At 45.2% G+C, this 57671-nt stretch carries 38 protein-coding genes (1 of these 38 running past the window's edge); 20 read left to right on the top strand and 18 right to left on the bottom strand.

Annotated features, from left to right (window positions below; genetic code table 11):
• Positions 1 to 228: hypothetical protein (locus tag ACVA53_RS15240; protein ID WP_446505528.1), on the bottom strand; the 228-nt coding region annotated here is incomplete at its 3' end.
• Positions 229 to 353: 125 nt separating this feature from the next.
• Between ACVA53_RS15240 and ACVA53_RS15245 the strand changes: the two genes are divergently transcribed.
• The 12 genes from ACVA53_RS15245 to ACVA53_RS15300 all read left to right on the top strand — a co-directional run bounded on the left by ACVA53_RS15245 (position 354) and on the right by ACVA53_RS15300 (position 22024).
• Positions 354 to 3650 carry a hypothetical protein gene (locus ACVA53_RS15245; RefSeq protein ID WP_446505529.1) on the top strand — a complete coding sequence of 1099 codons (3297 nt, stop codon included), beginning with the start codon at positions 354 to 356 and terminating at the stop codon, positions 3648 to 3650.
• A gap of 478 nt (positions 3651 to 4128) precedes the next feature.
• Positions 4129 to 5247, top strand: a complete 1119-nt coding sequence (locus ACVA53_RS15250; RefSeq protein ID WP_446505530.1) for an ABC transporter ATP-binding protein — start codon at positions 4129 to 4131, stop codon at positions 5245 to 5247.
• Positions 5248 to 5286: 39 nt separating this feature from the next.
• Entirely contained in the window at positions 5287 to 8670 is a 3384-nt protein-coding gene (locus ACVA53_RS15255; RefSeq protein ID WP_446505531.1) for a GH36-type glycosyl hydrolase domain-containing protein, read from the top strand.
• A 208-nt stretch (positions 8671 to 8878) separates the two neighbouring features.
• Entirely contained in the window at positions 8879 to 9865 is a 987-nt protein-coding gene (locus ACVA53_RS15260) for a LacI family DNA-binding transcriptional regulator (protein ID WP_446505532.1), read from the top strand.
• 129 nt (positions 9866 to 9994) lie between these two features.
• Complete coding sequence (locus ACVA53_RS15265; RefSeq protein WP_446505533.1) at positions 9995 to 11239, top strand: extracellular solute-binding protein; 1245 nt, start codon at positions 9995 to 9997, stop codon at positions 11237 to 11239.
• A gap of 356 nt (positions 11240 to 11595) precedes the next feature.
• Complete coding sequence (locus ACVA53_RS15270) at positions 11596 to 12198, top strand: carbohydrate ABC transporter permease (RefSeq protein WP_446505534.1); 603 nt, start codon at positions 11596 to 11598, stop codon at positions 12196 to 12198.
• Positions 12199 to 12200: 2 nt separating this feature from the next.
• Entirely contained in the window at positions 12201 to 13022 is an 822-nt protein-coding gene (locus ACVA53_RS15275; RefSeq protein WP_446505535.1) for a carbohydrate ABC transporter permease, read from the top strand.
• Complete coding sequence (locus ACVA53_RS15280; protein WP_446505536.1) at positions 13022 to 13501, top strand: hypothetical protein; 480 nt, start codon at positions 13022 to 13024, stop codon at positions 13499 to 13501. Before ACVA53_RS15275 ends, ACVA53_RS15280 begins: the two co-directional genes overlap by 1 nt.
• Positions 13502 to 13592: 91 nt before the next feature.
• The gene (locus tag ACVA53_RS15285) at positions 13593 to 15764 is read left to right on the top strand and encodes a glycoside hydrolase family 3 N-terminal domain-containing protein (RefSeq protein ID WP_446505537.1); all 2172 of its coding nucleotides are present in this window, start codon (positions 13593 to 13595) and stop codon (positions 15762 to 15764) included.
• Positions 15765 to 15851: 87 nt separating this feature from the next.
• Positions 15852 to 17450 carry a sulfatase family protein gene (locus tag ACVA53_RS15290; RefSeq protein ID WP_446505538.1) on the top strand — a complete coding sequence of 533 codons (1599 nt, stop codon included), beginning with the start codon at positions 15852 to 15854 and terminating at the stop codon, positions 17448 to 17450.
• A 269-nt stretch (positions 17451 to 17719) separates the two neighbouring features.
• Positions 17720 to 19219, top strand: coding sequence for a methyl-accepting chemotaxis protein (locus ACVA53_RS15295; RefSeq protein WP_446505581.1), 1500 nt, complete (start codon positions 17720 to 17722; stop codon positions 19217 to 19219).
• A 186-nt stretch (positions 19220 to 19405) separates the two neighbouring features.
• Positions 19406 to 22024, top strand: coding sequence for a glycoside hydrolase family 3 C-terminal domain-containing protein (locus tag ACVA53_RS15300; protein ID WP_446505539.1), 2619 nt, complete (start codon positions 19406 to 19408; stop codon positions 22022 to 22024).
• Positions 22025 to 22301: 277 nt separating this feature from the next.
• On the opposite strand, the gene ACVA53_RS15305 is transcribed toward ACVA53_RS15300, so the two are convergent.
• The gene (locus tag ACVA53_RS15305) at positions 22302 to 23639 is read right to left on the bottom strand and encodes an MATE family efflux transporter (RefSeq protein ID WP_446505540.1); all 1338 of its coding nucleotides are present in this window, start codon (positions 23637 to 23639) and stop codon (positions 22302 to 22304) included.
• A gap of 645 nt (positions 23640 to 24284) precedes the next feature.
• On the opposite strand from ACVA53_RS15305, the gene ACVA53_RS15310 reads away from it, so the two are divergent.
• The 4 genes from ACVA53_RS15310 to ACVA53_RS15325 all read left to right on the top strand — a co-directional run bounded on the left by ACVA53_RS15310 (position 24285) and on the right by ACVA53_RS15325 (position 29635).
• On the top strand, positions 24285 to 25250 hold the full coding sequence (locus tag ACVA53_RS15310; protein ID WP_446505541.1) for a LacI family DNA-binding transcriptional regulator: 966 nt from the start codon (positions 24285 to 24287) through the stop codon (positions 25248 to 25250).
• Positions 25251 to 25318: 68 nt separating this feature from the next.
• On the top strand, positions 25319 to 27052 hold the full coding sequence (locus tag ACVA53_RS15315) for a glycoside hydrolase family 13 protein (protein WP_446505542.1): 1734 nt from the start codon (positions 25319 to 25321) through the stop codon (positions 27050 to 27052).
• Positions 27053 to 27111: 59 nt separating this feature from the next.
• Positions 27112 to 28740 carry a PTS transporter subunit IIBC gene (locus ACVA53_RS15320; protein ID WP_446505543.1) on the top strand — a complete coding sequence of 543 codons (1629 nt, stop codon included), beginning with the start codon at positions 27112 to 27114 and terminating at the stop codon, positions 28738 to 28740.
• An 88-nt stretch (positions 28741 to 28828) separates the two neighbouring features.
• The gene (locus tag ACVA53_RS15325; protein ID WP_446505544.1) at positions 28829 to 29635 is read left to right on the top strand and encodes an endonuclease/exonuclease/phosphatase family protein; all 807 of its coding nucleotides are present in this window, start codon (positions 28829 to 28831) and stop codon (positions 29633 to 29635) included.
• Between the two features lie 1051 nt (positions 29636 to 30686).
• Here the strand turns inward: ACVA53_RS15325 and ACVA53_RS15330 are convergent.
• From ACVA53_RS15330 to ACVA53_RS15405, 16 genes are all read right to left on the bottom strand, one after another.
• Positions 30687 to 31631 (bottom strand): hypothetical protein, encoded by a 945-nt coding sequence (locus tag ACVA53_RS15330; protein ID WP_446505545.1) that lies wholly within the window; start codon positions 31629 to 31631, stop codon positions 30687 to 30689.
• Positions 31631 to 31753, bottom strand: coding sequence for a hypothetical protein (locus ACVA53_RS15335; RefSeq protein WP_446505546.1), 123 nt, complete (start codon positions 31751 to 31753; stop codon positions 31631 to 31633). Before ACVA53_RS15335 ends, ACVA53_RS15330 begins: the two co-directional genes overlap by 1 nt.
• Before the next feature lie 154 nt (positions 31754 to 31907).
• On the bottom strand, positions 31908 to 33368 hold the full coding sequence (locus ACVA53_RS15340) for a sulfatase family protein (RefSeq protein ID WP_446505547.1): 1461 nt from the start codon (positions 33366 to 33368) through the stop codon (positions 31908 to 31910).
• A gap of 413 nt (positions 33369 to 33781) precedes the next feature.
• Positions 33782 to 34108 carry an alpha-L-fucosidase C-terminal domain-containing protein gene (locus ACVA53_RS15345; RefSeq protein ID WP_446505582.1) on the bottom strand — a complete coding sequence of 109 codons (327 nt, stop codon included), beginning with the start codon at positions 34106 to 34108 and terminating at the stop codon, positions 33782 to 33784.
• Positions 34109 to 34123: 15 nt separating this feature from the next.
• Positions 34124 to 35593 (bottom strand): sulfatase-like hydrolase/transferase, encoded by a 1470-nt coding sequence (locus tag ACVA53_RS15350; protein ID WP_446505548.1) that lies wholly within the window; start codon positions 35591 to 35593, stop codon positions 34124 to 34126.
• Positions 35594 to 35617: 24 nt separating this feature from the next.
• Positions 35618 to 36451, bottom strand: coding sequence for an alpha/beta hydrolase (locus ACVA53_RS15355; protein WP_446505549.1), 834 nt, complete (start codon positions 36449 to 36451; stop codon positions 35618 to 35620).
• Positions 36452 to 36470: 19 nt separating this feature from the next.
• A complete protein-coding gene (locus tag ACVA53_RS15360; protein ID WP_446505550.1) occupies positions 36471 to 37661 on the bottom strand; it encodes a serine hydrolase domain-containing protein in 1191 nt (396 codons plus the stop codon).
• Positions 37651 to 40809 carry an efflux RND transporter permease subunit gene (locus ACVA53_RS15365; protein ID WP_446505551.1) on the bottom strand — a complete coding sequence of 1053 codons (3159 nt, stop codon included), beginning with the start codon at positions 40807 to 40809 and terminating at the stop codon, positions 37651 to 37653. The genes ACVA53_RS15360 and ACVA53_RS15365 overlap by 11 nt, the downstream gene beginning before the upstream one ends.
• Entirely contained in the window at positions 40809 to 42107 is a 1299-nt protein-coding gene (locus ACVA53_RS15370; protein WP_446505552.1) for an efflux RND transporter periplasmic adaptor subunit, read from the bottom strand. The genes ACVA53_RS15365 and ACVA53_RS15370 overlap by 1 nt, the downstream gene beginning before the upstream one ends.
• Positions 42108 to 42109: 2 nt before the next feature.
• The gene (locus tag ACVA53_RS15375; protein WP_446505553.1) at positions 42110 to 43531 is read right to left on the bottom strand and encodes an efflux transporter outer membrane subunit; all 1422 of its coding nucleotides are present in this window, start codon (positions 43529 to 43531) and stop codon (positions 42110 to 42112) included.
• 93 nt (positions 43532 to 43624) lie between these two features.
• Positions 43625 to 45133, bottom strand: a complete 1509-nt coding sequence (locus ACVA53_RS15380) for a sulfatase family protein (RefSeq protein ID WP_446505554.1) — start codon at positions 45131 to 45133, stop codon at positions 43625 to 43627.
• Between the two features lie 38 nt (positions 45134 to 45171).
• Positions 45172 to 46482 (bottom strand): anaerobic sulfatase maturase, encoded by a 1311-nt coding sequence (locus ACVA53_RS15385; protein ID WP_446505555.1) that lies wholly within the window; start codon positions 46480 to 46482, stop codon positions 45172 to 45174.
• Between the two features lie 323 nt (positions 46483 to 46805).
• A complete protein-coding gene (locus ACVA53_RS15390; RefSeq protein WP_446505556.1) occupies positions 46806 to 48215 on the bottom strand; it encodes a sulfatase in 1410 nt (469 codons plus the stop codon).
• Between the two features lie 48 nt (positions 48216 to 48263).
• Complete coding sequence (locus ACVA53_RS15395; protein ID WP_446505557.1) at positions 48264 to 49682, bottom strand: sulfatase-like hydrolase/transferase; 1419 nt, start codon at positions 49680 to 49682, stop codon at positions 48264 to 48266.
• Between the two features lie 68 nt (positions 49683 to 49750).
• Positions 49751 to 51244 carry a putative glycoside hydrolase gene (locus ACVA53_RS15400; RefSeq protein WP_446505558.1) on the bottom strand — a complete coding sequence of 498 codons (1494 nt, stop codon included), beginning with the start codon at positions 51242 to 51244 and terminating at the stop codon, positions 49751 to 49753.
• 37 nt (positions 51245 to 51281) lie between these two features.
• Positions 51282 to 51620 carry a hypothetical protein gene (locus tag ACVA53_RS15405; protein WP_446505559.1) on the bottom strand — a complete coding sequence of 113 codons (339 nt, stop codon included), beginning with the start codon at positions 51618 to 51620 and terminating at the stop codon, positions 51282 to 51284.
• A 590-nt stretch (positions 51621 to 52210) separates the two neighbouring features.
• On the opposite strand from ACVA53_RS15405, the gene ACVA53_RS15410 reads away from it, so the two are divergent.
• The 4 genes from ACVA53_RS15410 to ACVA53_RS15425 form a co-directional block, all read left to right on the top strand.
• Positions 52211 to 53200 carry a hypothetical protein gene (locus ACVA53_RS15410; RefSeq protein WP_446505560.1) on the top strand — a complete coding sequence of 330 codons (990 nt, stop codon included), beginning with the start codon at positions 52211 to 52213 and terminating at the stop codon, positions 53198 to 53200.
• Between the two features lie 378 nt (positions 53201 to 53578).
• Positions 53579 to 55318 carry a sulfatase family protein gene (locus tag ACVA53_RS15415; RefSeq protein WP_446505561.1) on the top strand — a complete coding sequence of 580 codons (1740 nt, stop codon included), beginning with the start codon at positions 53579 to 53581 and terminating at the stop codon, positions 55316 to 55318.
• A 199-nt stretch (positions 55319 to 55517) separates the two neighbouring features.
• Positions 55518 to 56840 (top strand): hypothetical protein, encoded by a 1323-nt coding sequence (locus ACVA53_RS15420; RefSeq protein WP_446505562.1) that lies wholly within the window; start codon positions 55518 to 55520, stop codon positions 56838 to 56840.
• A gap of 403 nt (positions 56841 to 57243) precedes the next feature.
• On the top strand, positions 57244 to 57671 hold the beginning of the coding sequence (locus ACVA53_RS15425) for a sulfatase family protein (protein WP_446505563.1). 1288 nt of this gene lie beyond the right edge of the window; 428 of the gene's 1716 nt are visible here — the first part of the coding sequence; the start codon lies at positions 57244 to 57246; its stop codon lies beyond the right edge, outside the window.

The raw sequence follows: 57671 nt of genomic DNA on the forward strand, positions 1-57671 counted from the left end.
CAAAATTGCAGGATCGGCAACGGCATAACTACCCGCCACTTTTGCTGTCGCCACACTCTGGCCACTTCCGCCATTGAATGACCAAGCGCTGATAGAGACATCCGGCTCAGGCCATTCCCCATTACCGCTACCGCTACCACTTCCTCCCCCACCACACCCGGCAATGGATGCAGCAAGCAAACTAATCGAAAACAGTTTCTTATAATTATTCGTGACCGTTATTGTCATCGTCACTTTTCCTCTTTCATCACGCTTAGATATAAACGGCAAAACCGGTAACCCTACGGTTACCGGTTAAATTAATTAAATTATTTGAAGCTCTGGGGAAATAACTCTTCCAAAGATGGGTTGGGGTGACGCTCCAATGGTGCGTCACGCCATTCTTTCAGTGGTGGCACACCATATTCGTCCTGCAGCTCAGCCAAGCGGTTGATAAGTCGCCCGACGTCTTCCTTATAGCGGGGGTCATCAATGGCGGAAGTGGCCAGAGTGTGGCGACAGCAAAAGTGGCGGGTAGTTATGCCGTTGCCGATCCTGCAATTTTGAATATCGAAATTAGGGATATTCATCAAACGCTGAAGCACCGTATTGAGGCGGCGAATATCGTGGACTTGCTACCCGATATGAACCTTAATCACGACACGGCTTTGTGTGGAATGACATTCACTCCGTCGGGTCGTTTTCTCTACCTTGCCGTGTGTGACAGTGAGGGTGGTCAAAAGGATGATGCGATCCTGGCCTATAACACCAACACTGACGAATTGACTGTTTTTCACCGCTTATCCCTGCAGGAAAAAGGCGCGGGTAATTTAGTGCGCGTCGGTATGAACTATTTCTCGTCGACCCTATTTGTCGGTGGTGATTCTGCGGTTTACCGTATTGAAGCCGATCGCAATGCCGCTTATGAAGTCGAAAACGATGACCGCCAGCTTGCCGTGGAGAAAGTATCGGTAACGGGGCAAGTTCAAGACATTGCCCTTGATATGGAAGCGGGGAATCTATTCCTTCAGACACCAAACAGCATCTACAAACTGCCACACAATAGCCGGTCCGCCCAGCGTGTATACCAGCAAGAGAACCTGACGGGTGTCGCATTCAGTCGTGTATTTGGTAATGAAGAGGCGGCTGGCCTGTATATCAGCTTGGGGCATGACGGCAAGACCGGACTGTTATTTTCATCGATAGATAAAGTACGGAGCAGCGGCCAGCTATCCCCGGTTCAGTATCTGTTGTCTGATACCCCATGGCATGATTTCAGTTTAACGGCAGATGGTCAGTTATTGTTTGTTGATGATAGCGCCTTCATGCTGCGTGATGATAAAGATGAGCGGATGAGCTTTGACGAATGGACGCGAGATGAACTGGCTCAATACGTCAAGGCCATCAAAGGGCTGACTGCATCTGGTATGTCAGGCAATTCCGCTTCACCGGAAGGCTTTCTTCACCGAAAACTTGAGCACACCAACCCCAATACCACACCTATTGCCGATAATGTCGGCTGGGCTTTGTATCTGCTGATGGTTGCGGACCAAGTGGAATATGACCCAGAGATAGAGCACTATGTCGAGCTATTGATTAAACGTCACGCGGGCTTGCATGAAGACGGCAAGGGCGGGGTGAAAAGTATCGATGGCCACTTTGTTCGAAACTACAACAGCGACGGCACAATCAACGCCAGCAACCCGCAATACCAAGTGTACATTAGCATGAAATTCTTGCCTGCAGCCATCAAGGCGGCAGAAATGTACCCAGATAACCAAAATATTGTCAGCTATGCTAAATATCTTCAGCAGGTGTTCCAGCGCTCTGGCGATGTGGTACGAGCGGAGCAACGTATCACCTGGGATTCGGATGACTTTGGTCCCGTTCGACTAAACCGACTGATGTCTAATGAAACTTGGCTGTACGGAGACATTGCGGCGGCTCAAGACCCTATTGCAACACGCAACTATGGCAAGTTCACTTATGACCGAGAAAACTTTTTGTATGACTACGAGTTATTAGATCAGCCAGTCATTAAGTCATCTCATTCGGCGTTTATTATCATGGGGGGGCCGCTTATTTTGGACCACCACTTTAATGGAAAGTCGTGGGCGAAACAAAATAATAACTACTATGCGCTGACCCAATCGGAAACCGATGAGATGGGCTTTACCTATTTTGCCGGATTCTCAGCAGGCCATAGCCCTAATTCAAACGGTAACTACTACAATGATGGCCCGACCGACCACCCTGATGATTTTATTCATTTCCCAGCGGTGAGCGGCTTTGGTCAGCTAGGCAAAACCGATGCTGTTGTCGGCGCTTACATGGCCTACCGTGACGGTCGTCGCCAGACCATGATCAGTGCAGGTGATGAAGATGCCCATCTTCTGATGCGTTGGTCGGCTAACATGCCAGATTACGACAAGATGAGCGTGGGGATTGCCGATTTCTGGTACGGTGCCATTGGTCTTGCGGAAACTATTCAGCCTGGTGTTGTTCAACCTTTTAGAAATACGTTCTACCGTCCTGAGGTGGAAGAAGTGATAAAGCAAGGGAGCCAGCAGCTTCTTTATTCCACAATGACACCACGTTTGATCACCGGGATACGTTCCAATGGTGATGAGGTCGGGTTTGGTTATCAACGTTCGCCATTTACTTTCCCTACCGACGAGATTTTCCCTGACTACAGAGTCGAAGATCCACAAGGAGACTGGGTAGAGCTGGACGACATTGTCGGTATCAACAACATTACTGCGCCGCTTGAAAGACGTGAGGTGATATTCAAGAACCCTAATTTTGAACAGGGTACTTATGGTTGGCAAGTTACAGAGGGTAACGTCAACGAAAATGGCGGTATGTATGGTAACGGTATAACACTAGAAGGTCAGGCAGGCATAACCCAGGCGGTGCATTTACCTTATGGTCTTGAGGGTAGCGAGTATCGTGTTTCAGCCCTTATCGAGCCTATATCAACGCCGGGAGACGCAAGTATACGGCTAAGTTGGTCAAATACGGGCAAGCTGGAAGATGCCTACAATGCAGTTCAGAGTGACAACGTGTATGCGGCGTGGGAGCCGACTGTGATGAGCGTGGACACTCAACAGCCTGCCGGTGCTGCTTATTTGCATATTGAGTATCTGACAACGAGGGAAGGTTCTTTTGTATTTGGTAATACGGCATTGCAATCCTTTGGTGCGCTGCATCCTTCTGAAAATAGTGATTTTGCAGAAGGCCGTAACCCCATTGAATTCAATTTAAGTGGTGGTGATACGAACTGGCAAAGTGCTGAACGGAGAATTGATATTTCGAATGATCCTGAGGGAACGCGCTATCTGGTTCGTTTCAACGTTAGTGAGGATCGTAAACTGGCCGATGCGAAATTCGAAGTGAAGTTCGATATCGAAAACCCGCAGAGCCCGCCAAACTCAAGTGCTACCCCGACAAGTGATTGGCGTGATGTCGGCTTTATCGATGATGATACCCCGCAAGAGGTAACAGTGACAGCACGCAAGCGACCAGGAGAAACGGCGTTAAATCTCGTGTTCCGCATGAAGCAAAATGACGGTTATACCGGGACGAGCTACGTCACTTTGGATGATGTGCGGGTTTATCAGCAAAAGTTACTGGACGATAACTACTGTAATAACAGCTCACAGTGTTATTAGTCAGCGAGTAATTAGCGAACAATCGCTTTGAACGAGAGAAGCCCAACTACTATGTAGTTGGGCTTTTTTATGGGTGCCGTACCCTATATATATTCATCATGATCACCAAAAGCTGTTTACGGGAGATAAAACGTTTCGAAATGAGTGAAAAATATGCAGTGCTATTTCAACAAAACCAAGTTCAGAAAGTTAGAGCTATATCAAGGTTTTGACTAATGCTTGTCAAGCTGGAGGCGGTATAGTGCTTGATGAACGCTATGTATTTGCCTCTTAACTCGATGAGGTTAAGGTGTGGCTTGTGGTTAAGTCATTGATAAATTTGAATTATTTGTTGTTTTGAGAGCTGCTTATTCAAGGGCGGACAAAAAAGTGTGACCCATGTACCTGATTTGCGACCTTTTGTTGACAGTGAATAGGTCATTACTTAATATCTGTAGAAACGTTTCAACACAAACAATTTTCTACGAAGAGTACGGTTATGGCCCAGGTCAAGCTGCAAAACATAAACAAAATTTATAAGAATGGTTATCACGCTGTTCATGATTTTTGTCTGGACATCAAGGATGGTGAGTTCATGGTGCTGGTTGGTCCTTCGGGCTGTGCCAAATCGACTACACTGCGAATGATTGCCGGGCTTGAAAGTATCACCAGTGGTGATCTTCATATCGGTGATAAGCATTGTAATTCTGTCCAGCCCAAAGATCGTGGTATTGCAATGGTGTTCCAGAACTATGCGCTATACCCACATATGACAGTTCGCCAGAACTTGGCTTTTGGTTTGGAAACCCGCAAGAAATCCAAAGATGAAATTCACCGCCGTGTAACGGAAGCGGCTGAGTTGCTTGAGATTTCCGAGTTGCTGGATCGCAAACCAGGTCAAATGTCCGGTGGTCAGTGTCAGCGCGTCGCGCTGGGCCGTGCCATGGTACGTAAGCCTGAAGTCTTTTTGTTCGATGAGCCACTTTCGAACCTTGATGCCAAGTTGCGTGTTTCGATGCGGATGCGAATTTCCCGTTTGCATGATGAGTTAAAGCAAAGTGGCCGCCCGGCGACGATGATCTATGTTACTCATGATCAGGTTGAAGCATTGACGATGGGTGATCGAATCTGTGTGCTAAATCGTGGTGCGATTATGCAGGTTGACACCCCAATGAACCTATACCACAAACCTGTTAATAAGTTTGTAGCGGAATTTATTGGTTCACCGACAATGAACATGTTGGAAGGTAAACTGACCAAAACTGATACAAATAAGATGGCAGTTGAAGTTGATGGTCATTTATTCGAGTTGCCAGAAGAAAAGCAATCTCGTGCTGAACAATATAACGGTCATGAAGTGTTCCTCGGTTTACGTCCTGAACATATTAATCTTGGCAACGATATAAATAGTTGTGAAGCTAAAATTACTGAAGTTGAAGAAATGGGTTCTGAATCATTTGTTTATTTGGAGTTTCAGGGTAAGCAATTGATTTGTAAGTATGTAAACCCCGAGGCTACGTTGGAGAAACAAAGCCTTCAGCATATTTCCTTCAATATGGATAAATGCCACATCTTTGATAAAAGCACTGAAGTAAATATTTTTATTCCGACAGAATAACAGACAGTTTAAAATTTATATTATAGGTAGTTTAAATTCATGATTCACACTATTTCTGACTCAAGCCATGTAGTATCAAATGGCTTACTAAACCTAGAATTTACTGAGCATAATGTTCTGAAGAATATTACATCTGGCAATGTAATGGTAAACCTATTCGAGCCAAGTGAATTTGAAGGTGCTTTATCAAACATCTATATTCGAGTTAAGAGTGAGACAGGCATTTCATTTATGCCACTTATGCACCTTAACCATAATATGCGTACTTTCCGTACTGAAGCCGGTTTGGTCGGTTGGGAAACCACCACAGATGCATTCCGTGCCGTTGTGGTGATTAGCCTAGATGCTAAGTCTGAAAAAGTATTCTTTACTACTCAGGTAGAGAACCTACTTGAGAACACACTGAAATATGATCTTGTTTTTGGCCAAGATCTTGCGCTAGCCGATGAAGGCGGCGTGAAAAGCAATGAATGCTACGTTAGCCAATATCTTGATCATCAAGTGTTTGACCTAGAGCAAGCTGGTTATGTGGTATGTTCGCGTCAAAACTTGCCACAAAGCACTGGCAACCCATGTTCACAGATTGGCTCGCTGACAAATACCATTGTTGGCTACTCAACAGATGGCTACCAGTTCTTCGGTAAAGACTACCGTTTTGAACCAACACCAGTTGTACTTTCTCAGCCAACATTAGCGAATGAAAAACTTCAGTTTGAAATGGGATATATTGCCCTTCAAACTGCGGATATCACTCTTGCTCCAGCACAGCGCGCAGAGTCTGTTTTCTACATCGCATTTGGCAATAACTTGCCGGGCTCGAATGTTTCTGAAGCGGCCGATATTGATACGGTTAAGGCTGCTTATCTATCGCCTGAAATGGTGGAAGCGTCTGAACAAACACTGCCTTCATTTTTCCTAAATGGATACAATGTACTTGTTGGTGAAGAGCTAACAGACGAAGACGTTCACACTTTCTTTGGTGAAGAGCGTCGCTTCGCTGAAGAGCAAGATGGTAAATTGCTGTCATTCTTCTATGGCAAGCAGAAAGGTGAAAGCCGCTACGTTACACTGCCTGCGAAAGAGCGTGTACTTGAACGTTCAACTGGCCATATGGTGTCTTCTGGCAACTGTCAGGACTTCCAAAATGGGGTAATGAGCTCAACCCACGGCATGTATGGTGTGTTCAACTCCCATGTCGTAATCGGTAATACGTCATTCAACAAACTATTGGGTGTCGACCGTACCTCTCTGAACTTGTTCAAATACAGCGGTCAGCGCATTTGGGTTAAAGGAGGTGAGGAGTTCTCTATCCTGTCTATGCCTTCTGCCTACGAAGCAGGTCTGAACTTCTCTCGTTGGGTGTACAAATACCAGCAAGGCTATATCGTCGTAACCAGCTTTAGTGCTCAAGACTCTGCTTCAATCCAGCTAGATATTGAAACAGTGAATTTGTCTGACGCGCTAGAAGTTATTGTTACCAACCAGATGGTAATGGGTAACAATGAAAACGACGCGAAAGTTGTCGTTGAGCACCAAGATGACTACATGACAGTGACGGGTAATTTCGAGCTGATGAACTCGGTCCATCCTGAACTGAAATATGCCATTCGTCCAGATGCATCATTGGCTGAAGTGTCACTAGTAAAAGCCTCAGACAGTGTCCGTTACGTGCTATTCCAAGGTAAGGTACAAGGTAAAGCAAGCCTGACTTTCGTTGGCGCGCTAACCGCAGCAGAATTGACTGCGCCGGTTGCATTGGATTTTGCCGCTGAAGTTGAAAAATACCAAGCTTCACAGCATGCATTGATCAATAACTTCCACATTGATTTCGAGAACGACAACTACAACGCACAGAAGTTGAATGACACGATGCAATGGTTTACCCACAATGCATTGGTACATTACAGCACACCGCATGGCCTGGAGCAGTACTCTGGTGCCGCGTGGGGCACACGTGATGTATCACAGGGGCCATTTGAGTTCTTCATGTCGATGCAACGTTATGACCGTGTGGTTGACTTGCTGAAAACGATTTATAGCCACCAACACATCGAAACAGGTACATGGCCGCAGTGGTTTATGTTCGACAAATATTCCAAAATCCAGCAGGAAGATTGTCATGGCGATATTGTTGTTTGGCCTCTGAAGGCAATCGCTGACTACATCACTGCAACAGGTGATCTGGATGTTCTGAACATCGAAGTGCCTTATACCAGCATTGAAGACGGCTTTGCGTATACTACCGAAAAATACACTTTGTTTGCCCATGTAGAGCGCCAGGTTAAGCACATTATCGATAATCTGATCCCTGGTACTTCTCTGTCATGTTACGGTGACGGTGACTGGGATGATACCTTGCAGCCTGCCAACCAAGCACTTCGTGAAAATATGGTCAGCGGATGGACTATCCCACTTACGCTGCAAGCACTGAAAACCATGGGTACAGCCCTTGAAGGTAATCCTGATTTTGCCGTTTTTGTTCATAAGATCAATAAACTGGCAATCGAAATGGAAGAAGACTACAACAACCTGTTGATCAAGGACGGGGTGATTGCTGGCTTTATCCACCTGCCTAACAAAGATGTTGACCAGGTTGAATACCTACTGCACCCGTCAGATAAGAAAACGGGCATTAAGTACCGCCTGCTACCAGCATCACGTTCAATCATCTCGGAAACATTCGATAAAGAGATGGCTGACAAGCACATGGCTATTATCGAAGAGAACTTAGTTCACCCTGATGGCGTGCGCCTGATGGAGAAAATGGCTAAATACCAAGGTGGTAAGCAGAGCTACTTCAAACGTGCTGAACTTGCTGCAAACCTTGGCCGAGAAGTTGGCTTGCAGTACTGTCACGCTCACATTCGTTTCATTGAAGCCTTGTGTAAGATGGGTAAGGCCGATGAAGTGGCACAGAACCTTTACAAGATTGTTCCTGTGGGGATTCAAAAAGCGGTTCCAAACGCAGAGGTGCGCCAATCTAACGCATATTTCTCAAGCTCCGACGGTAAGTTCAATGACCGCTACGAAGCGTACCGTGATTTCGACAAACTGAAAAAAGGCGAAGTCACAGTGAAAGGCGGCTGGCGTATTTACTCAAGTGGCCCTGGTATCTATATCAACCAGGTGATCAGTAATGTATTGGGTATCCGCTTTGAGAATGATTCACTGGTACTTGATCCAGTCATCGCCAAGCAAATGGGTAAAGTAACGTTGGACTTCACCCTATATGGCAAGCCATGTCGTTTGGTCATCAACCCAGAGCAAGGCACTTATACGCCGAAACGCGTTGAGTTGAACGGTGAGGAGCTAGCCATTTCACTTATGGCGAATACTTACCGAACTGGTGGTGCACTCATCGAGAAGCAAGCTGTGGTTTCGATGCTACAAGATACGCAAAATGAGCTGACTATCTGGCTGTAGTCATCAGGCCTGACGCCCCGGATTCCGGGGTGTCAACCTAATCATCTGTTGTATTATGTGTTGTGCGTCAATGTTACTCTCTTCCGATTTGTAGAAACGTTTTACATGATCCGTTATACTTCAAGTTAACTGGCTACAAATACAAAATTATTTTAGTACGCAAGGTTGCAACTATTTTCGGTTTAAGTGAGAGGAATAAGTTTAACTAATGAGGCCTACAATCAAAGATGTCGCTAGAGAAGCGAAAGTATCTATTTCGACAGTGTCTTATGCGATTAACAACAGTGATCGTATCAGCGAGAAAACTCGCAATCATGTGTTAGAAGTAGCAAAGAAACTGAACTACTCTGCAAACAGCAACGCTAAACGGCTAAGACAGAAGAATGTGGGTGCTATTGGTATCTTCTTTAACTCTTGGTTCGGCCCTATCTATAGTGAACTTGTTCAGGGTATTGAGCGCAAAGTACACGAAATGGGCTATGACTTAATTGCCTGTAGTTTGTTTGGTGGCGCAGAATCGACAGCACACCGTTACCTCAAGGATCATATGATTGATGGTGCGATCATCTTGAGCAATGCTTTTGATGATGATTTCCTTAAATCTGTAGCTTCAAAAGACTTGCCGATTGTTGCTCTTGACCGTGAAGTTAAAGCCGAGAATATTTACAATATCTTGATTGATAACTTTGGTGGGGCATTTGGCGCAACTAAACAATTGATTTCGAGCGGTTGCCAGCAAGTCCATTACTTTTGTGGCCCTGATGATTCTTACGATAATCAGAAACGCTTGGAAGGCTACATTGCCGCACTCGGCTTCTATAATGTCAAATTTGATAACAACCTGATTATCAAATCAGATTTTACAGAAGAAGATGCATACTTGAAAATGAAGGAAATAATTGATCTAGGTGAAGCACCGAAAGCAATTTTTTCTGCAAATGATGAGATGGCTCTGGGTATTATTAGGGCTGCAAATGAAAGTGGTATTAAAATTCCTGAGCAACTAAAGCTTATTGGTTTTGACAATATCAGAGAATCTGAAAGAACAATACCTGCATTAAGTACTGTTACTCACCATAAGTACGAAATGGGTGTTAAAGCTGTTGATGTACTATTTAGTGCTATGAACGGTGAAAAAGAAATCGAACAAGTAACAATTCTACCTACTCAAATTGTTGAACGGGAAACCGTGTAGTTTTTATTTGTTAATTCTTTCTTTTAGGTAAAAAAACATATCTAAATAATAAGTTGCCATGAAAAATCATGGCAACAGCCATGTTTTGTGATTTTGGGCAATATTATATAGCCTTATAAGGATAGCGAAATGAAATACAAGTGGCTTACAGTTCTCTTAGTTGCCATGGCAAGTTCTGTTTGTGCCAAAGAAAGAATAGAGTTTATGGTGTCATCGGGCGACCAGATGGCATTTGTCAACGAAGTCATAAAACCTGAATATGAAAAGCGTTATCCTGATGTTGAACTCATTTTAACTAACGACGGCAATCTAGAAACACGCATGGCTGCGGGTGACTACCCGAATGTTTATGCTGGGATCTTTGGCTACATGGTACCTAGGTACGCTAAATTGGGTCGTTTAATGTATCTTGATGATTTTGAAGGATTCGATGAGATGACAGATCGCATCGAACCGCAATTTATGGAGAAACATTTCGGTCGTCAGTATTATATTCCATGGCACGCAACAACCCAGATGATGATTTATAACAAAGAGTTGTTCCGTGAAGCAGGCCTAGACCCTGAGCTACCGCCAGAGACGTGGGATGAGTTATTGCATGCCGCAGAAAAGATTAATAACTTGCCTGCACGCTCAAATGGCAGCCGTGTTCATGGTGTTGCGCTTTGGAATGATGCGTTAGCAAGTGGTGGGTGGTACTGGAACATGCTATCACCGATGTATTACAACTTTAATGATGGTGAGTACCAACTACTGAATCGCTACGGCACCCATCCAGTGTTTGATAAAGAAGAAGCGGGCATGGTGCCATTCCTTGAGACCATGAAGAAGCTTCAGCAATTTGCTCCGCTAGCAATGGAACAGAACTTTTTCTCTCGCACTATAGGCATTTGGCCGCAATACGGGATTGCATGGCGAGCAAACCTTCAAGATGCTGCAGGTAAACCTATGGTGATCGGAGAAGATGTAGGCATTGCACCTATTCCTGTTAGGGAAAAGGGCGATACACATTACTCCAACCTGGATGGACGCGCCTTGATGGTTTTCAAAAACACCCGTCATGTTGAAGCGCGTAGCTGGCAGTTAATTGAATTGTTGATGGAAGATGACTTTAACCTTGAAGCGAACATGGCGTTGCAGAACCTGCCAACACTAACGTCACTGCAGGAGCACCCATACTTCCAAACTCCGGATATCAAACCATTTGTCGACCAGCTTCAACACGTTGTGATGAACGAATCAAATGCATCAGTATCAGAAGTGTCCAGCATTATACTGAATTACTATTCGCAATCGGTTGTTATGAACAGGCTAACACCAGAAGAAGCTGTTATCGCAGCAACAGAAGATGTTAAAAAAATAATGCGCCGATAACGGTTCACTTCAATTGCGAATTCCGGCTGCAGCAGCACGGCTGCAGCCATCAATAGATTTTAATTTTAGATGGAATAAAAGCCATGAACATAAGACGTCACTGGGTGCCATACCTGTTTATGTTGCCGTGGGTAGCATATTTCATAATATTTATGCTATACCCGTTCTTCTTATCATTACAAAATAGTTTTTTAGATATAAATATTCTAAATCCAGAAAATACCCGGTTTGTTGGTCTAGGTAATTGGATCGAATCAGCAACAGATTATAAATTCTGGAAATCTCTTTTTAATGTTCTGTTTAACCAAATCATTTTCGTTACATTAAGCTTTATCTGTGCAATGGGCGCAGCTTTAATGTTGAACGAAATTACATTTTTGTCGAGCCTGTTCCGAACAGTTCTATTTATTCCAGTTGTGACCTCTATCACGGTAGCAATGATTATCTTTGATTTCATTGCCGGCCCTTCTGGTCCAATCCAGTCAGTAATGATGGATTGGAATGTGTTGAGTGCCCCTATTTTCTGGAAATTTGAAAAATGGCTACCGATGCCAGTTATTGCGATATTCAGTGCCTGGAAGTGGTTCGGTGTCCAAATGATTATCTTCCTCGGTGGTATTGCGAGCATTAACCGCTCACTGCTTGAAGCGGCAGATATTGATGGTGCTGGCTGGTGGCGAAAAATCACCAAGATTATCTTGCCACTGATCAAGCCTCAGATTGTATTTGTGATGACAATCAACGTGATTAACGGTTTGCAGATGTTTACTGAAGTCTTTATGAACTTCGATCTGCAAGGTGGTCCTCATAATTCAGCGCTAACGCCAGTGCTTCACTTGTACCAGACCGGTTTCGAACAGATGAAGATGGGCGAGGCATCAACCATTGGTCTTCTACTTGCGATTGTTATTTTCGTGTTGACCATGCTTCAGTTGAAATTGACTAAGGGTAAGGACTAACCATGAATAATTCCAATAAAGGTAAGGTGCTCATTTATATTGGGTTGTTGGCTGCTAGCCTCATCGTACTTTACCCGTTTTTCTTTATGATCATTAACTCGTTCAAATCGGGCTCTGAGATCATGCACTCACCGAATGCCTTGCCAACCACGTGGTCTGCTAAGGGGTATATCGAAGTATTTGATAGTGTGAACCTATGGCGTATTTTCTTTAATACCATTTTCATTTCGGTATCTGTCATGGTGCTGAACTGCCTGCTGTCGGCAATGGTAGCCTTTGCGATTGCCAAGACTAAAATGCCTGGTCGCCAAGTTTGGTTACGTTTGATTTTGTCATCCATGATGGTACCCGCGATTTTGTTCACTATTCCCGTTTATATGATGATGTACGAATGGGGGTGGGTGAACACTTATCGAGTATTGATCATCCCGGGTGCTATCAGTGCTTACAATATCTTCCTGCTTTACCAGTTCATGACCCAGGTCGATGAGGCTTATCTTGAGGCTGCGCGCATTGATGGCGCCAGCGAGATGCGCATTTTCTTCAAGGTTGTGCTGCCAATGATGCGACCTGCGATGGCAACAGTCGGTATCCTGACTTTTATGGGGGCGTGGAACGACTTCATGGGGCCACTACTTTATATCCGTGACGATTCAATGCTGACACTTCAGCTGGCACTGTTTAAGTTCCAGCAAGATATTCCAGCGGGTAATTTAGAGCAGGTATGGGCGATGACCACAATGATTGCAGTGCCCGTAGTGTTTGTCTTCTTCTTTATGCAGAAGAACTTCATTAAGGCGTTTACTGGGGTAGGGGTTAAGTAATGACAGCATCGCAACTTAAAAAAATCGTACTTCTTCTTTCTGTTGTCTTAGTCGCTTACTGGGCCGCTTGGGGTAAGGCGTATTTCTTATCTAAAAGTTATTTCGATTATGCGGTTGAGCAAGAAGCTGTTGGTGACTATGTCATCGCACTTAAAGGGATGAATAAGCTGGAGCTTCGCATTGACGAGGAATACCTTGGTGGCTACCAACAAGTTATCGAGGCTTGGGAGCATGCACTGTTTGGTATTCGTCCTGCATTCTATGAAAAAGCGTTGCTCTCCCCTGCACGAGTGATCCCACAGATTGCAGATGAGGAACTCCAAGCATTTATTGATATCTATGTTCAGCTGGACAGCAAATACGTGCCGGAAGTGGCCTACATGCAGTTACAACGCGCTAGGCTCGTGGGTAATGAAGAGCTTGCTGCAGAGATGGATGAGTTTTTAACCCAAGCATTCCCTGACTTTGATTTTAAGTAATCATTTTCACCTTTTGCCGCCCTATACGGGCGGCTTTTTTTCAATGATCTCTGCTGAGATGAATTTGCATAAATAGATTTCGGAGTATTGTATGGATTTCCCATATAAGAACAGTACTTTACCTGTTGAAAATAGAATTGAAGACTTGTTGTCACGCATGACGGTGGCAGAAAAAATTGGCCAGTTATGCCAATCACCGATGCTGGAATACAATACCAACCGTGACACCTACCTTGAACTTATTCGCCAGGGCCGTTGGGGCTCACGCATTCTTGCTGATACCGCCTGGGCGGGTAACGCTCCTGGTGAAACGGTTAATCCAAGCCAGTTAAATGAAATCCAACGGGCTGCTGTTGACGGCAGCAGACTGGGTATTCCGCTAATCATTGCCCGCGATGTTATCTATGGTCAGCAAACCGTCCTGCCAATCCCATTGGCACAAGCAGCGTCATGGAACCCTGAGCAAGTTCAGAGTGCGTATCGCTGTGTAGCCAAAGAAGCGGCTTCGCTTGGAATTCATTGGACGTTTGCCCCGATGCTCGATATCGTGCGCGATCCCCGTTGGGGCCGAGTGATTGAAAGTAGCGGTGAAGATCCATACCTTACCAGCCAATTTGCCAAAGCGGTTGTGAAGGGGTTCCAGGGTGACTCGCCAGCTGACGAAGATTCTTTAGTTGCCTGTGCCAAGCACTTCGTCGGCTACGGTGCTTCAGAAGGCGGTCGTGATTATGATACCACTGAAATCTCGGATAACTCCTTGCATAATGTTTACCTGCCACCGTTTGCCGCTGCAGTAGAAGCTGGTGTTGAGACGGTTATGTCGGGTTTCAACGACTTAGGTGGTACACCTGTGTCTGGCAGTCAGTCGCTGATTAATGGTTGGCTGAAGTCAGAACAAGGCTTCGATGGTATGGTGATCAGCGATTGGGGGTCAATCTCGGATCTTGCTTACTTCGGTGTAGCCAAAGGTGCAGATGGCGCCGCTGAGCAAGCCTTGAAAGCCGGCGTTGATATGGCGATGACCAATGAAGCCTATGAAGATCATCTTCAAAATCTCCTAGACAGAGAAGCCATTGATATTGCACATATCGACGAGGCAACCCGCAGAGTACTTCGTACCAAATTTAAAGCGGGGTTGTTTGAGCGCCCTTATGTTGATGAGTTCAAACACAAGAGTGTCATGCGCCATCCCGAACACCTTGCTCAGGCGTTAACGGTTGCCGAGCAGAGTATGGTTCTACTGAAAAACAACCATGACTTGTTGCCTATAGAAGCTAAGCCAATGACCATTGCGGTGATTGGTCCGCATGCGCACTCCAAGCGTCAACATTTAGGCTCATGGTGTTTGGATGGGCGTACCGAAGATGTCACCAGCATTTTTGAGGGCATCAAGACATGGGCGTCGAAGTTTGAGTGCACCATTGAACTGCTGACCGAAGAGGCGGCATTTACCGATGAAATGGTTGAATGTGCCCACCGCGCTGATGTTGTCATTCTTTGTACTGGCGAGAGCCACCGTCGTACCGGTGAAGCACGCAATATTGCCGAGCTAACATTGCCTGCAGGTCAAGAAGAGCTGATTCGTGCCGTCGGTCAAGTCGGCAAAGCTTTGGTCGTGGTGCAATGTACTGGCCGCCCGGTCCCATCAGCGGCGACAGAGCAGTATGCCGATGCACTTCTTTATGCTTGGCAGTCTGGTACCGAAGCCGGTCATGCGGTGGCGCGTTTGTTGTTTGGTGATGTGTCACCGTCAGGTCGTTTGCCAATGTCGGTGCCACGTAGCACTGGCCAGATCCCAATGTATTATGCCCGTAAGCCGTTGGGTAAAATGCGTGATTTCCAAGACTACCAACCTTATAAAGATCAAAAAGACACACCACTATACCCATTTGGTTTTGGTCTGACTTATGGTGAGTTTGAATATTCGAATCTGCGTTTGAGCCTAACTGAAATGACGGCGGATGATACCTTGGAAGCAACGGTTACTCTGCATAACAAAGGCACCCATACCGCGACTGAAGTGGTTCAGTGTTATATCCGACAGCAGGTTGCCTCGACAACGCGTCCGGAACGAGAGCTAAAAGATTTCTGCCGCGTGACTCTTGAACCTGGTGAATCAAAGGATGTGACGTTATCTCTGCCAGCCGAAAAGCTTTGTTTCTACGGTATTACGAAAACCTTCTCGCTCGAGCCTTCGACGGTAGAGGTGTATGTCGGCGGTGATTGTAACGCGACGTTGAGTGCAGAAGTTGTGGTGAGCTAATTCGCTTCTGACTCCATTACTCCCTATTACTTTCAACTCGTTGCGCCCTGCTACTTTTTAGCGGGGCGTCAATAAGAGCCAGCTATCATGACAAAAGAAAGACAGGCTGAGCCGTCAGCGACTCGCCCGAATATTATCTATATCATGTCTGATGACCATGCGATTCGGGCATTGAGTGCTTACCGCAGCGATATTGCTCATTTAGCACCGACTCCTAATATCGACCGCATTGCTAAAAACGGCGCGCGGTTTGACCAATCCTTTGTGACTAACTCCCTGTGTGGCCCTTCAAGAGCCGCCATGCTGACAGGTAAGTTTGGCCATAAAAACGGTTTCAACCATAACGGCCAATTGTTTGATGGCCATCAGCCGACTTGGCCAAGGATGCTCAAAGGCCATGGCTATACCACCGCTTGTATCGGTAAGTGGCATATCAACCTCACCCCCGAAGGTATCGATTTTGATCACTGGGAAGTGCTTAACGATCAGGGCGAGTATTACAACCCGGACTTCATTACAGCCCAAGGGGTTAAGCGTGAGCATGGTTATACCACAGAGTTGATTACCCAAAAGTCGCTGCGTTGGTTAGAAGAGCAACAGCAAAGTGACAAGCCTTTCGCTTTGCTATTGCACCACAAAGCACCGCACCGCAATTGGATGCCTGCCCCACAGCACATGCGGGCGTTTGAAAATACGGTATTCCCGGTACCTGATAACTACTTCGACACCTACGAAGGTCGTGCGGCAGCTGCGATGCAAACCATGACCATCTATCGCGATGCCCAAGAAGGTCATGACTTGAAAATGACCAAGGGAGTTGGAGAGACAGAGTGGCGTGAGGATATTTGGCCATTTTTGTTAGCCCGTTTAACGTCAGAACAGCGTCAGGCATGGGATGAGGCTTACCAGGAACGCAATGATTGGTTTAATGCCAATGAAGCCAGTATGAGTGAAAAGGAAATCGCTATCTGGAAGTATCAGCGTTACCTCCAGGATTACCTTGCGACCATCAAGTCGGTCGATGAGTCAGTGGGTGAAGTGCTTGATTACCTTGAAGCCAACGGTCTCGCGGATAACACCATTGTTGTTTATACCTCCGATCAGGGCTTCTATATGGGTGAGCATGGTTGGTTTGATAAGCGATTTATGTATGAAGAGTCTTTTCGCGCGCCACTACTGATCCAATACCCGAATCGCATCAAACCAGGAACAGTGGTAGAGCACTTGGTGCAGAACATTGATTATGCCCCGACATTCTTGGAATACGCAGGTGTTGATGTGCCTGAGGATATTCAAGGAGAGTCTATGGTGGCACTGCTTGATGGCGAATCTCCCGCTGATTGGCGTCAGTCGCTGTACTATCACTTTTATGAATATCCAGCGATGCACGATGTGACAAGGCATTACGGAACTCGTGATAGCCGATATAAGTTGATGCACTTCTATTACGATATCGATGAGTGGGAATTTTATGATATCGAAGAAGACCCGACGGAAATGAATAATGCGATCAATGATCCCCGGTATCAGTTTGAGATCTCACGGTTAAAAGCCGAGATCAGCAAATTAGAGGTCAAATATGACGTACCACCGCGGGCTGAGTGGGTCAATTTACCGCTTGAATATAAACCCGCACCGACTCTAGAAGAGCTGTTTCCCGATAGTTTCCAGGTAGCTTGCCAATAGATCTAAGCCGGAATTTATCAGTTTCTACTTTACGTAAACCAATGACTCAGGGCTTAGGCACTAAGCCCTAGATAACAATACCCTACATAAAGAGAATAAAAATAACTATGTCATCACTATTCATATGGACGAGAAAAATCACAAACCGGTTGATTGTCACTATTGCAATTGCCTTCTGCTCAATTGCATATGTGGGATATGAGGGATTAAGCGGCTTAAGTCATTTATCGAACCAGACCTCGATATTGGTTGAGGATGATTTGGCTAAGGTGATAACAATCAGTGATATTCAGCAGCGGGTTGAACAAGCCAGAGTTCACTCTTTACTGGCGATACAGCATGATCCGACGGCATTTAGCAGTAGTTACCATGATCATCCGTTATCGGTTCATACTGACTTGATCTTCGAAAGCTATGATGACTTGCAGGCGTTGTACTTTGATTTGATGTCATTCAACATGGGAGCAAGCCTTGAGCAAGTTGCGACCCAAGCAAACTCCCTCACTGATGAGCTCTTCTTCTCTGGATTTGAGGTTATCGTCGATCATCTGGAGCAAGGCGCGTACCAGCAAGCCAATATTTTGCTGCTTAACAAAGTGAACCCAACGATTGAACAGCTCAAAACGCTACTCAGTACGATGAGTGATTTGAGTGCGACTGGGGCAAGAGATGCCTACGCTGAAGCCGTTAGTAACGGTCAGCGTTTCGTATTCAGTATGAGTACAGCCTTGGCTATCAGCACATTGTTACTGATCGGCATTGCTTTTGTGACGATCCGACGCATTGTGTTTGCGCTTAAGGAGCTGCAGTCAACAGCAAACAGCATTGCAGACGGAAATCTGATTTGTCGTGCGCAGGTACAAGGCCAAGATGAATTTACGGTTATTGGTGATGCAGTCAATAATATTGCAGCAAGGTTCCAGCAGACCGTTTCTTTGATTGGAGATTCAGCCAACCAGTTAACACAGGCCTCACAGCAAAATACTCAATTGAGTGAGCAAACGGCCTCGAATGCAGCTTCGCAGCAGGCGCAAATTCAGCAAATTGCAACCGCTACCGAAGAACTGACCGCGACCGTGAGTGATGTTGCAGCGAGTGCTGTCGCGGCGGCAGAAGCCTCGCAAAAGTCTGATGATCTTGCCCAAAGTGGTGTGGGGGTTGTTAATCAGGCAATTGCACAGTCTATTGATTTAGCAGAAGAAATTGAGCAGGCAAAAGTTTCCATTAATGAGCTAGGCAAGCACTCCCAAGACATCGGTAGTGTATCTGACACGATACGCGATATATCCGATCAAACCAATTTGCTGGCGCTAAACGCAGCGATAGAGGCAGCGAGGGCGGGAAGCTATGGTCGTGGATTCGCTGTTGTGGCTGATGAGGTTAGATCGCTGGCGCAGCGTACCAAAGATGCAACACAAGACATTCAAGATACGATTGCTCGTTTGCAAACCGGTTGCCAACATGCCATCGAGCGGATGGAATCTGGCGATAATTATGCTCGAGAAAGTACAGCTAAGACTAAGCAGGCCGGTGAGGCGCTGCAGGCAATCACCGAAACGGTTGCCAGCATTGCGGAAAAGAATATTGAGATAGCATCTGCAGCTGAGCAGCAAGCGGTGGTGACTGGGGATGTTAATACCAACGTGTTTGAAATTAACTCATTAGCGGATAAAACAGTTGGTGATTCTAAGTCGAGTCAGGATGCGTCGCAGTCGATTGCTGAACTTGCGCAATCTCTATCATCAGAAGTAAAACGCTTTACTGTGTAGAAACGCGTTGTTGTAAGCTTATGTATTAATCAGCCTCTCTTTCGATAATGATAGAGAGGCTTTTTTTATGTTTCTTTAGGGTAAACATAGCTCTCAAAAATGACATTTTGCATGCTTAGTGATTAGTTTTAAATCAATGGATTTGATAGCCTTAATTACAGTCGAAACGTTTAAATTGAGGCGAGAATGAAACTAAAAATGATGGCAATTGGTGTCAGTCTATCTATTGCTGCTATGGGTGTAAGTGCTGATAGTGGTGAGTATATTGCTTTTTTTGATCACACGCTGTCGATTGAACAGCGCCTGGAAGATATTAGCGCCCGGTTAACCGATAAAGAAAAAGGTAATATGATCACCCTGTGGAACGAAGGCGTTCCGCGTTATGGGCTAAAGTCCTTTATGCCCGGTGAGGCATTGCATGGTTTAGCCGCTCCTCGTCAAAATGCTGCGACTGTATTCCCTCAGTCGATTGGCTTGGCTGCCACATGGGCGCCCGATGCCATAAAGCAGATGGGCGATGCAGTATCCGATGAAGCAAGGGCGCAATACCATAATGGTCCTGTTATTCGAGATGGTAAGCGAGGCCCACTGACGTTTTGGTCGCCAGTGATCAATATTGCTCGCGATCCACGTTGGGGACGCACCCAAGAAGCCTACGGCGAGGATCCATTACTTAATGGCGTAATGGCCAGTGCCTATGTCAAAGGCCTTCAAGGTGATCACCCTAAATACCTCAAGACTGCAGCTGGGGCTAAACATTTTGTTGCTAATAATGAAGAACATAACCGTTTTCATGGCAATGCGGATATCTCGGAGAAGCAACTTCGGGAATACTATTTCCCGGCTTATAAACAGGTAGTCGAAAAGGCCAATGCCCAGATTGTAATGACGGCCTATAATGCCTTGAACGATGAACCAGCTGTCACCAATACTTGGTTGATTAAAGATGTCCTGCGTGGTGAGTGGGGCTTCGATGGGTTTGTGCTTGGTGATTACGGATCAATTTTAATGACCACCAAAGGCTGGAGAGACCGTGGTTTTTCAGGTCATGAAATCTACGACAACTACGTCGATTCCGCGGCTGCAGTACTGAATGCAGAAACGCTTGATTTTGATAATACGCGTATTTTCCGAGATGAAGCCATTACGGCAATAAAGCAAGGTAAAACCTCATCGGAGCAACTGGATAGAGCATTTCGTAACACCATGCGGGTTGGATTACGACTAGGCATGTTTGATCCTGAAGAGTTATCACCTTGGAAAGACCTGCCGTTTGAGATAATGACCACCTTCAAGCCATTGGCTCTTGAACTTGCTGAAAAGAGTATGGTGTTATTGCAAAACGAAGAGGTCGATGGTTCCCCGTTGTTACCTTTGGATAAATCTGCGCTGAAAAAAGTAGCGGTTATTGGCCCGAATGCCAATACGCTCAATTTTGGAACGTATTCTGGAACACCTCGAAACCCAGTGACACCGCTAGATGGCATCAAAGACTACTTGGGCAGTGATGTCGAGGTGGTGTATGTGCCTTGGCAAGGAAATGCTGGCTCATTGAGCAGTATCCCTATGGATAATATTACCCTGCTTGATACCCAGGGTATGGGGGCGTGGCAGGTTGATTACTTCGACAGTCGTTCGGCCAGTGAGCGGCCTGTGGCGTCGGCGATGACAGGCGATATCGATGCTAACTGGACCGGTTCTAAGCCACACTCAAACATTCGAGACAAGAGTAATTATGCTGTCCGCTATTCAACAACCATTGTTCCTCCACAGAGTGGCCTTTATACACTGGGTTTCGAAAGTCTTGGCGCTAACGTTACCTTGAATGTTAATGGATCTACCGTGCTACGCAGTCATGGCGATACTAACAAGCGCTTACCGTCAACGGTAGAGATTGAGCTAGACGGCGCGAAGACTTACGAGCTTGAGCTTTACTCAATGCGCCTGCCACATAGCAAAGGCCATGAACTGATGTTTGGCTGGCAGTTACCACAGATCAATTTAGCTCATGCAGGTCAGGAGTTGGCGGCAGTGAAAGAGGCTGACGCCGTGATTGCAGTGATGGGGCTGTCGACGGATTACGAGCGCGAATCTATCGACCGTATTGCAGAAGGTTTGCCACGTGAGCAAACGGATATGCTACGGGATGTGGTCGCCGTTAACCCTAATACTGTTGTTGTCCTCCAGTCCGGTTCATCAATAGAAAGCCCTTGGCTTAAAGATAATATCCCGGCGATTTTGCAAAGCTGGTATCCGGGAGAGCAAGGTGGTGTTGCCATCGCGAATACGTTGTTCGGTGACAATAATCCCGGTGGTAAATTGCCATTGACGTTTGTGAAGTCGTGGAGTGATTTACCTGCATTTGACGACTACGATATTACCAAAGGTCGTACTTATCTTTACTTTAATAAAGAGCCTCTTTGGGCATTTGGGCACGGCTTAAGCTATACCCAATTTGCAATGGCAGGTCTGAAACTAGAAAGTGATAGCGTTACTAAAGAGAGTAAATTAGACCTAACGGTAAGTGTCGAAAATATCGGTAAAGTTGCCGGCGATGAAGTTGTACAGGTGTATGTAACAGACTTGTTTGAACGTAGCGACAAGCCAGAGCAACGTTTGAAAGCATTTGAGCGTGTGTCTCTTGATGTCGGAGAAAAGCGTGATGTTACTTTAACCGTTGATATCGCAGACTTGGCATACTGGGACGAAAAAGCAAAAGCCTGGGCATTGGGTGATAAATACCAAATTCGTGTCGGTAATGCGTCGGATAATATTGCGCTGACCGATATAATAACGGTTGAGTAGTTTATATCAGCTGCTGGTGATGGCTAACTTTGGTTTATAATTGTTAGGTAAGTAGAAAAACGCTGCAAGGTTAGCTTGCGGCGTTTTTTTTCTAAATCGGATTTTCCCCTTTCCGCGTTATAAACCAATCACGCAGGATGCGTCACGCAACTTGCGTGATGGACTCACTTTTGCCTCGTTGTGACTTATCCGCCATTGAGACCGCTCCTTTAACGCGATAAGCCATCGTAAAAAATTGGGGAGCGCGCTTCTTAGAAAATACGCTCCCCAATGATGATTAGCCAACAGCACTCGGCATGGTTGTCATCCTTGATTGGGCTCGCAAGCGTTTAAACCTATATATAAACACCACTGCGTCGATGACATTGGCGAGTGCTATCACAGTGAATAGCCAGACAACATCTAATCCGAGATGAGCAATTACTAAGCTCGGAATAATAATATTTATCCACAGTAATGCAATCTTAATCATGGCTGTTTTGGAGACATCGCCAAGCCCCCTTAATGACGCGGTATACACGAACTGTAGCCCTAATGGAATTTGAGATAAACCGATAATACGTATGTAGGTTGAGGCGTCATTGATGACGCTGAACTCATTGGTAAAGAGACGGGCGAATGATTCAGGAATGATAGCCATCAGTGCGCCTACGCCTCCCATAAACAGACACGTCAGTGTCGCAGTGACAGAGGTAACACGATCAATATCTCTTGATCTGTTTGCGCCAACAAATCGACTAACGAGAGTGGCAGCAGCGGCAGCAGTCCCAAGTCCAGGTAAGAAAGCTATGCTTTCAACTCTATAGCCAATTTGAAAGCCCGCCGCGACTGAGGCGGCATAGCTGTTAATGAGAGAAATGATAAACAGCCAACTTATCTGGAATGTGAAGTTTTCGATAACAGAAGGAACGCCAAGCTTAAGGATGTCCTTCATCTGTGTGAAAGCATGCCTTAGTTGTATTGTGTGCGTGAAAGACTGTTTTATCACAACGAGATAGAGAGCGACATTAAAGGTCGTTGCAACAATCGTTCCTAATGCTGCCCCTTGAATTCCCATAGCGGGTGCGCCAGCGTTGCCAAAGATGAACAGGTAATTGAAAACAACGTTCAGCCCTAGACTCGCTATTTTGATTTTCATCGGCAGCTGGCTGTTGCCCGTTGAAACAAAATAGGTAAACAGTAAAACATCAAGATAGATAAAAATCGATCCCGCCACCAACGTGCCAAAGTACAGATCGCCAAGTGCAGCGACTTCAGTCGTTGTTTGGAACAGCAAATACAAGTCAGCAACAAACGGGATCGCCAATGTACCGATAAGGTATAAGGGAAAAGCGATGATAAACATCGCGCCGAGGACATTAGCGGCACGTTGATCTTGTTTTGCCCCAGTAAGGCGAGCGACAAGTATGCCTCCGCCGGTGGCAAATAGGTTATCTAAAACACCGATTGAGCCGGCGAGTAGCACTAAGCCCATACCAACAGCCGTTAGCTCGGCACTGCCTAGTTTGCCTATCATGAAAAGATCGATAAGGATCATTGCCATATCTAGAAATAGCTTTAAGGATACAGGGATCGCAATTGTTAAAATTTGCTTTGAAAATGATTGAGAAGTCATTAACTAAACTACATACACGGTAGCGTATGTCTCCATATAGAGATGGAGGCTAGTATCAAGGAGTAGAATTTTGAATGATATGCTCCCAGCACTAGCCGCAATGTTTCGCGGCCGACGAGGGACACGAATACGTTAGTTACAAGTACCGTTGAGCGCAGATCTAGCTATGGTTGCTATATCAGTTAGTTACGCTGAGCGGCGGATTCTATCCGCTGAGGCAAAAATACGAAAATTCCATTTTACGAAATAAATCATGATGGCCTCCTTTTAGTAATTAACGATCCGTTTAAGCTGTTGAATTTACTTAATGTTCGTTGTAATGTCAAATCAATGAATGAGTTTAATGGTGCAGACAAAGAGAGGGAAAAATGGGGTCATGTCTTTACTTTTTCCTGTTTAAAAAGAGTGACCTAGATTTTTTCAAAGCCATTGTCGTTTGCAGAAGAGGTTACTAATCAAATTTCACAAAGGTCGCAAAATGCAAGACCTGACCCCAAGTGCTCTCTCGCTCCCAGGCCTTGAGTGCAGGTCTAAATGTAGTGAGTGAAAATTAAACACTCATGCGATCACCCTATTTTATTTACTGTGTTGTCAGCCAATATATTGGATAATATGATAATAATAGATTATTGAAGGAAATATGTGATGAGTAAAAAAATGACCATGGCAGAGATTTCAAGACAGCTTGGGATTTCAACAATGACCGTGTCACGTTACTTTAATGACGGTTATGTCTCGGCTGAAAATCGCCTTAAAATTGATGCTATCGTCAAAGAAAGTCATTACACCCCTAATATATTTGCTCGCTCCATTCGTAGCCAATCCAATATTATTGGTTTCGTGGCTCCTCGTATTGAGTCATATACAACGAGTTTAGTTATTAAAGGGGCGCTGGCTGCTGCCAGTGAATCACAAGTACGAATGCTGTTTCATGCATCAGGCTTTAACCATGAGTCAGAATGCCAAGCTGTGAGAGAGTTTAATGGCTTAAATGCATTGGGCACTATTATTATTGCTTCAAAGCACAGTGTCGAAGAGCCTTTTTATAAAACCTTAGACAATGTGTTATTTATTGGCAAAAACACACCCCATCATTGCTGCTTATATTACCCAGATCATGCTGCGATTAAAGCATTAGTATCACAAACCATCACTCAGTTAAAACAGCAGCAGGCACCGCTTGCAGCCGTACATTATATTTATGATGAGCGTATGCTTTCAAGCCGTACTAAATTAATGCAAACAACCATTACTGACACCGTACCTGAGTTGAATTTTTCGCTACAAGGACTGGCCAACTCGGAGCAAAAAAACGGCTACCAAGCCATTCAATTACAGCCCAATAATGTCTATTTTTGTGCCACCGATAATATTGCCATTCGTTTATATCGTCGCGCTAAAGAGCAGCAATTAAAAATTGGTCATAACTTGTGGATTGTAGGCATGGGAGACTATGACTACAGCGATTTATTAGTCCCCAGCCTTACTACTGTCGCTTTTAATTATTATCAAGTGGGCTACCAAGCTGTTAAGAAATTGATAAAGCGCGATTTCAGTTCAGTTGAAGGCACATTCGATTTAAAAATGAGAGAGAGCTCACAGTTACTTTAAAATTATATTGAGTCTAAAAAAATTCCATTTAACCTCGTGTGTTAACGATAACACATGAAGTAAAATAGATGACACGCAGCAATAATATGCACTCAAAACCACTCGCGTGGTGGAAGAAAGCGACCGCTTACCAAATTTATCCCCGTAGTTTTTATGATACAAACCAAGACGGTATTGGTGATATTAAGGGAATAATTGCCAAGCTGGATTATCTTGCTGATTTGGGCGTTGATTTAATATGGATTTGTCCATTTTATGCATCACCGAATGATGATAACGGTTACGATATTAGTGACTATCAAGCAATTCACCCAGACTTTGGAACCCTTGAGGATGTGGATAAATTAATCACTGCTGCTCATGAACGTGGCATTCGCATTATTATGGACTTAGTGATCAACCACACCAGCGATGAGCATCCATGGTTCATCGAATCTCGAGATAACAAAGATAGCCCTAAGCGTGATTGGTATATTTGGCGTGATGGTTGTGAGCCTACAGCTGAAAAACCGACTTGCGAACCAAATAACTGGGAAAGTATTTTTCATGGTAGTGCATGGGAATATGATAACAAAACTGCACAATATTATTTGCACCTATTTTCTAAAAAACAGCCTGACCTTAATTGGGAAAATCCTGAAGTTAAACAAGCATTATTTAAAATGATTCATTGGTGGTTGGAACGTGGTATTGATGGTTTCCGTGTGGATGCGATTAGCCATATTCAGAAACAAGCTGGTTTACCCTCTTTACCTAATCCAAAGGGTGAAACTTATGTCTCTTCATTTGATTATCACATGAATGTTAAAGGTATTGAGAAGCATCTGTATGAGTTAAAAGAGCAGGCGTTTGCGCCCTTTGATATTGTGACAGTTGGTGAGGCAAATGGGGTTACTGCTGACAACGCATTACCTTGGGTTGCCGAAGCTACCGAGCATGATCAAGGTGGTGTTTTTAACATGATTTTTCAGTTTGAACATATGAAACTATGGTCTGAAGAGCAAAGCAACGAGCATTTTGATCTAGTGGAGTTCAAACGCATTTTATCGCGTTGGCAAGATGCATTAGAAGGCAAAGGCTGGAATGCGCTTTATTTAGAGAACCACGATCAAGCACGTAGTATTGATACCTTTGCAGATCCTGATTATTGGTATGGCAGTGCTACCGCGTTAGCAACTTGTTATTTTTTGATGAAAGGTACTCCGTTTATTTATCAGGGCCAAGAGATCGGCATGGTAAATCATCAGTTTACTTCTCTTAACGACTTTAATGATGTGTCTGCTAGAAATTTAATTCAAAAGTTAGCGCAACAAGGGCACAGCGACGAAAATATCTTAGCGTTGTTAAATCAAGTATCCCGTGACCATAGTCGTTTACCAATGCAATGGAGTGGCCAGGATTTTGCCGGTTTTTCTGAGGTGCAACCTTGGTTTTCTGCGAATCAACAGTACGCAGATATCAATGTTGAGCAACAACAAAAAGATCCAAATTCGATTTTGAATTTTTATAAGCAGTTGATTGCTTTGCGTAAATCAAATGAAAGCTTAGTGGTTGGCCGTTATCAATTACTGCTACCTAATGATCCTAATATCTATGCTTATCAACGTATTGCTCAAGATATGACATGGACCATTATTACCAATTTAAGTGCACAAGAGAGCTTAGTTAATATCGACAGCACGCTGTTAGGGGAGTTAATGCTTGATAACCAAACTCTCAATAATGAACACATTCGTTCTGATTTTATAACGACGCAAATAGCCCCAGCTTATGCAGCGTATATATTTGCTAGGAAGCATTAAATTATATTTATGGCAAGGCGTTGATAACGTTAGCCTGTATTTCAATCAAGGAGTTATTTGTGAGTAAGTTACTATCGTTTGATTTTTGGCAACGATTTGGGAAGTCCCTTATTGTTGTTATCGCGGTGATGCCTGCAGCTGGTATCATGATATCACTAGGTAAAGTTGTCGCAATGTATGCGGGTGGTATCGGTGCCATTGAAACATTAGGCTCTATTATGGAAAACATAGGTTGGGGGATTATTGTTAACCTTCACCTATTATTTGCTGTCGCTATTGGTGGCTCATGGGCAAAAGAGCGTGCAGGCGGGGCATTTGCCGCGATCATTGCCTTCATAATAATTAACCGTACCACTGGGGTTATACTGGGTGTAGATAATGCTATGCTGAGTGATCCTCAGGCGGTTGTGATGAGCTTATTTGGCTCTGAGTTACTCGTCTCTCAATTTTTCACTAATATTTTAGGCGCTCCTGCACTCAATATGGGTGTATTTATTGGTATTATGTCCGGCTATTTAGGTGCCAACTTATATAACCGTTATTTTGATTTCTCTCGGTTACCTCAGGCATTAGCATTTTTTAACGGTAAGCGTTTTGTGCCTTTTGTTGTTATTTTCTATTCGCTGATCATTGCGTTTGGTTTATCGATAGTATGGCCTTTAATTCAAAGTGCACTTAATGATTTTGGTCAATGGATTGCAACCTCAAAAGATACTGCGCCCATCACGGCTCCTTTCTTGTATGGTACGTTAGAGCGTTTATTATTGCCGTTTGGTTTACATCACACCTTAACCATTCCAATGAATTACACCGAGTTAGGTGGTTCTTATGAGCTTTTGACTGGGACGAATGCGGGTTCAATCGTTTATGGTCAAGATCCATTATGGCTTGCTTGGATAAGTGATTTGAATAATCTTAAATTAAGCGCCCCGACAACTTACCAGCATTTATTAGATACGGTACATCCAGCCCGTTTTAAAGCAGGTCAAGTCATTATCGCATCGTCATCATTGATTGGTATTGGACTTGCGATGTATCACTGTGTTGATAGTGATAAACGAGATCAATATAAACCGATGTTTTTATCTGCGTGTCTTGCCGTGTTATTAACCGGTGTGACTGAGCCTATGGAATTCATGTTTATGTTTATTGCTCCCGTTTTGTATGTGGCACATGCGGTGTTAACAGGTGTTGCATTTGCATTGGTGGATGTGATGGACCTGCGTGTACATGCCTTTGGTTTGATTGAATTACTCACTCGTATACCCATGATGGTTTCAGCGGGCATCGGTGGTGATTTAGTCCGTTTCGCATTGGTGTCTATTGTTTTCTTTGTTGTTAACTACAGCTTATTCCGCTTGCTGATTGTGAAGTTTAAGTTACCAACACCGGGTCGTATGGGTAACTACCTAGATGACAGTGCAGAAGCCGTATCGGAAGATGAGAAGCTTGAGATTATTATTCAGAATTTAGGAGGGCGTGGCAATATTGCTGAGATTGATGCTTGTATGACTCGCTTGCGTATTACGGTTAATGATCCGCTATTGGTTGCTGAATATTCTTTATGGAAGTCTACGGGAGCACTTGGAGCTGTGGTTAAAGAACAGGGAGTACAAGTTATTTATGGCCCAGGAGTGGATGTGATTAAATCTAGGTTACTTGAAAAGTTTTCAGCACAACCAGTGTAATCCGTTCTCGATCTTAGATCGAGCAACCTCGAGAAACGCAGCCTTGAAGCTGCGTTTTATCTCAGCACATTAAATAAGCGAATAATAAATGAAGTTAATGACGCTAAATACCCATAGTTGGCAAGAAGATAAACAGCTAGAAAAGTTGGATATGGTCGCACAAGCCATTATCGAACAAGGGTGCGATGTGATTGCATTACAAGAAGTTAATCAACATCAAGATAGCCCGGTCGTTGATGCCAATATATTAACTAATCACACTGTGTTAGCTGATAACTATGGTTATTTATTACAGCAAAAACTCATAGAATACGGCTATCACTACCAACTTACGTGGGATTTCGTTCACCAAAGCTATGAAGTATATCAAGAGGGGCTCGCATTTTTGACACGACTACCCATCCTGGAACATGAGGTCATTGACCTAAATGATAACTATGATGTGAGCTTTTGGAAGCATAGACGATCTGTGCGTATTAAAGTCAGTTCTCAACAAGGTGAATTAGATTTTTATAATTGTCATTGTGGCTGGTGGAATGACTCAGAGAACCCATTTGAGGATCAGTTCAACCGAATCACGGCAACATTATCAACAGGGTTGAGCTTTCTATTAGGTGATTTCAACAACCCAAGTCATATACGCAATGAAGGTTATGATTATGTATTGCAGCGCGATTTAATTGATTGCTATGAAATGGCAGAAAAAAAAGATGCCGGAATCACTGTGATTAAAAATATTGATGGTTGGGAACAAAATACCCAGGCGTTGCGGATTGACTTGATCCTTAGTAATCAATCGGTAGTGGTAAAGCAACATCAGGTGATTTTTAATAACGATTTTCACCCAGTAGTTTCGGATCACTTTGGGGTATTGGTGGAAGTAGAAATCGCCTAATATTTATTAACTTATCGCAGTTTATATAAAGTCTGATCATCTTATTAAGCTGAATGCGATAAGCTACTTAGCAATACTATAAGTTGTCCATTAGCTACTAAGTTAGTAGCAGCCCCTAACTCAGAAATATCCGTGCGACCTGAAGTCGTATGAAGCGTTGTTCACCACGACAAGAGTGAACCGTCTGTATCACCAGATGATCCTAGGATCCTGAATAAAGCAGCGGATCTGACAATGTAACGAAACTTGGCCGTTAGGCTGAGTGGGAACAAAATCGTGAGAGGATGTTCCTCCTGAAAACCACAATTCGGGTAAGTGCTAGGGAGTCAATATGATGAATGTAATGTGAATCCATGCAAGGTGCGTTATATGATGAAGCAGCGGAAGTGGTTAATACGCTGTAGCCAAAATGGCAATGAGAGTCGGAAAGAGGTTGGACATTACTCTTTCGTGATCAGCGTACTCTTCGCACTATAGTGGGCATCTAAGTTGACATTTTACGCAACATACGGAACAGGGTAAGCCTGTATATCTCCCTATGGGAAAGCAGCCTGTGAAGGTTGCCGGTAGGTATGCAGGTAAAGGAGGTTGGAAAAAGCGAATGCTACTTTGTAATGAAGTGGATACAGGCTTATATCTGGCGCGAAAGCGAGCTGACTTCTAACTGGTCTCCCGTTGCGAGATAGCTTGAAGAACTTTATTAAAGAAGAAAAGCAAATGATGATTTCGAATGAAATTAGTGCGTCTTCTGACAACGAACCGTGGTTTCTTATTCACTGAGTGACCATTGGGGCAGTTTTAAAGCTTTAAGTGTGTATCGCATAATTTAGTTACTGGGTGCTTAACGGTGCCTTTGTGGAGGCTTGAGCCGTATGCAGTGAAAGTTGCACGTACGGTTCTGAGGAGGGAGGCACCTGGCAATAGGTGCCGCCTATCCGACAATAACGAGTTATCACCACGTCTAAAGATATTTCATGTGGAAACCAAATAGCGCTACTGCCAATCAGTAGCGCTATACTCTTCAGAATATCGTGTTTGGAATCGTGCTGGATTAATACACTCGATACTCTGCGGTCCAACTGAAGCTTTGCCCGACAGGGACATTTATCTCAATGAAGTTTTCCGGAGAGAGCGCGCGATCATTCGCCCAGACTACAAGCCTGTTTAGAGGTTGGTCTACCTGAATATCAATGCCTCTGTTTAGTCCATGGTGATGGATGCGAAACTGGTGATCATCTGGGGTATTGGTAAAACCGGTTAGTGGAACATACAGTCGGTTATCGTCTTGGATTGGTTCAAGTATCTTGAGGCTATCGTTTTGTAGCTGTATGCGTGGCTCGCTATTGCTTTTTTTAGGCATGAAAGGAAAAGATACCTGATATTGCTCATCAACATTGTGATCGTCTATGACAAAGAAGTGGTGGTTAAAAACGGTGGTTTCAATCGCCTTTTCGCCAGTGTTGTTCAGTCGATGTGACATGGTAAACCCCTGCTCATTGAGGCTAATGGTTTTCTGGTAAAGATAACCATAACCATTGTCTGCCTGTAGCGTGTGTATGAATTCTACACTGCTGTCTTGAGTGGTGACTTGCCATTTGCCATGGTCAACAATCTGGTAGGGGTTGGTAAAGTTAAACCGTTTTTCGTTCACTGGTTTTTTTAGAACACCGATACCGATACGAACAAAAGTATCAGATTCACCGTAGCCTAAATTATCGAATATCTGAGCCGGCCCATTCACGCTGAAGTGCAGTTCCGGGTCATGTACTGGCTCTGAACGCCAGCGACCGAAGTATTCCACTCCTTCAAACTTCAACGAGTGAATCAATCCTGACCAATCAAATCTAACTGAGCGATAAGACCCTTTTTCTGTATCAGGCAGGTAGATCGCCATTTCAACCGCATCGTTTGCCAATCGAGCTTCTGGGAAGCTGTCCGCTGACATTCCAACGCTGACTAAAGATAAACAGCCACACAGTAGCCAGCAGATTTTCATTATTTTTCCTCTATTTTGGTATTCAACAACATACCACGGCCATACCAGCCCATGATGTCACGATCGGATTCTCGTATGGCTTGGGTCACTGGTCCCAAGTGGGTGTTAGGAGGCGTTTTCATTGTCACCTCTTGGCACACCTATTTTACATTTGATGCTTATATCATTTGGTCAAATGAGTTGTTTTTTACGTTGAAGGGAAGCGGCGATTAATCATAGTTAACCAGCACTTCCCTTAAAGCATCGCCGATTTGCTTTAGGCAATTTTTTGTGCGTTTACTTACGCCATTTCGGTATTTGTTCTTCCCAATCACGATAGCGCGTGATCATCTCTTGTAGTTTCTCCGGTCGTTCTACTGATAAATCATGCTGCTCTTTGGGATCCAGGGCTAAGTTATACAGTTCAGGCGCTTCAAATAAGCTGTCATCCCGCTCGGCGTAGGTTGTTTTACGTCCTTTGAAATGCTTAATATCTAGTTCTTGTTGACGCTCTCGCCATTTAGCTCGATCAATACGCCATACTAGCTTCCAGTCTTCGTGACGAACGGCTCGGTGCGCCTGATTACGCCAGTAGTGGCTGTCACGTACAACTTCAGATATTTCACCTTCGGTGATGAGTGGCAATAAGTTAATGCCATCTAGCGGTTCGTCATCGGGTAAGGTAGCGCCTGCAGCTGCGGTGAAGGTCGGTAGCATATCTAACGTTGAGACTATACCTTCATATCGAGTATTGGCTGGTAATTTGTCACCCCATTGCATCGCCATTGGTACCCGAACCCCCCCTTCGTAATAGGTAGCTTTACTGCCTCTAAATACGGTGCTGTATTGCTTCTTACCACCGTTGTCGTTTGAAAAGACAATAATGGTGTTATCAATGACATCAGCCTCTTCGAGTGCATCAATGATCGAACCTACCGCCTGATCCAAGGCGACAATCACGCCATCATGTTGGCTGCCACCTTCTGGGACATAGTGTTGCGGCACAATGTCTGGGGCATGCACATTGTATGGGGCGAAATAGAGAAAGAAGGGTTTGTCTTTATCGCGTAGAATCAGTTTTTCTGCTTCCTGAGTAAATGCTTCGGTTAAATAACCGCGTACCTCGACGGATTCGCCATTTCTTACGATATCCAGTGCTGGCTTTTCGCCCTTAACAATGGTTGGCTTTTTGCCATTTTTTATCGCTCTGAGCTCACTTCGGTACTGAAAATAGCCAGAAGCACCACGATAACCAAACCAGTGATCAAAACCGCGTGCGTTAGGCTGGTATTTGTCTTTGGTCCCTAAGTGCCACTTACCAATCGCGTAAGTCTCGTATCCTGCATCTTGTAGTACGTTGGACATCATGACTTCGTTAACATTGACGCCAAAGTCATTCTTAATTCGATTTTTTGTTGGCCCTGGCAGTATTTCAAAATCGAATCTGGCTTGATAGCGTCCCGTCATTAATCCAGCGCGACTTGGCGCACATGTCGAATGAGTGGCGTAAGCGTGATTAAAGCCAACACCGTTCTCATAAATTGAGTCGATGTGTGGTGTTTTGGCTTTGGTATTGTGTGAGCCTGTTGCGCCGAGTGCGCCATAATGTAAGTCGTCTGCGAAAATCATGACGATATTTGGCTGTTCAGGCGCAACATTGGTTGGCTGCTCTGCGATCGCAATACCATTCTGTGAGGCTGCTACAATTGTGCACAGCGCAAGCGCAGTTTTTTTGAACGGATTCTTGATGAATTTCATATATCAAACCATGTAGTGTAAATACACAGCTATAGCTTAAGTACCGATGTGAAGGGGCTTGAGCTGTAGCAGTACGAAAAAGGCTTAACTAATTAGATTATTCAAATTATTGAGGCTATGTAGTAGAATCGTTTCAATTTATCAAAAGCTGCCAGTAAGGCAAGTTTATGCTGATAATACTGTGATGATAGGACGTTTTTTTGTTAAAAATGTTAGCGTTTAACTGGTTAGTAGAAACGTTTGTATTGTTAGGCATGGTATTGGTTGCGTCATACTGGCTCAGTTACCTATAGTGTTGAGTAGGAAAGGGACTATGTCGATTTCCTACTCACAAGATCATAGTTCGTTATCTATTGTAGATAAATCGTCTCTATCTCTTTGGCAAAATTTAAGATCACTTGGTGAGCGTCGTACTAGGTGGGTTTGTTGCTAGGCATAGTCACCTCTAGCCCTTGGGCGGTTTGGAGATAGGCCAGCTTTCCTTCGATACCTGGCATGGTGATCGACGTCAACTCACTAAGATCAAATGTGCCTAGCTTCAATGAAGTGATGGTTAGCACTTGGTTTACCCCCGGCCAGTCTAACGCAATCGCGTAAAGTGTTTTCCAGTCTTTACTTCGGGTAAAGCGAATATCTTCGGCGGTGTAATTATATCCTTTGTGGTTGAGCTCTTTTCGGTTTTGCTCTGTAACGATAGTTGGCCCCTCGCCGTAGACGTGGAAGGGGCGCGTGTTGTAAATTGCCTCTCTGTCTAATTACAAATCCTCTGTAAACTCAACGGTATAAGGGGTATTAAACAAAGCCGGGTATTCTGGCTCTGGGAATTCCTTTAATAACTCCAAGTACTCATTGAATAACTCATTAAACTTTTCAGGCTCTTCATTCCTTAGATCGCGGCGCTGCGCGACATCGTCATTGAGGTTGAACAGCATGGCTTTGACCTCTTCTTTGACTAACTCGCGGTTGGCGCGTTTTTCACCGGCCACTTTGTGTTGGTCATTCCAAGTCAGTACCCAGTCACCTTTGCGGTAGGCGATATCGTGGAAGAAACGGAAGAACATGGTTTCATGCGGTCTACCTTCGATTTCACCGTTTAGGTAAGGTACTAAGTCAACACCATCTAGCTCAGGTGTGTTTTCAACCAAAGGAATGTTCCGTGTCAGCGTCGGTAGAATATCTAGCGAAATAACCGGTTTGGTATACTGCTTTCCGGCAGGGACAACACCCGGCCAATTAATCACAAATGGCACTCGAATACCGCCTTCAAAGGTATCGCCTTTAAAGCCTCTCAAGTCGGCTGGGTTACCCGCGAGGTTAACCGGCTCTTTGCGGCGAACAATGGTTTGGTAACCATTATCGGATAAGAACACGATGGCGGTGTTATCGGCGATCCCTTTTTCTTCCAGCGTTGTCATGATATCGCCCAAGCCATCATCCATCGCAAGCAGCATGGCGGCGATGACACGACGATGCCATGTCGCAAACTCCCCATCCATTAGCTCGTCCACTCGTTTGAGGTAGTGCTCAGGTGCCTGATAAGGCGCATGAACTGCATTGTAGGCTAGGTGCAAGAAGAAGGGCTTGTCATGATTTCGCTCGATAAACTCGACCGCTTCACGGCTGAACTCATCGGTTAGGTAAGCCCCGTTAGGGTACTCCACCATCTCTCCATTACGATAAATAGGCGAGCGGTTGTTCTTACCGTTGTAGTGAGTATTGGCGTTGAAATAGTCGTGACCGCCGCCAAGGAAGCCGTAGAAATAATCCAGGTTGCGGTTCCAAGGTTTATGCTTTTCTTCGAAGTGACCATAATGCCACTTGCCGATAGCAGCGGTTGTGTAACCGGAGGCTTTGAAATGATCTTGCATCATCGGCTGGTTTGTCGGGAAGCCCATTTTGGCATTGCGGGAAAAGTTGCCCCAAATGCCTAGGCGATCTTGATATCGGCCTGAAATTAAGCCTGCACGAGACGGGCCGCACACCGATGAGGTGACATACCCTTGAGTGAAGTGGGTGCCGCCTGCAGCAATTTTATCCAGATTGGGCGTGAACATATCATCGGCGCCCATGAAGCCGGACTCGTCGTAGCCTAAGTCATCGACTAAAACGACAATGAAGTTAGTATCGGTCTGCTCTGTTGGTGATTCACCAACAGCTGGTTGCCCGGCCATAGATAAGCTTGGCAGTAAGGCGAGACTAAGCGCCGCTTTGGTAAAGGTTTTCATTTCAAGTACTCTCTAATTTATTGTTTATATCCAATTTTGCTGCTGAAGAAACAAGCGTAAGTCGGCGATGATCTTGTCCCTGTTTTTTCGGCCATTAAAAAAGCCATGCCCCATTCCTTGGAAAGGCACAACTCGACACTGTCGTTGAAGTGATACTGCTTTTAGGCAAAAGGCATCAGCGGTAGCGATTGGAACGGTTTTATCGTCAGTACCGTGGTAAATAACCGTTGGTGGTAGTGTTGTCGATAAGTGGTGGTATGGAGAAAGCGACATCAGTGGACTGCCTGTCCACGCTTCCGTCCAATGAGTTGGTTGATAGAGGTTTGACTCAGGCGCCATAATAGTGACCGGATTAAACAAAACCAATAAAGCCGGAGTGAAATTCATATTGCCATAATCTGGTAACACGGCTGTGGCTGCAGCGAGCTGCCCACCTGCCGATGCTCCAGCAGCCCCGATTCTATTTTTATCAATGTGATACTGATCAGCATGACTGTAGAGCCAATTCATTGCACTTTTTGCATCCGAAACGGCATCGGCAACACCGGTGCTATGTCTCTTACGCACGCGATAATCAACCAGCATCGACGCAATGCCATCCTGTTGCAGTTGACTGGCGTAATGCGCAAACTGGGCTGGGTTTCCTCCGGCCCACCCCCCACCAAAATAAAAAACCAGTGCAGGAGACGGATTTTCACTGTCAACGGTAAAAAGCCAACTATTGAGCTCTATACCATCAACAGTTTTATAACTGACTTGAGTGGCTCCATTGATAGTTGGTGGGTAGTTACTTGCATAAATCGATGTGCAATTCAGAGCAACTGACAGTAAAGCTGCCAAATAAATAAACCGAGACATGTTCAAATTGACCTCAAAATTAATTCACTGCCGGGAATGCAGGTAAGATATATTCAGGAACAAACTGCAATGGCACACGTCGTTGTTGACCGGTATTACTGCTCGTAACTGCCACGATAAGATCCAGTTCAGGGTTCACGAAAATAAACTGGCCGCGGGCACCTCTGGCCGAAATTGTTTTAATTTCTTTTCCATTCGAACGGAAATTCTGAGTCCACCAATAGTAACCATAATTACCGTTGCGGGTTTTCGGGGTCGTTGCAGTATTCAACCACTCTTTTGTCAGTAATCGGTCACCATTAAATTCGCCTTCATTAAGCACAAGCATGCCGATTTTGATCATGTCGCGCGATGTCATATGTAATCCTGAACTCGCCTTAGTCAAACCGCATGCTGATTTCTCCCAATGAGCCTTTTCGATTCCCATCGGAGAAAAAAAGTGTTCTTCAGTAAACGTCGCAAGATCTTTACCTGTCGTGTTGTACAACACATGGTTGAGAATATCGGTATCCGCACCTTGGTATTTGAAGCGTTTTCCCGGTACGACATTATCGGATAACGAGAGATATAACATGGTATGGTTATCGATAGTGATCGGCGAGTGGTTAGCTTTATGGTTGTTTGGAATAGAAATGCCCGACTGCATGCTGAGCAGGTCATGTAAGGTGATGGCTTCGCTGCCAACGGCCAGTTTTTCTTTCTCGATATTGGACAGGTATTTGCTAGCGGGATCATTCACACTGTCGATATAGCCAAGTTCGATGGCTTTGCCTATGGCGTTGGACAGCATGTTTTTGGTGATTGAAAACATAAAATGCGGGGTGTCTATCTCACCTGCATGCCAGTAGTCCTCGACGATCAGCTTTCCATCATGATGGATAAGCATGCTATCAATTTGGCCGTAATTTCCGGCGACAATATCGTGGCGCAGTTGGTCGATTAACTGGCTATCAAGTTTTGTACTGTGCAGGTCGGCAGTAGTTATGCCGTCATTCCGGGACACGGGTGTACGGTAGCTGTTAGTCTGCGGTGACGGTATGTCAGCGACCGCTGGTTGTTCGAACGCTGTCGAAACATGATTCAGGGTGACAACCTCGTCACTTAACCCGTCCTGGGCATGAGAGGGCATCGCCACGATGCATAAACCGGCCAAGGTAAATACAGGGTAGGTTCGCGATAGCTTTTGAATCAGGCTTTGCTTAGGCTGCATGGGAAATAGTCTCCGTCACGGTATTGTCCTGTTCTGTTTGTCGCTCTGCGAGTTGTGGCTTGGCACCAAATTGAAAGAAGGCTTTTATATCCTCAAGCGCATGATATAAGCAGGGCAGCAGTACCAGGGTGATCAGAGTGGCAAACAAAATGCCGAACCCGAGCGAAATGGCCATTGGGATCATCAGCTGAGCCTGATTGGAGGTTTCCAGAATCATCGGTGCAAGACCGCCAAAGGTCGTCAAGGTCGTCAGTATGATTGGTCTAAAGCGTCGCGCACTGCCGTTGATAATGGCTTCAACAAGGGGGTTACCCGCCTCGCGATTACGGTTAACTTCCGTGACCAGAATTAAGCTGTCGTTGATCACCACCCCGCTGAGAGCAAGGATCCCGAGCAGGCTCACCACACTCAGTACGTAACCCAGCAGAACATGACCGAGTACTGCACCAATCAAACCAAACGGGATAATGGTCATGATGATCAGAGGCTGGGTATAGCTCTTAAACGGGATTGCCAGCAGGCAGTAAAGTGCCAGCATTACCAGTGCCCCATTGATTGCCAGGCTCTCCAAGCTCTCTTTCTGTTCGGCCTGATCACCGCGAAAACCTATATCTAAGCCAGGGTATTTTTCTTCTAACACGGGCAACACCTCACGGCGCAGTGTTTGGGTCAGGGTCATGGCCTCTGATGACGGCGTAATATCGGCACTGACGCTGATACGTCGCTGCCCATCGCGACGATGGATTGCTGAAGCCGAGTATTCGCGGTAGACGTTGGCGATTTGTGATAACGGAATGAACTGGTCGCCAACTTTGATCGGCAGCTGTTCAAGATGATATACGCTGGCCCGTTGCCAATCCGGCAGTTGCACTTTGACGTCGACCTCATCGCTACCGCGTTGCTGACGAATTGCTCGTACACCGCTGAACGCATGGCGGATCTGGCGGATCAAGCTTTGCTCTGTCAGTCCCATGCTTTTACCTTCTGGACGCAGGGCAAGGCGGATCTGTTGGCTGCCAGACATAAAACTGTTTTCAATATCAACAATGCCCGCATAGTTATTGAGGATCTCACTGAGATCTTCACTTGCAGCACGCAGCGAGTGGTTATTTCTATGGGTGAGTTCCAAGGTGACCCCGGCGACATCCGCGCCAGGACCATTGCCTGTCGCCGAGAAACGCACTGCATTTGCTGCGGGGACTTCGCCTGTCAGCTGTCGCCACTGGGCTGATACTTGACGAGTGCTTAGTGCGCGATTTTCGCCTGGCTGCAAGAAAATCCGCGTCATCACCACATATTCGCCATCTCGGCTCCAGATCCGGCTTGAGACACCTTTTGCCAGTGCCTTGCCGCCGTTATCTGCGATGACCTCTTTAGCGGCGAGCTCAAGTTGCTCGCGAACCATCTCAGCTTCTTCGGCTGAGCTGCCGACGGGCATAAAGGCACGAGCAACAGAGAATTCGGCTTCCACCCTTGGCATGGTGGTAAAGCCCATGTGTCCCCCCGAAATATAGGCAATAGCGCTCATTAGCAGCGCAAACCCAGTTGCGACCACAATATAGCGAGCGGCGAGTAAACGCTGCAGAGACGGTTTGTAGATACAACGGATGAACCACTGTAGCCCTTTGTTTACTTGGTGTTGTACCGCATTAAATGGTCGGGTCCAGCGGGGCGGTTGCCGATAATCAATATGGGCGACGTGGGCAGGGAGAATAAATAGTGCTTCTACCCATGATATGATGAATACTGCAGCGACCACTAGAGGGATTACCTTGAAGGTCAGTCCCAGTGTTCCGGGCAAAAACCAGATGGGGATAAAGGCAACGATATTGGTCAGAATACTGAAGGTGAGGGGAGTGGCGATATCTTTCGCCCCTTCTATCGCGGCGTCGGTAAAACGCATCCCCTGACTCATTTTTTCATGGATGTTCTCCCCCGCGATGATGGCATCATCGACCACGATCCCAAGGGCAATAATAAAGGCGAACATCGAGATCATATTGATTGATACACCCATGCTCGGAAGGAATAAGACAGCACCTAAGAAAGCGGTCGGGATCCCCACTGTAACCCAAAACGCCAGCCTTACATCGAGAAACAGAGCCAGAACCAGAAGAACCAGCAGCAGGCCGCTAAAGGCATTTTTCAGCAATAGTGACATGCGTTGCTGGTAAATAACCGCATCGTCATCGACAACCTCCAGCGATATACCTGGCTGCAGGCTGGCTTCGAGTTCCGGCATCAGGGCATATACCGACTCGGAGATAGAAACAGGTGTCTGATCAGCAATGCGATAGATGCGGATGCTGGCAGAGGGGAAGCCGTTATAGAAGTTACGGTTGTGACGGTTGGAAAAACCATCGCGAATGGTCGCGAGATCTTCCAAGTAACGTTTGCTTCCGGCCGGGGTTTGCATGACGACGATATCACTGAAGTCGTTTGCCCAGCCACGGCTTTCGTCAATCTGCAACAAGATATCGCCGCCAGCGGTCTCTAGCCTCCCTCCAGACTGGTTAATGGCGTGACGGCTGATGCTGTTGGCAATGTCATCGAGTCCCAAGCCATACTGTTGTAGGGTAAGGGTATCGACTTGGACTTGTACCTCGTATTTGGAAAATCCGCCGATTTCAACTTGGGTTAGCCCTGGCGAGCTCAACAATATATTACGGATTTCGGTGCTGGTTTCTTTCAGGGCAATAAGATCAACATCGCCATAGAGAACCAGCTCGAAAGATTGATCACGGGTTTCGTTGCGAAATATTCGTGGTTTTTCGGCCCCTGCGGGCAAGGGCGCACGGTTGACGGCACTTTCGACCTCACGCAGTACCCGATCGGCATCCACACCATTCATGAGTTCTGCGGTCAGGTTGGTTCCCGCTGAGTTTGCCCAGCCGTGGATTTCCTTAATGCCCTCGATCCCATTGATGGCGTTTTCAATTGGTAGTGTCACCCCCTGTTCCATTTCTGCCGGGGTAGAGCCGGGATAATGCACCCAGATCCGAATTGAGTTGTGCTGATAGTTGGGGTAGACCTCTTTTTTGATCTGCCACGCCATTAATAGGCCGCCAATAATAAAGAACAGCATCAGCAGGTTGGGGGTCACGCCATTTTTTGCCATCCAAGCGATAGCACCGCGATGGTTTTTCATCAGCTAGGCTCTCCTTGCTTGGTTACCTGCGGGGGTGTCGATGTGCTATCGGCCGTTGATAGGTCAAATTCGAGCGGGACTTGTCTAACCTCCAAATGGATCCCTTCAACAGCGCCGGGGAGTGGGGTGGTGATCAACTGATCACCGTCTTTTAGGCCGTCATCAATCAATACATAGTCTTGGGCACGGAAAGTCACTGATACTGGTTGGGCAACAAGGGTGTCATCTTCTGCCATTAGCCAGACAAATTTTTCCTGCTGTAGATGGCGACGAGCGATCCGCGCGACATTTTCAAACGGGTTGGTGTCGATCTCTGCTTGTAAGAAGGCATTAAGTAAAACTTTAGGCTTGCCGCTGTTTTGCGGCTGCATCGCCAGTGGATCTTGAATTTCAATCAGCAGGTGGGCCAATTTGACCTTGTTGTCGAGGGTAGGCAGCAAACTGACCACACAGCCTTGGCGGTTAGCCCTCGGTCCCCATTCATGAGGGTTGCGGATGGTGACGGCAGAGCCGCGGCACTGTCCTTGCGAGTCGGTTGCACGGCCATTGTCGGGAACGGTGATCCATTGCAGCTGGTGGGCAGGGACACTGACTCTTAGCCAAAACGTATCGGTTGCGACAAGTTCGGCAATCGATGAGTTATCACGAAGTAAACTGCCTTTTGCAACATCCAGGGACACAATTTGCGCATCAAACGGCACGGTGATGCGGGTACGTTCATAATTTAATTCCGCGCGCTGTAAGGTGGCTTGACTACGGGCTATATCGGCTTCGATTTGCGCCAACTGTGGGCCGCGTAGCACCAAATCAAGATCGTCAGCAGCCAATGACTGTCCCGATAGTTCATATTCCAGAACGGCAGCACGACGGCGGCCATATTCGACCTGATACAGTGCCTGATGGCGTGCCAATGTTGCCTGCGCTTCTTTTACTGCGAGCGCATGATCACGAAGGTCAATGCTAAGGAGGGTTTCACCAGCTTTAACATAGCCGCCGGGCACGAGATCTTCCGCCATGTTGGTGACCAGACCGCGTAGCTGCGAGCGAAGGCTGATTGTTCGTTTAGGCTCGACTGCGCCTTGTACGACTATCTGCGGAATGTCACGGCTAAGCATGATGGGCTCGACATCAACAGTACGGCTCGGTGGCTGGCCGGGACGTGCTGGGCGGTGAGGTTTGCCCTGCATAAACTGGTGACTGGCGTAGATCCCACCAGCCAAGATCAGGCAGGGGAGTAGCAGTTTGAGCGCTGTTGCCAGATGTTTTTGATAAGTCGATTTTTGGGTTGGGCTGGTCATGCTCAGGATTCCATTCTTGGTTGCAGTTCAACTGCACCGTCTGCTGATAGAGATATAAGTTGTCCGCCCAGAGACTGGTAGGTGGCTATACGGCGCAGGAACAGTTGGCGTTGGGCGCTAAGAGATTGTTTTTGTAGTGTGAATAGCTTTTCTTGGGCGTTTAATACATCAAGGTAGCCCTGCATGCCGCGGCTGTAGCGAATAGATTCGACCTCAAGGATATTTTCTGCCTGACGGGTTTGGCGGCGTAATGAGTCAAGCTGTTCTTGTTGGCTTAGCTCCGAGAGGACATTGGTTTCTACCTCTTCTATAGCGCTTAGAACCCCTTGGGTGTAGTTGTAGAAGGCCAAATCAGACGATGCCTCGGCTACTTTTTGTTCCGCTTCGAGTTTTCCTGCATTAAATATCGGAACGTTTAGTTGGGCACCGAGATCCAATCGCCAGATATCAAAGGCATTTGACCAGTCACTGCTTGCCGCTGAGCTACTAATGGAGATGTTTGGTAAACGAGCTGCCGCTGCCGCTGAGGTTTCTTGCTGGCTAGATTCATATTGATACCAGAGTGCACGAACATCCGGCCTTCTATCCAACAGTGCTGTCGGCAAGCCAGTTTCCGGTAACGGCGGTAAGACAGGAAAAGAGGAGTAGTCCCAGTCAACGGCTGTGGTAGGGGAGCGCCCTAACAGGACATTCATTTGCCTCTCCAGAATCATCAGGTTTTTGCGGGCTTGTTTTTCTTGCGCTTGCAAGCTTTCCAATAGCTGTTCCTGACGCCATAAGGCACTGATACTACCTTGTCCAGTTCGGTAACGATGGCCAGTGATCTCGGCAATGATCTTGGTATTGTTAATTTGTTTTTCGAGAATGGTTAAAGCTTGGTGTTGCTCAATCAGTTGATACCAGCGTCTTGCGATATTTCCGGCAAGGGTTTGGGCAGCGGCTTGTAGTTGTTCTTCAGTGGCAAGGTAACTGTAATAGGCTGCAGAGGCCTTGGCTTGGTTTTTGCCCCACAAGTCGAGCTCCCAGCTAGCGTTTAATCTGAGGTTATCCGTTGTTTCTTGTGTGATTTCACCGCTGATTGAATCACGTTCACGACGGATATTGCTGCCAACCACACCGTTGACGGTAGGGTATCGACCTGCGTCTCTAACATCGGCCGTCGCTGCCGCTCTCTGCACTCGGGCGACACTCGATTGCAGGCTGAAATTTGACCTAAGTGCGGTGCTGACAAGCTCGTTGAGCTGTAGGTCATTAAATTCTCTCCACCAAAACTCATCGGCTTCCGTATTGCCAGAAATGCTAAATGATGGTGAAACAACTGGCGCAATCTCGGTGTGCTCTTGCGGTGTTTGCACACAACCGTTTAAGAGCAAGGTTATTACAGAAACGCGGAGTAATAGTATTGCTCGCGAACTTGAAGACATGATCTGGCTCCCACAACCTTATCGGGTGGTTATTAGGTATTGGATATTGTTGGGTACCGCTAGTAATCCATTAAGCGGCAGGTTATCGCTTAATTATTTCATTAGCTGATTAAACTCTTTTACGTTTATTCTTTTGCCATCGCTAAAGCCAATATTTCGGTTGGTTGGTTTGTCACTGAGCTTATTTACAGGCAGCGTTGCCTCCCAAGCATCAAATTTATCTTTTAGCGCTTGGGCAATATCGGGTTTATCGTTAGCGAGGTCATGCCATTCACCCGCGTCATGACTCATATCGAACAGTCGGATAGTGCGTGGACCATTGTCATCATTGACAGTGAGCTTCCAGTTGCCGTCACGAATGGCGTAGTCATTGTCTCTGCGCCAGTAAAGGGTTTGATGAGGCTCACCGTCTTTTTCACTTAATAAATAAGGGAAAAGATCAACGCCATCAAATGGTATTGTTTCAGCGTTGGCGTTTGACTCTATTTTATTAATGCCAAAACGTGCGGCAATAGTCGGGAAAATATCTAGTGAGCTAACCATAGGTTCATATTTCATTCCCGGTTTTATTTGAGTGGGGTAATGAATAATAAATGGAACCCTGATACCGCCTTCATAGGTATCTCCTTTGAACCCATTAAAAGGCCCAGGTCTAGACATGGTCGTTTCCCCCCGCTTTTTCTTATGTGGTTCTTCAAAACCTTGTCCGGAAGGTGTGCCGTTATCACTCATGAAAAAAACCAGTGTGTCTTTGTCAAGCTGGTGGGATTTCAGAGTATCCATGATCGCGCCAATGCCATCATCCAATACTAATGTTTGTGCGGCAAAGAAACGTCGCTCTTCATGATGCACATCGAGGTGATCCAACCGCTCGATATAGCCGTCAGGAACTTGCCAGGGGTGGTGAACGGCAAAATGGGCGACATGAAGAAAGAAAGGCTTGTCAGCATTGTTTTCAATGAAGGCAACGGCCTCATCGGTGAACAGCTCGGTCAGATAGCCATTACTTTCTTGAATCGGCGGCTCTTTTTCTGTGTTGCGGTAAAGAGGGGACAACCACGGCTTGCCTCCTTCCTTGGCATCAGAAAACATGTAGTTGTGCGAACCGCCATGGAAACCATAAAAGAAGTCAGCTCCGCGTTCATTTGGTTTGCCGGTGGGGTCACCCATGTGCCACTTGCCAATGACGCCTGTGGTATAACCCAAATCCTGCATCATCTCCATCATCAGAGGTTGGCTTCTTGGCACATGGTTCTGGGCAAAGTTGCCATATACCCCGAAACGCTGCTGGTATACGCCAGTCAACAACCCTGCACGTGATGGGCCACACACGGAAGCACTGACATAGGCTTGGGGAAAATGTACTCCCCCTGCGGCTAATGCATCGATATTGGGGGTGTGGATGTCATTGTATCCGTGATAACCGACATCGCCCCAACCTTGGTCATCGGTATAAATCACAATGACGTTCGGCTGGCTTTCCAGGTTAGCACGAGGCGGCTCAACCCGTTGGGCTGCCAGGCTAGGGGTAGAGTATATTAAGCCTGCAATCGCAAAAGCTAATGAGGTCCTTTTCTTATTTCCGTGCATAGTTAACTTCATTGATTACAGGCTCGTTTATCTACTTAGTGTTGAATCAATTAAACAATTTGGCAGCAGCGCTTAACCTTCTTGCCGCTACCACATGGACAAGGAGAATTACGACCACCGGTAAATGTGTTGGCTACCATTTTTTTCTGCAGGTCGAGGTAGATAATGTCTGACGCTGGGCGCCCACGCATAAGTAGATCGCGCATCTGTTTCATCTTGGCTTCGGAGTGCGCGAAGAAGGCATAGTAGCCGGCACAGAAGTAGCTATGACCTTCTTGTCCTGCTTCAGAGCGGGCAAATCTATGTTTAGGGCAACCACCGTGGCATTGCATGCGGTATGGACAACGTCGACATTGCAGCGTTAGCTTGTCTTTCTTGTCCATACCAAACTTAACTGCTTTGTCGGTCTGGTTCAGATCTTGGATCGGATCACTGTGAATATTACCCAGCTTGTGCTCAGGGTAAACAAAGTGGTCACAGTTATACATGTCGCCATTTGATTCGAGAATAAAGGCATGGCCACAGGTTTCTGACTGCACACAAATGCCCGAAGGCTCGTTGCACCAAGTTGCCAGGGTTGAATCAAAGGTGTTAACGAAAATACGGCCGACATCTTTCTTGACCCAACGGTCGAAGACGCGGTTAAGGAATTCACCATAGGCCAATGACGGTACCGACCATTCGGTTACGTCTGCTTCTGCTTGGTACTCAGGGCTTACTAGGAATAGCCCTTCTTCTGTTTCTTGCTTCGCTTCACGCTCTACGATTGGGATGAACTGCAAGAAGGTCGAGCCAATCCCCACCAAGAAGTCGTAAACCTCTTCAGGGTATTTGACGTTTTCGCTGTTAAGCACGGTCAAGGTGTTGAAATCGACACCGTGTTTTTTCATCTTGGTGATTGCCGCCATCACTTTTTCGTGGCTAGCCTTGCCTGCACGGGTCACACGGAAGTGGTCATGCAGACGGGCTGGGCCGTCAATGGAAACACCAATGAGGAAGTTGTTCTGTTTGAAAAACGCACACCACTCATCATCAATAAGCAAACCGTTGGTTTGGAAGGCATTGGTAATACGGTGGTTCTGCTGGTATTTTTGCTGAAGTTCTACCGCTTTGCGGAAAAAGTCGAGCCCCATAAGGGTTGGCTCACCGCCTTGCCATGAAAACTCAATGGCTTCGCTACCGCTGTTTGCATCGATATATTGCTTTACGTAAGCCTCAAGCGTTTCCTCTGACATCTGCCAGCGGCTTTTTCGCTCAGGGTAAAGGTTTTCTTTCTCAAGGTAAAAACAGTACGTGCAGTCAAGGTTGCATACAGAGCTGCTTGGTTTTGCCATGACATGGCATTGTTTAAACGTCGACATTGCTTACCTTTATATCGTTATGATCATAGGTTAAGCGGGATAACCCGGACGTGCCGAAGCATCTTTGACAGGGTTAGGACGCGAAACTTCAACCTATGATTTGACTACCAGTTTAGTGCGTTTATTTATTATTTGTATAAACGTTTCGAATTGGTTTGAGGTTACCTCAAAGCCTACCAAGCCACAAATTTTGCGTGGTTTGTATCCTTGGGAATGTGAGCTAAATCTAGAATGGAGTCGAAATGATAAAGCCGGGTAAAAAAAGACAGCGCTTTGCGCTGTCTTTGTTGGTTAATTGCGTTCTTGGTTATAGGATATCCAGCTTAAAGGCTGTTCAGATTTCGCCAGTTGGTTTCGACAGGGAACATGTTACGGTTCCAGCCCCACATGGCATCTTCGTTCTCAGCATCCCACGCATTCCATGCCTCTTGTAAGCGTTTCACTTGCTCTGGGTGCTCTTTGGCCAGATCTTTGGACTCAGAGATATCATTGCTGATATTGAATAGCTGTACACGAGGGCGCTTATTGCGGATATTAGGCATCACGAGTTTCCAGTCTTGATCGCGAATTGCGCCAGCCATACTGGTGTTCCAGTATAGGAATCGGTTTTCTAACGACTTTTCTTCACCGGTAAGCAATGGCAGTAAATTAACACCGTCTAGGTTCCAATCAGCTTTTACCTCAACATTGGCTGCGGCAGCCATAGTCGGCAGGATATCCAGCGAAATAATTGGCTCTTCAATCGTTTGCCCAGCAGGGATTGTTCCCGGCCATGACACAGCGAATGGTATGCGGATCCCGCCATCCCAAAGCGTACCTTTTTGAGCGCGTAGTGGAAGGTTGTAAGACGCATTCCCCTTTGGCTTACCGCCGTTGTCTGACAGGAAGAAGACAATGGTGTTTTCGGTTAACTCATTCTCATCCAAAGCATCTAGAATACGGCCGATGTTTTGATCGACATTGTAGTTCATCGCCAACAGCTTGCGGCGCTTTTCGTCTTCTACGTGCGCATATCGTTTGAGATCTTCTTCTGTTGCTTGTAGCGGGCCGTGTACGCCATTAAATGGTACATACAGGAAGAACGGCGAGTCTTTATGGCGTTCGATAAAACTGATGGCTTCCGAGCCGAAACGGTCGGTCAGGTACTCATCAAAGTTGTCGTCGACTTTGTCATTGCGGTACATCACAGAGAATGGCTTGCGAGCGGCTGTTTCTTGGTTCTGTGGCCCCACAAAGTAGTTGGCTGCACCATTGTTAAAACCGTAGAACTCATCAAAACCACGATGGTGAGGCCAGAACTTGCGCTGTTTTCCATCATGGTGTTTACCCACCATGCCCGTAACATAACCCGCTTGCTGGAAGTAGTAACCGAAGTTGTTGTTCAGCATCTCATCAGGTGTACCCTGAACAATACCTTCTTCACGGACAAATGGACCGGTATTGTTATGGAAACCAAAGCGTTGCTGGTAGCGACCAGATGTTAGTCCCGCTCGCGAAGGGCCACATACCGGGGCGGTAACATATCCGGCAGTGAGTGCTGCGCCACTGGCTGCAAGGCGGTCCATGTTCGGAGTTTCGACATCTTTACTTGAGTTGTGATAACCCACGTCAGCGTAGCCCAAGTCATCGGCAAATAAGATCACCACATTGGGCTGGGTTGGCGTTTCAGCTTGGACTGCGGCACCGCTGCCAAGCGCAGCAAGCACTGTCATGCTAATGGCGGTTTTTTTCATTATGTGTTTCATAGTGAATACCCACGTTATTTATTTTGTCATTGATAATTAATTGCGACCACGCCAGCCGTTGGCATGTGGGAAGAGGTTGCGATTCCACCCCCATTTGGCTTCTTGGTTATCAGCATCCCAGCGTTCGAAGGCAGCAAGTAAGCGTTCAACTTGTTCAGGGTGTTGTGCGGCAAGGTCGTTTGTTTCACTGATATCTTCAGAGATCTTGTAAAGCTCGGGCTTAGGCTGTTTAACCAAGGTGTTATGGATCACCAGTTTCCAGTCGTTATCACGGATGGCATTCTTGTTGATGGTCTTCCAGTACAAGAAGCGTTCATCGATGTCTGAGACTTCCCCTTTAAGTAGAGGCAATAAGTTTTCGCCCTCTAGCTGCCACTCATTTTTCTGTTTAACGCCAGCCATAGCGAGAGTGGTAGGAAGAATATCTAAAGAGATCATTGGCGTATCAATAACCTGTTTAGCTGGAATCGTGCCGCGCCAAGTGATGGTTGTCGGAACTCGGATACCGCCTTCCCAGTAGGTATTCTTTGCGCCGTTCAATGGGGTATTGAATGAGCCGTTGCCGTTAGGTTTTCCGCCGTTGTCAGACATGAAGATGATCATGGTGTTGTCCATCAGATCATGCTCTTCAAGCTTGTCTACCATTTTGCCGATATTTAGATCCATGTTGTAAGTCATGGCGATCATTTTGCGACGGAGTTCGTCCTTGATATAAGCAAACTTCTCTAGATCTTCTTCCTTGGCTTGCATAGGACCGTGGGAGGCATTGAACGGTACATAAAGGAAAAACGGTTTGTCATGGTGACGGTCAATAAATTCAACGGCTTCATTGCCAAAAATATCCGTGAGGTAACCATCAAAATCGTCGACTAGAACATCATTGCGGTGAATTGAAGAGTAGGCACGCTCTTCTGCATTCATGCTATTAAAGCCGGTGACAAAGTAGTCGGCAGCACCATTGTTGAAGCCGTAGAATTCATCCCAGCCACGGTTATGCGGCCAGTATTCCTTGGCATCACCGTCGTGTGACTTACCGACAAAGCCGGTTACATAACCCGCATCTTGGAAGTAGTTACCAATGGTTTTGGCATTGAGGTCTAGGCCCTGAACAATACCCGGCTCTTTAACAAACGGGGCGGTATTATCATGGTAACCATAACGCTGTTGATAGCGGCCGGTCATCAGTCCGGCGCGAGAAGGACCACATACTGACGCGGTTACATAGCCTGCGGAAAAAATAGCACCTTCGGCGGCGACTTTATCCATATTAGGGGTAACAATATCCTGGCTTTGGTTTTGAAAGCCCATATCGGCATAGCCGATGTCATCAACAAAAATAAATAAAACGTTGGGTTGTTGTGGAGAGGTAGGTGGTGTTTCTTGTGCCAGAACGGGGCCACTAAGGGCGGTAGTCATTGCCAGTGTGATCCCATGCTTTTTAAGGGCTGAGTTCATGTTATTGGTTCCTAACCGAAAGGAGAAAACGGCCATGGGGAATGGCCGTTATAGATCGTTATTGGTTGTTATTGTGCTTCAGGGGAAGGAGATTCTTCCGTTGGGTTCATAACCAACTTGATATCGCCAAGGCCGTAGCGGAAGCCGTCTAGTTCTGTAAAGGATATGATGTCCTTTCCATCATCGTCCTGACCAAGGTTTACTTGCACGTGGGTCTCTAATTTCTCTACATATTGCAGGGCATTGAGGCTAACTGCACCATTGGCGCTAGTGAAGAAGTCACGTACTGGGATGGCAATATTGATCATCACCCCTTTGTCTGCGCCAGCTTCAGTAAGGTTGTAAGTAAGAGCTATACCGTTGCCATAACTGTCACCGTCAATTACCATTCCCTCTGTACTATTTCCTGGGCCGTAGAATTGCATAACAAGTTCTAGTTGACCTTCAGTTGGCATTGTCACTGTTCCGTTGTTTGGAATAATGAACTCTGCTTGAAGTTCGCCGTTAAGCATATAGTGGCTTAGGTCAAGACGTGGGTACTCAATGTTGCCAAGGTTAGCATTAGCATCAATGGCGAAAGAGAGGATACTGCGCTTGCTGTTATCGAACTTGTCATCGTAATATATACCGCTTGCCCGAATGCTACCTTCAGTTACACCGTTGTTGGTAATATTCGCTGCAGAACCACGTGTGATCCGTACATCATCGGCCTCACCGGTTAACTCCCAAATCAGTTTTCCGTCTTCATCGGTTGTTCGAGTATCCCGAACCAGTACCGCTTCATCATCGATTAGTACCTTGCTGTTGTTGTTATTATAACAGCCTTGGATATTGGCACTTGCAGGGGTTAGAGATACAGAGTTGTTAGCTAAACGAGCTTGGCTTAATTCATACTGAATTGCCCCTTTTGTTTCAATCGCCATCGCGATGTCAACATTCGTTAAGTCTAATCCTTCGTCGATAAAGCATTTTAGAGGAACGCGAATGAATTGGGCATTACCTGATGCTGAAGCAATGACTGAACTGGTAATATCTGTCGAAACTTTCTTGTCACCGTTAAACATTGTAAGCAGGACAGGGTTTGGGTTTTCTAGATCATCACCTAAATCATAGCTTAAGGTGTTGACATAAAATTGAATGGTGCCGCCAAGGTTATTTGTTTCATTAAATAGATTACTTTTCGTAATATCGTAGGCTTTATCTGCTGAAAAGATCAGTGAGGCTTTGTCGTCACTAACTGTAACAGTGAGTGGATCAGCTGAAGTAAATTCGCCTTCAACATTAATATTACTTGATGAAGTTAGGGCGTTGCCGTCTACTGCTGTTTCCGTACCATCTGCATCGACAGCGTACATCACATATGGTGCATCCCAGTCAGAGTTCTGGCTGTCGTTATATTTGTAATATAGAGGTACTTGCGTGCCAAGCTCAGTTGAAGCGTCGCCGCTTCCACCGCCGGAGTTGCCGCCTCCACCGCTGTAGTCGTAGTTATCATCTAAACAACCAGTCAAAGCGACAGTTGAAGCCATCATTAAAGCTAAAGTAGATTTCTTAAACGTCATTGTAGGGAGCCTTATAAATTGTTATTAAAATTAGAAATTAGCTTTTAGATGCGTTGAAACGACGAAGGTCTTCACGACTTACAATATTTTGTAGATTTCTTTGGTATGCGCGAAAGTGTGGTTTTCTTGCTTCTTTAAAACCGTCAGTGCCACGACCATGCTCTTGAACAAGCTTCGCGTTTGTTCTTGCCATGTCTGCTTTAAGCTGTTTGATTTTGTCAGCATCGTCTTGGCTAAGCTCTAAGAAAACTTGCATCTCGTGGACTTCAGTCGAAATACGTTTCTGATCTCTTGGAGCAAGCTCGTTATAAGCAAGAGCCTGACTTGAAATAAGCATCAATAGTGCAGTAGAGCAGGTAACAATCATTTTTTTCATAGCGGAATCTCCAAGAAGATCTATGTCATATAAACGTTTCAATTAGGTTGTGAAAGGAACATACCTAACTTATTTAAACGATTCAATATGAGCTGATGGAAGATGGTTGGATTATGCTGGTTTTTAATTGAATCTGTGAAGTGAAGCGCGTTATATAGGGGCGGGATTGTCATAGGAAGGGGGAATTAATTAAATGGTCAATATTGACCCTAAATATACCTTAATGTGATCCAGATCTGGTTTTTATATTTCATTGAAAATATGACATGCAATGTATAATGTGTTGTTATTTAAGGTTTTTATTTGTTTTTGCGAGAGGTGTTGAATGTGATGAACTTCATGTTGTGACAAATTTACTTTATTGCTATAACTCTATTGTTTTGAGTTTATTTGCTTATTAATCAATACTTTAAGTCTATTGAAAGTCCGTTTTTATTCGTTTGACATCCTAGTCGAAACGTTTATCTTTGTGCGTATAGTTTGATGGCTGAGTCGTTAAGGAATGTTTTGTTACTAATTAACAATACTCAATCATTAATAAAATATTTAAGCGAGTTATAATTTATCCTATACGTGAGAGCAGGGTTAAAATGAATAAAAAATTGATATTAAGCATAGGGGCATTGTTGTTTTCTGGTGGAGCGTTAGCCTCTCAAGTTGATTCAAGCTCATACCAAATTGATATGGATGGTGATATTGATACAATTCAGGTCCGCTCAGGCTCTGATACAAATCAACGACGAACTAATTTTTTTACTGGCTTAGTTTACAATGAATCAGTATTTGACGATGGCCCTAAGCGCTCATCAACGCGCCTTGTTTACCTTGATGGTTCTACCCGATTTAATGAAAACTTCAGATTTCGCCACGTGTTATCAGAATCATGGGTAGACGTAAAAGGTGATTATAAAAACGATCCTCAAAACCTCGATGGTCGTATTAGCTTCACTCTTGCCCCTCGATATGAGCAATGGGTTAGCCCGAGATTAAGTTGGTTTGCAGAACCTGTTTATATTCGACAAGCTGATGCGCAAGGTACGGCTAGCCAAGAATTAAAACTAAAACCAGGTTTGCAGTTAACCTTTGGTCAGCATTTTATTTCTACAACTGCTGATTATCAGTTTAAGTGGCGTGAGCGCTATGATAGAACAGAAAATAGAGATAATCATAACTGGCAAGGTTACTCTGCAGATGTAAACTATGTGTTCCGTCATAGTCCACAGATCAACTACGGTGCAAGTGCTTCTTACAGCGGTACAACAGATAACTCGGTTGATAATAGTGAGTTTCGACGTAAAAATTATAATGTGAAACCATTTGTTCGATTCAAGCATTTCTATGATATTACAACAGAAGTCAATACGGTTATTGGGCATGAGGAAAGTGGGCGTTATTGGAATGGTTATGATTATGTAAGGATCAACGTTAATAATAACAAACGTTTGAGCAGCAATTTACGTATGGTTGCTAACTTCCAGTATGGGGATAACAAGCGTCATTCACCTGCTGGTGTAACAGATTATAGTAACGGTGATAAGCAAGAAATGCAGGTACGTGTCGGGTTTAACATTACCATTTAATCGTTATCAAATAAAAGGAGGGCCCCCTCCTTTTTATTTACCATACAATTTGAATTTTTGTAACAAAGTGATCTCTCTCGCTAAATACATTTCTAATTGTTTCTATGATTTGGTGTTTATATCAACTGAATATCACTTTATGATATATATCTTCTTTGTAACTGCTTATTTCCTTCTTGTTTTTATTGCATGGTTTTACGTGCTTCACAAAAATGAAAGCGTGGTTTGAATGAGGCTGTTGAAACGTTTATATTGTGATTGTTCACTCATCATGCATAAATTGAATGTAGCCCTTAGCTAATGTTTGACCTGTTAACCTTTGCTGGAACTTCATTGTTTTATGCTAACTGATTATTTTAAAAGGTTTTTCTTCTATATATGGACTTTCAATACTCTAAGTTAGTGAAGGGGATGGCTTTATTGGTGGCTGCTAATGTCGCCATGCCTGAAACTGTCGAGGCTGCCCCCGTTTCGAAAGAGCAGCCTAACATTGTTTTTATTTTTTCAGATGATCATGCCAACCGAGCTATCAGTGCCTACGGTTCTGATTTGATTAACACGCCAAATATTGATCGCATTGCTAATGAAGGTGCGATTTTCGAGAACACCTTTGTTGGCAATTCCATTTGCCAGCCAAGTCGTGCATCAGTGATGACGGGTAAGCATTCGCATAAAAATGGGGTGACAGACAACACGGCAAGTTGGAATCCGAATCAGGTTGCTTTCCCTAAGCTGTTGGAAAAAGCGGGTTACGACACTGCGTTGATCGGTAAGTGGCATATGAAACCAACACCAGTCAATGAGTTTGGTTATTCTATCGTACTTAGTGGTTCGGGCAGGCAGGGCACTTATTATCAACCTGAGTTTGTTGATCAAAAAGGCAAGAAAACAGTTGTAGAAGGCTACTCGGCAGATGTGATTACAGATATGTCCCTTGATTGGATGAAGCAGCATGCCGATTCTGATAATCCATTTCTAATTAAGATTCAGTACAAAGCACCACATACTCCTCGCCGTCCAGCATTGAGACATCTAACCACCTTCAAAGATCATGTATTCCCTGAGCCTGCTACCTTACACGACGATTACACTACCCGTGGTGATCATGCCCAACGTGCTTGGATGCAGCTATATGGCATGGGACCTGTTGGTATTAACGCATTTCCACCGGCTGCAACCACGCCAGAGCGTAAGTTAGTGCGTGAAGAATGGTTGTCCAGCATGAATCCACGTGAGCGTAAAAAGCACGAGGAGTGGATGAACAGGATGAACCAAGAACAACGTGATGCGTGGCATTCTGCTTATGATGACATCAATGTTCAATACTGGGAGATGCAAAAAGATCCTAAGTATGCAAGAAAAAGGGGTAACCTTACCACTGAGCAAAAGGCTGATCGCCTAAGCTTTATGTACCAGCGCTTTATGCGTGATTATGCTGCAACCGTCTTGGGCATTGATGAAAATGTTGGTCGTGTACTGGATTACATCGACGCAGCGGGTATTGCTGATAACACCATTGTGGTTTACAGCTCGGATCAAAGCTTCTTCATTGGTGAACATGGTTGGGCTGAGAAACGTTATATGTATGAAGAAGGGATGAAAATGCCTTTCTTGATTCGCTGGCCTGGTCACATCGAAGCTGGTTTGCGTCCGGAAGCGATGATTCAAAACATTGATTTTGCACCAACATTCCTTGATTCTGCAGGGGTTGCAATCCCTGGTGAGATGCAGGGCAAGTCATTTAAAGCCTTGCTAGAGGGAAAAACGTCTGATCAACAGTGGCATAAAGAGCGTCCAGCGGTTTATTACCATTACTACATGCACGGTGCTCATAATGTTCCAAGGCATGATGGTGTCAGAACTGAGCGTTATAAGCTGATTGACTTCTATTCACAAAATGGCGGTAAAGGGGAGTTCGAACTGTATGATTTAGAGACTGATCCTTATGAAGTCAGTAACTTATACACCGATCCTAACTATGCCAACGTTCGCGATATGATGCATAACCAGTTGAAAGAAGCTCGAAATAAATACGGGGTTCCTGATGATGTATTTGAAGTGCCATATGTCTATATGAACCGTAAAGAGCGTCGAGAACTGGGACTAATTAAAAACTAACTGATTGTTTTAATTAGCTTTATATTGGGCTTGCCATACATGTTGTGGCAAGCCTTTTTTGATTTACAAACTGCAACAAATTAATCACGTGACCTGTCGCACATTCTTCTTTTAGATATATTGAATACCCTGTCGAAACGTTTATATTATCAGTTAAATAATGTATATGCGTGTCCTTTTTGAAGTTGAAGGAATAGAAATGAAAAAGAAGTTAGCTGCCTTGCTGATTGGAACAATGCTCCTGCCAGGCCTGGCATTCGCGGACACACCGGCGAATGAGACTATAATTAGCGAAACAGTGAAAAGCGATCAAGAAATCATTGATAGCCTTTACCGTGGTGGCTATGCGTATTGGCAACAACTCCGAAACGAGAATGGTACCTATGAAGATAAGCTATTTCTCAATGGTGACCGTAGCTATGTTGGCTCAATCGCCAACTCAGGTATGGGGTTAGTCGCGCTGACTATTGGTCATGCGAATGGCTGGGAACCAGAAGCCGAGCAAATGGCTCTCGTTACACTACGCAAACTAGCTGGCCGTGATCCTAACTTCACCGTACCGCAGAATGCGACAAATACCTTTATTCATTTTTACAATACGCAAACGGGTGAGGCTGTAGGCGACGATTGGAGCCCAGTTGACAGTGCCATCATGATTTATGGTGCCTTGTTTGTTAAAAACTACTTTAGCGAAAACAAAGAAATTGCCGAGCTTGCCGATTTCTTGTACCGCAATACGGATTTAACCGATTATATTGCAGATGTTCGTACTGGCCGCATTTATCTTGCCCAACATACTGATGGTTCTTTTAAGCCACACCGTACCAAAGCCTTTAACGAATATATGCTGGTTGCCGGTATTGCGAACCAGCAGGCAAAAGATTTAGATAATGCTGCTAATGCGAGTAATGCTAAGAAATTCTGGGATATTTGGTACGCATCGACAAAGTTCCTTCCAGTTGCTGAATATAATGGTATCCCTGTACTTTCTGAAGGCAAAACATGGTTTACCTCGCAATTCAACTTCTTGTTTAATAATTATTTGATGCATGACTTCTCAAATAATCCAGAGTTTGTAACTGCGTTGGAAAACTCAGCCAAAGCAGATTTTTCTTTCTGGCGAGATGTCGATGTTGAGGGTGTGGAATTAAAAGAATATGAGTGGGGTAGTGGTGCTGGTGCATGTCCTAATGGATATTGTGTAGACCGTTTTCACTTTGAAGGTGATCGCCAATTTAACCATAATTTAGTGGTTTCCCCTCATATTCTTGCTGGTTACATTCCATTTAATGATCGTGCGAAAATGGATTTAATTTCTACATACCGAGATAATACAATTAATGCCAAGCATGAGCTTGATGGTGGGTACGAAATTCTATGGCGTTATAGTCATGATCAACCAGAGTGGAAGGCTAAATTTATTGAGGGTGTTGATTTCTCGACATTTTTGTTTGGGCTTGCAGCAATGCCAGAGCACTTGGGTATGGAGTTCTTTAATAAGTACAACAACTATTTTGAATAGTTAATGTATTGATCTTTTTCTAATTGAATTATTTACAACTTGCATCATTGTTGTTTGCTCCCGACTTAATAGTTGGGAGTTTTTTTATTTAAAAGTATAGAGTTATTTTTAACATCTAACACTTATAAACAACCTGTTACAGGTGTTGTGTAACGCTGTTAGTAGTATTATATCCTGATCACACTTTAAGTTTGTTTCATTGACGCCTTTAGTCGAAACGTTTATATTTAAGTGGTGAAAAGGACATGATTCACATAATGCGATTAACTTGTCAGTTTGGCCTGTTATTTTACTGAGTCGTTTGTGCATGGAAGGGCACATCCAGTGGTTTTATCGTTATATGTAGAAGTACAAGATGGCTTGGTGTGCCAAGTTGTTTTATCTTATATTAGGCAAGGACAATATGAATATTAAACGATCAACCCTTTCTAAGGGGATTGGCTTATTATTAGCTTCATCTGCAATGACCAGCGTTGCAGCTGAGCAAGAAAGACCAAACATTTTATTTATTTTTTCTGATGACCATGCCAATCAGGCTATCAGCGCTTACAACCCAACTTTAGGTCAAACGCCAAATATCGATCGTATTGCCAATGAAGGTGCAATCTTTGAGCGTGCGTATGTAACCAACTCTATTTGTCAGCCAAGCCGAGCTTCGGTAATGTCAGGGAAACACTCTCACAAGAATGGCGTACTTGATAATACTTCTCGTTGGAATCCTGATCAGGTTATCTTCCCTAAGGTTCTGGAAGAAAGTGGTTATGAGACAGCTCTAATTGGTAAGTGGCATTTGCACCCAACACCGGTTAAAGAATTTGGCTATTCGCTAGT

This window comes from Photobacterium sp. DNB23_23_1 (assembly GCF_052873815.1).

Bases quoted from the DNA above. Each gene is read 5' to 3' on its own strand.
- ACVA53_RS15250 (WP_446505530.1), top strand. From the start codon at position 4,129: ATGGCCCAGGTCAAGCTGCAAAACATAAACAAAATTTATAAGAATGGT.
- ACVA53_RS15255 (WP_446505531.1), top strand. From the start codon at position 5,287: ATGATTCACACTATTTCTGACTCAAGCCATGTAGTATCAAATGGCTTA.
- ACVA53_RS15260 (WP_446505532.1), top strand. From the start codon at position 8,879: ATGAGGCCTACAATCAAAGATGTCGCTAGAGAAGCGAAAGTATCTATT.
- ACVA53_RS15265 (WP_446505533.1), top strand. From the start codon at position 9,995: ATGAAATACAAGTGGCTTACAGTTCTCTTAGTTGCCATGGCAAGTTCT.
- ACVA53_RS15270 (WP_446505534.1), top strand. From the start codon at position 11,596: ATGTTGAACGAAATTACATTTTTGTCGAGCCTGTTCCGAACAGTTCTA.
- ACVA53_RS15275 (WP_446505535.1), top strand. From the start codon at position 12,201: ATGAATAATTCCAATAAAGGTAAGGTGCTCATTTATATTGGGTTGTTG.
- ACVA53_RS15280 (WP_446505536.1), top strand. From the start codon at position 13,022: ATGACAGCATCGCAACTTAAAAAAATCGTACTTCTTCTTTCTGTTGTC.
- ACVA53_RS15285 (WP_446505537.1), top strand. From the start codon at position 13,593: ATGGATTTCCCATATAAGAACAGTACTTTACCTGTTGAAAATAGAATT.
- ACVA53_RS15290 (WP_446505538.1), top strand. From the start codon at position 15,852: ATGACAAAAGAAAGACAGGCTGAGCCGTCAGCGACTCGCCCGAATATT.
- ACVA53_RS15300 (WP_446505539.1), top strand. From the start codon at position 19,406: ATGAAACTAAAAATGATGGCAATTGGTGTCAGTCTATCTATTGCTGCT.
- ACVA53_RS15305 (WP_446505540.1), bottom strand. From the start codon at position 23,639: ATGACTTCTCAATCATTTTCAAAGCAAATTTTAACAATTGCGATCCCT.
- ACVA53_RS15310 (WP_446505541.1), top strand. From the start codon at position 24,285: ATGAGTAAAAAAATGACCATGGCAGAGATTTCAAGACAGCTTGGGATT.
- ACVA53_RS15315 (WP_446505542.1), top strand. From the start codon at position 25,319: ATGACACGCAGCAATAATATGCACTCAAAACCACTCGCGTGGTGGAAG.
- ACVA53_RS15325 (WP_446505544.1), top strand. From the start codon at position 28,829: ATGAAGTTAATGACGCTAAATACCCATAGTTGGCAAGAAGATAAACAG.
- ACVA53_RS15330 (WP_446505545.1), bottom strand. From the start codon at position 31,631: ATGAAAATCTGCTGGCTACTGTGTGGCTGTTTATCTTTAGTCAGCGTT.
- ACVA53_RS15335 (WP_446505546.1), bottom strand. From the start codon at position 31,753: ATGAAAACGCCTCCTAACACCCACTTGGGACCAGTGACCCAAGCCATA.
- ACVA53_RS15340 (WP_446505547.1), bottom strand. From the start codon at position 33,368: ATGAAATTCATCAAGAATCCGTTCAAAAAAACTGCGCTTGCGCTGTGC.
- ACVA53_RS15350 (WP_446505548.1), bottom strand. From the start codon at position 35,593: ATGAAAACCTTTACCAAAGCGGCGCTTAGTCTCGCCTTACTGCCAAGC.
- ACVA53_RS15355 (WP_446505549.1), bottom strand. From the start codon at position 36,451: ATGTCTCGGTTTATTTATTTGGCAGCTTTACTGTCAGTTGCTCTGAAT.
- ACVA53_RS15360 (WP_446505550.1), bottom strand. From the start codon at position 37,661: ATGCAGCCTAAGCAAAGCCTGATTCAAAAGCTATCGCGAACCTACCCT.
- ACVA53_RS15365 (WP_446505551.1), bottom strand. From the start codon at position 40,809: ATGAAAAACCATCGCGGTGCTATCGCTTGGATGGCAAAAAATGGCGTG.
- ACVA53_RS15370 (WP_446505552.1), bottom strand. From the start codon at position 42,107: ATGACCAGCCCAACCCAAAAATCGACTTATCAAAAACATCTGGCAACA.
- ACVA53_RS15375 (WP_446505553.1), bottom strand. From the start codon at position 43,531: ATGTCTTCAAGTTCGCGAGCAATACTATTACTCCGCGTTTCTGTAATA.
- ACVA53_RS15380 (WP_446505554.1), bottom strand. From the start codon at position 45,133: ATGAAGTTAACTATGCACGGAAATAAGAAAAGGACCTCATTAGCTTTT.
- ACVA53_RS15385 (WP_446505555.1), bottom strand. From the start codon at position 46,482: ATGTCGACGTTTAAACAATGCCATGTCATGGCAAAACCAAGCAGCTCT.
- ACVA53_RS15390 (WP_446505556.1), bottom strand. From the start codon at position 48,215: ATGAAAAAAACCGCCATTAGCATGACAGTGCTTGCTGCGCTTGGCAGC.
- ACVA53_RS15395 (WP_446505557.1), bottom strand. From the start codon at position 49,682: ATGAACTCAGCCCTTAAAAAGCATGGGATCACACTGGCAATGACTACC.
- ACVA53_RS15400 (WP_446505558.1), bottom strand. From the start codon at position 51,244: ATGACGTTTAAGAAATCTACTTTAGCTTTAATGATGGCTTCAACTGTC.
- ACVA53_RS15405 (WP_446505559.1), bottom strand. From the start codon at position 51,620: ATGAAAAAAATGATTGTTACCTGCTCTACTGCACTATTGATGCTTATT.
- ACVA53_RS15410 (WP_446505560.1), top strand. From the start codon at position 52,211: ATGAATAAAAAATTGATATTAAGCATAGGGGCATTGTTGTTTTCTGGT.
- ACVA53_RS15415 (WP_446505561.1), top strand. From the start codon at position 53,579: ATGGACTTTCAATACTCTAAGTTAGTGAAGGGGATGGCTTTATTGGTG.
- ACVA53_RS15420 (WP_446505562.1), top strand. From the start codon at position 55,518: ATGAAAAAGAAGTTAGCTGCCTTGCTGATTGGAACAATGCTCCTGCCA.